Source organism: Microvirga aerilata (assembly GCF_016743775.1).
Taxonomy (GTDB): domain Bacteria; phylum Pseudomonadota; class Alphaproteobacteria; order Rhizobiales; family Beijerinckiaceae; genus Microvirga; species Microvirga aerilata.
In genome coordinates this window covers 226,850-283,702 of sequence record NZ_JAEQMY010000001.1, presented here as the reverse complement: position 1 = coordinate 283,702, position 56,853 = coordinate 226,850, and the positions used below count along the sequence as shown (strand labels likewise).

Annotated in this window: 52 protein-coding genes and 1 pseudogene (2 of these 53 only partly in view); 27 read left to right on the top strand and 26 right to left on the bottom strand. The window is 63.7% G+C overall.

Annotation, left to right across the window (positions count from 1 at the left end; genetic code table 11):
* The 4 genes from JKG68_RS01350 to JKG68_RS01335 all read right to left on the bottom strand — a co-directional run.
* Positions 1-50, bottom strand: partial view of a hypothetical protein gene (locus tag JKG68_RS01350; protein ID WP_202055281.1) — the 5' end (the start) only. The gene continues 184 nt to the left of window position 1, outside the view; the window shows 50 of its 234 coding nt (coding positions 1-50); its start codon is at positions 48-50; its stop codon lies beyond the left edge, outside the window.
* A 16-nt stretch (positions 51-66) separates the two neighbouring features.
* Positions 67-330 carry a hypothetical protein gene (locus JKG68_RS01345; RefSeq protein ID WP_202055280.1) on the bottom strand — a complete coding sequence of 88 codons (264 nt, stop codon included), beginning with the start codon at positions 328-330 and terminating at the stop codon, positions 67-69.
* A 47-nt stretch (positions 331-377) separates the two neighbouring features.
* Entirely contained in the window at positions 378-656 is a 279-nt protein-coding gene (gene infA / locus JKG68_RS01340) for a translation initiation factor IF-1 (RefSeq protein ID WP_202055279.1), read from the bottom strand.
* A 93-nt stretch (positions 657-749) separates the two neighbouring features.
* Positions 750-959, bottom strand: coding sequence for a cold-shock protein (locus tag JKG68_RS01335; protein ID WP_202055278.1), 210 nt, complete (start codon positions 957-959; stop codon positions 750-752).
* Positions 960-1,502: 543 nt separating this feature from the next.
* On the opposite strand from JKG68_RS01335, the gene JKG68_RS01330 reads away from it, so the two are divergent.
* The 6 genes from JKG68_RS01330 (at position 1,503) to JKG68_RS01305 (ending at position 6,431) form a co-directional block, all read left to right on the top strand.
* Positions 1,503-1,655, top strand: a complete 153-nt coding sequence (locus JKG68_RS01330; protein WP_202055277.1) for a hypothetical protein — start codon at positions 1,503-1,505, stop codon at positions 1,653-1,655.
* Positions 1,656-1,898: 243 nt separating this feature from the next.
* Positions 1,899-3,077 carry an RLV_5639 family protein gene (locus JKG68_RS01325; protein ID WP_202055276.1) on the top strand — a complete coding sequence of 393 codons (1,179 nt, stop codon included), beginning with the start codon at positions 1,899-1,901 and terminating at the stop codon, positions 3,075-3,077.
* The gene (locus JKG68_RS01320; RefSeq protein WP_202055275.1) at positions 3,070-4,053 is read left to right on the top strand and encodes a DUF6384 family protein; all 984 of its coding nucleotides are present in this window, start codon (positions 3,070-3,072) and stop codon (positions 4,051-4,053) included. Before JKG68_RS01325 ends, JKG68_RS01320 begins: the two co-directional genes overlap by 8 nt.
* Positions 4,054-4,057: 4 nt before the next feature.
* Positions 4,058-5,455, top strand: coding sequence for a coiled-coil domain-containing protein (locus JKG68_RS01315; RefSeq protein ID WP_202055274.1), 1,398 nt, complete (start codon positions 4,058-4,060; stop codon positions 5,453-5,455).
* A 168-nt stretch (positions 5,456-5,623) separates the two neighbouring features.
* Positions 5,624-6,055 (top strand): response regulator, encoded by a 432-nt coding sequence (locus JKG68_RS01310; protein WP_202055273.1) that lies wholly within the window; start codon positions 5,624-5,626, stop codon positions 6,053-6,055.
* A 52-nt stretch (positions 6,056-6,107) separates the two neighbouring features.
* On the top strand, positions 6,108-6,431 hold the full coding sequence (locus JKG68_RS01305) for a hypothetical protein (RefSeq protein ID WP_202055272.1): 324 nt from the start codon (positions 6,108-6,110) through the stop codon (positions 6,429-6,431).
* 62 nt (positions 6,432-6,493) lie between these two features.
* Here JKG68_RS01305 and JKG68_RS01300 read toward each other — a convergent pair whose 3' ends face one another.
* Complete coding sequence (locus JKG68_RS01300) at positions 6,494-7,204, bottom strand: GntR family transcriptional regulator (protein WP_202055271.1); 711 nt, start codon at positions 7,202-7,204, stop codon at positions 6,494-6,496.
* A 123-nt stretch (positions 7,205-7,327) separates the two neighbouring features.
* On the opposite strand from JKG68_RS01300, the gene JKG68_RS01295 reads away from it, so the two are divergent.
* The 3 genes from JKG68_RS01295 to JKG68_RS01285 all read left to right on the top strand — a co-directional run bounded on the left by JKG68_RS01295 (position 7,328) and on the right by JKG68_RS01285 (position 10,602).
* Positions 7,328-8,257, top strand: coding sequence for a dihydrodipicolinate synthase family protein (locus tag JKG68_RS01295; protein ID WP_202055270.1), 930 nt, complete (start codon positions 7,328-7,330; stop codon positions 8,255-8,257).
* A 74-nt stretch (positions 8,258-8,331) separates the two neighbouring features.
* Entirely contained in the window at positions 8,332-9,354 is a 1,023-nt protein-coding gene (locus JKG68_RS01290; RefSeq protein ID WP_202055269.1) for a 4-hydroxyproline epimerase, read from the top strand.
* Positions 9,355-9,366: 12 nt separating this feature from the next.
* A complete protein-coding gene (locus tag JKG68_RS01285) occupies positions 9,367-10,602 on the top strand; it encodes an NAD(P)/FAD-dependent oxidoreductase (protein WP_202055268.1) in 1,236 nt (411 codons plus the stop codon).
* A 29-nt stretch (positions 10,603-10,631) separates the two neighbouring features.
* On the opposite strand, the gene JKG68_RS01280 is transcribed toward JKG68_RS01285, so the two are convergent.
* A complete protein-coding gene (locus JKG68_RS01280) occupies positions 10,632-10,952 on the bottom strand; it encodes a hypothetical protein (RefSeq protein WP_202055267.1) in 321 nt (106 codons plus the stop codon).
* A 115-nt stretch (positions 10,953-11,067) separates the two neighbouring features.
* Here JKG68_RS01280 and JKG68_RS01275 point away from each other — a divergent pair, with 115 nt between their 5' ends.
* Positions 11,068-12,213: a DUF3616 domain-containing protein gene (locus JKG68_RS01275; protein ID WP_202055266.1), complete on the top strand. Its 1,146-nt coding sequence runs from the start codon at positions 11,068-11,070 to the stop codon at positions 12,211-12,213.
* Between the two features lie 70 nt (positions 12,214-12,283).
* Complete coding sequence (locus JKG68_RS01270; RefSeq protein ID WP_202055265.1) at positions 12,284-13,186, top strand: DMT family transporter; 903 nt, start codon at positions 12,284-12,286, stop codon at positions 13,184-13,186.
* A 57-nt stretch (positions 13,187-13,243) separates the two neighbouring features.
* On the opposite strand, the gene JKG68_RS01265 is transcribed toward JKG68_RS01270, so the two are convergent.
* The gene (locus JKG68_RS01265) at positions 13,244-14,632 is read right to left on the bottom strand and encodes a S8 family serine peptidase (RefSeq protein ID WP_202055264.1); all 1,389 of its coding nucleotides are present in this window, start codon (positions 14,630-14,632) and stop codon (positions 13,244-13,246) included.
* A gap of 1,388 nt (positions 14,633-16,020) precedes the next feature.
* Here JKG68_RS01265 and JKG68_RS01260 point away from each other — a divergent pair.
* Entirely contained in the window at positions 16,021-16,428 is a 408-nt protein-coding gene (locus JKG68_RS01260; RefSeq protein WP_202055263.1) for a DUF1236 domain-containing protein, read from the top strand.
* A gap of 128 nt (positions 16,429-16,556) precedes the next feature.
* Here JKG68_RS01260 and JKG68_RS01255 read toward each other — a convergent pair whose 3' ends face one another.
* On the bottom strand, positions 16,557-16,766 hold the full coding sequence (locus JKG68_RS01255; protein ID WP_202055262.1) for a hypothetical protein: 210 nt from the start codon (positions 16,764-16,766) through the stop codon (positions 16,557-16,559).
* Positions 16,767-17,006: 240 nt separating this feature from the next.
* Here JKG68_RS01255 and JKG68_RS01250 point away from each other — a divergent pair, with 240 nt between their 5' ends.
* From JKG68_RS01250 to JKG68_RS01205, 10 genes are all read left to right on the top strand, one after another.
* The gene (locus tag JKG68_RS01250) at positions 17,007-17,498 is read left to right on the top strand and encodes an RNA polymerase sigma factor (RefSeq protein ID WP_202055261.1); all 492 of its coding nucleotides are present in this window, start codon (positions 17,007-17,009) and stop codon (positions 17,496-17,498) included.
* Between the two features lie 34 nt (positions 17,499-17,532).
* A complete protein-coding gene (locus JKG68_RS01245; protein WP_202055260.1) occupies positions 17,533-18,288 on the top strand; it encodes an anti-sigma factor in 756 nt (251 codons plus the stop codon).
* 133 nt (positions 18,289-18,421) lie between these two features.
* On the top strand, positions 18,422-18,778 hold the full coding sequence (locus tag JKG68_RS01240) for a DUF1236 domain-containing protein (protein WP_202055259.1): 357 nt from the start codon (positions 18,422-18,424) through the stop codon (positions 18,776-18,778).
* 120 nt (positions 18,779-18,898) lie between these two features.
* The gene (locus JKG68_RS34460) at positions 18,899-19,591 is read left to right on the top strand and encodes a LuxR C-terminal-related transcriptional regulator (protein ID WP_202055258.1); all 693 of its coding nucleotides are present in this window, start codon (positions 18,899-18,901) and stop codon (positions 19,589-19,591) included.
* A gap of 140 nt (positions 19,592-19,731) precedes the next feature.
* Positions 19,732-19,962 carry a hypothetical protein gene (locus JKG68_RS01230; RefSeq protein WP_202055257.1) on the top strand — a complete coding sequence of 77 codons (231 nt, stop codon included), beginning with the start codon at positions 19,732-19,734 and terminating at the stop codon, positions 19,960-19,962.
* Complete coding sequence (locus JKG68_RS01225) at positions 19,955-20,494, top strand: sigma-70 family RNA polymerase sigma factor (RefSeq protein WP_202055256.1); 540 nt, start codon at positions 19,955-19,957, stop codon at positions 20,492-20,494. Before JKG68_RS01230 ends, JKG68_RS01225 begins: the two co-directional genes overlap by 8 nt.
* A gap of 80 nt (positions 20,495-20,574) precedes the next feature.
* Positions 20,575-20,949, top strand: coding sequence for a response regulator (locus JKG68_RS01220; RefSeq protein WP_202055255.1), 375 nt, complete (start codon positions 20,575-20,577; stop codon positions 20,947-20,949).
* An 84-nt stretch (positions 20,950-21,033) separates the two neighbouring features.
* Positions 21,034-22,188: a sensor histidine kinase gene (locus tag JKG68_RS01215; protein ID WP_312890717.1), complete on the top strand. Its 1,155-nt coding sequence runs from the start codon at positions 21,034-21,036 to the stop codon at positions 22,186-22,188.
* Positions 22,189-22,467: 279 nt separating this feature from the next.
* The gene (locus JKG68_RS01210; protein WP_246514995.1) at positions 22,468-24,435 is read left to right on the top strand and encodes an autotransporter assembly complex protein TamA; all 1,968 of its coding nucleotides are present in this window, start codon (positions 22,468-22,470) and stop codon (positions 24,433-24,435) included.
* Positions 24,435-28,736 (top strand): translocation/assembly module TamB domain-containing protein, encoded by a 4,302-nt coding sequence (locus JKG68_RS01205; RefSeq protein ID WP_202055253.1) that lies wholly within the window; start codon positions 24,435-24,437, stop codon positions 28,734-28,736. Before JKG68_RS01210 ends, JKG68_RS01205 begins: the two co-directional genes overlap by 1 nt.
* 60 nt (positions 28,737-28,796) lie before the next feature.
* Here JKG68_RS01205 and JKG68_RS01200 read toward each other — a convergent pair whose 3' ends face one another.
* From JKG68_RS01200 to JKG68_RS01185, 4 genes and pseudogenes are all read right to left on the bottom strand, one after another.
* The gene (locus tag JKG68_RS01200) at positions 28,797-29,798 is read right to left on the bottom strand and encodes a Bug family tripartite tricarboxylate transporter substrate binding protein (protein WP_202055252.1); all 1,002 of its coding nucleotides are present in this window, start codon (positions 29,796-29,798) and stop codon (positions 28,797-28,799) included.
* A gap of 139 nt (positions 29,799-29,937) precedes the next feature.
* The gene (locus JKG68_RS01195) at positions 29,938-31,020 is read right to left on the bottom strand and encodes a siderophore-interacting protein (protein ID WP_202055251.1); all 1,083 of its coding nucleotides are present in this window, start codon (positions 31,018-31,020) and stop codon (positions 29,938-29,940) included.
* A 29-nt stretch (positions 31,021-31,049) separates the two neighbouring features.
* Positions 31,050-32,953: pseudogene (gene fhuB / locus JKG68_RS01190) on the bottom strand (Fe(3+)-hydroxamate ABC transporter permease FhuB).
* Positions 32,954-33,008: 55 nt separating this feature from the next.
* Positions 33,009-33,917: an iron-siderophore ABC transporter substrate-binding protein gene (locus JKG68_RS01185; RefSeq protein WP_202055250.1), complete on the bottom strand. Its 909-nt coding sequence runs from the start codon at positions 33,915-33,917 to the stop codon at positions 33,009-33,011.
* A gap of 585 nt (positions 33,918-34,502) precedes the next feature.
* On the opposite strand from JKG68_RS01185, the gene JKG68_RS01180 reads away from it, so the two are divergent.
* The 3 genes from JKG68_RS01180 to JKG68_RS01170 all read left to right on the top strand — a co-directional run bounded on the left by JKG68_RS01180 (position 34,503) and on the right by JKG68_RS01170 (position 39,379).
* Complete coding sequence (locus JKG68_RS01180; RefSeq protein WP_202055249.1) at positions 34,503-36,683, top strand: TonB-dependent siderophore receptor; 2,181 nt, start codon at positions 34,503-34,505, stop codon at positions 36,681-36,683.
* Positions 36,684-36,733: 50 nt separating this feature from the next.
* On the top strand, positions 36,734-37,549 hold the full coding sequence (locus JKG68_RS01175) for an ATP-binding cassette domain-containing protein (protein ID WP_202055248.1): 816 nt from the start codon (positions 36,734-36,736) through the stop codon (positions 37,547-37,549).
* Between the two features lie 117 nt (positions 37,550-37,666).
* A complete protein-coding gene (locus JKG68_RS01170) occupies positions 37,667-39,379 on the top strand; it encodes an ABC transporter ATP-binding protein (RefSeq protein WP_202055376.1) in 1,713 nt (570 codons plus the stop codon).
* A gap of 15 nt (positions 39,380-39,394) precedes the next feature.
* Here the strand turns inward: JKG68_RS01170 and JKG68_RS01165 are convergent, their stop codons facing one another.
* The 10 genes from JKG68_RS01165 to JKG68_RS01120 all read right to left on the bottom strand — a co-directional run bounded on the left by JKG68_RS01165 (position 39,395) and on the right by JKG68_RS01120 (position 49,755).
* Positions 39,395-39,865 carry an opioid growth factor receptor-related protein gene (locus JKG68_RS01165; protein ID WP_202055247.1) on the bottom strand — a complete coding sequence of 157 codons (471 nt, stop codon included), beginning with the start codon at positions 39,863-39,865 and terminating at the stop codon, positions 39,395-39,397.
* A gap of 37 nt (positions 39,866-39,902) precedes the next feature.
* Complete coding sequence (locus JKG68_RS01160; protein ID WP_202055246.1) at positions 39,903-40,754, bottom strand: sulfite exporter TauE/SafE family protein; 852 nt, start codon at positions 40,752-40,754, stop codon at positions 39,903-39,905.
* 81 nt (positions 40,755-40,835) lie between these two features.
* Entirely contained in the window at positions 40,836-41,561 is a 726-nt protein-coding gene (locus JKG68_RS01155) for a DUF1028 domain-containing protein (protein ID WP_202055245.1), read from the bottom strand.
* Between the two features lie 12 nt (positions 41,562-41,573).
* Positions 41,574-43,373: a gamma-glutamyltransferase family protein gene (locus JKG68_RS01150; protein WP_202055244.1), complete on the bottom strand. Its 1,800-nt coding sequence runs from the start codon at positions 43,371-43,373 to the stop codon at positions 41,574-41,576.
* A gap of 21 nt (positions 43,374-43,394) precedes the next feature.
* On the bottom strand, positions 43,395-44,270 hold the full coding sequence (locus tag JKG68_RS01145) for an ABC transporter permease (protein WP_202055243.1): 876 nt from the start codon (positions 44,268-44,270) through the stop codon (positions 43,395-43,397).
* Positions 44,267-45,214, bottom strand: a complete 948-nt coding sequence (locus tag JKG68_RS01140; protein WP_202055242.1) for an ABC transporter permease — start codon at positions 45,212-45,214, stop codon at positions 44,267-44,269. The genes JKG68_RS01145 and JKG68_RS01140 overlap by 4 nt, the downstream gene beginning before the upstream one ends.
* Positions 45,215-45,285: 71 nt before the next feature.
* Entirely contained in the window at positions 45,286-46,785 is a 1,500-nt protein-coding gene (locus tag JKG68_RS01135) for an ABC transporter substrate-binding protein (RefSeq protein WP_202055241.1), read from the bottom strand.
* Between the two features lie 42 nt (positions 46,786-46,827).
* Entirely contained in the window at positions 46,828-47,931 is a 1,104-nt protein-coding gene (locus tag JKG68_RS01130) for an ABC transporter ATP-binding protein (protein ID WP_202055240.1), read from the bottom strand.
* The gene (locus tag JKG68_RS01125) at positions 47,928-48,989 is read right to left on the bottom strand and encodes an ABC transporter ATP-binding protein (RefSeq protein WP_246514993.1); all 1,062 of its coding nucleotides are present in this window, start codon (positions 48,987-48,989) and stop codon (positions 47,928-47,930) included. The genes JKG68_RS01130 and JKG68_RS01125 overlap by 4 nt, the downstream gene beginning before the upstream one ends.
* Positions 48,979-49,755 (bottom strand): FadR/GntR family transcriptional regulator, encoded by a 777-nt coding sequence (locus JKG68_RS01120; RefSeq protein ID WP_202055239.1) that lies wholly within the window; start codon positions 49,753-49,755, stop codon positions 48,979-48,981. Before JKG68_RS01120 ends, JKG68_RS01125 begins: the two co-directional genes overlap by 11 nt.
* Before the next feature lie 419 nt (positions 49,756-50,174).
* On the opposite strand from JKG68_RS01120, the gene JKG68_RS01115 reads away from it, so the two are divergent.
* Positions 50,175-51,131 (top strand): MBL fold metallo-hydrolase, encoded by a 957-nt coding sequence (locus tag JKG68_RS01115; RefSeq protein ID WP_202055374.1) that lies wholly within the window; start codon positions 50,175-50,177, stop codon positions 51,129-51,131.
* A 9-nt stretch (positions 51,132-51,140) separates the two neighbouring features.
* On the opposite strand, the gene JKG68_RS01110 is transcribed toward JKG68_RS01115, so the two are convergent.
* On the bottom strand, positions 51,141-52,019 hold the full coding sequence (locus tag JKG68_RS01110) for an SDR family oxidoreductase (RefSeq protein ID WP_202055238.1): 879 nt from the start codon (positions 52,017-52,019) through the stop codon (positions 51,141-51,143).
* A gap of 220 nt (positions 52,020-52,239) precedes the next feature.
* Between JKG68_RS01110 and JKG68_RS01105 the strand changes: the two genes are divergently transcribed.
* On the top strand, positions 52,240-53,388 hold the full coding sequence (locus JKG68_RS01105; protein ID WP_202055237.1) for an amidohydrolase: 1,149 nt from the start codon (positions 52,240-52,242) through the stop codon (positions 53,386-53,388).
* A 28-nt stretch (positions 53,389-53,416) separates the two neighbouring features.
* On the opposite strand, the gene uxuA is transcribed toward JKG68_RS01105, so the two are convergent.
* The 3 genes from uxuA to JKG68_RS01090 form a co-directional block, all read right to left on the bottom strand.
* Entirely contained in the window at positions 53,417-54,613 is a 1,197-nt protein-coding gene (uxuA, locus tag JKG68_RS01100; RefSeq protein ID WP_202055236.1) for a mannonate dehydratase, read from the bottom strand.
* Between the two features lie 62 nt (positions 54,614-54,675).
* Positions 54,676-56,211: a D-arabinonate dehydratase gene (locus tag JKG68_RS01095; RefSeq protein WP_376773096.1), complete on the bottom strand. Its 1,536-nt coding sequence runs from the start codon at positions 56,209-56,211 to the stop codon at positions 54,676-54,678.
* 44 nt (positions 56,212-56,255) lie between these two features.
* A protein-coding gene (locus JKG68_RS01090) for a GntR family transcriptional regulator (protein ID WP_202055235.1) crosses the window boundary here: on the bottom strand, positions 56,256-56,853 show its 3' portion. Its footprint extends 131 nt past the window's final position; only the last 598 of its 729 coding nucleotides appear in the window; the start codon falls outside the window, past its right edge; the stop codon is at positions 56,256-56,258.

Sequence of the window (56,853 nt, the reverse complement as noted above, 5' to 3'; positions counted from 1 at the left end):
TGGGCGGCTGCGGCATGCACCAACTGGCCCATGGTATATTTATGACTCACGATTGCCTCCACGGCTTTAGTTGAGGGATAACGACCGAGGCGTCGTATGGGCTTTGATGGGCAGAACCTGCTCGACCTCGGCATCGCGCTGCTGGTCGATGATCTCGGCCAGCACCATCGTCTCATCCGAGGTCATCGGGGATACCGGATAGATTTCAAACGTGCTTTCGCTCTCGACCACCACTGCGTCGCGATCGAATCGCAGCACGCAGTTGGTCTGACGCATTAGCCAGTCCGGTACTCGGTCTCCGGCCTCAAACGTCCAGGTCTTGTCAGGCATGGAGTTCCTTATCAAGCATAGAGGAGACTTTTCCGCTGCGGCGCCTGTTATCGGCGACGAAACTGAGGGCGGCGTTGACCCGCCGGCCGGGGCGCACCTGCGCCGCTGTCCTTGTGACGGAAGATCAACCGTCCCTTGTCGAGGTCGTAGGGCGACATCTCGACGGTCACGCGGTCGCCGGCGAGCGTCTTGATGCGGTTCTTCTTCATCTTGCCGGCCGTGTAAGCCACGATCTCGTGCCCGCTCTCAAGCTTCACCCGATAGCGCGCATCGGGCAGGATCTCCATGACTTCGCCTTCAAAGGTAATCAGTTCTTCCTTGGCCATGGCCACCCCTTCATAAAAACAAAAAAGCCGCTCCAGAGATGGGCGGCCCTGCCAGGCAGCGCGGGGAGCCGCGCCGCCTGTTGGTAACGGTGATTAGGCCGCCTGGATGTTGTTGACGGCAACCTTGCCGGAGCGGCGGTCTTCCGCCGTGTCGAAGGAGACCTTCTGGCCTTCGCGCAGGCCGCGAATGCCGGCGCGCTCAAGGGCGGTGGCGTGGACGAACACATCCTTGTCGCCGTTGTCGGGCTGAATGAAGCCGAAGCCTTTTTGGTCGTTGTAGAACTTAACGGTGCCCGTGTTCATGGGTGTATTCCTTGTCTATGCGTAAGTGCACGTGAGGCGCGGGCGTGCAGCAGCACACCTTTACGCTCGGGTTAGTCGATGTTTGGGAGAGTGTCTGAACGTGCGCTTGGCATGCCAAAGCGAAACAGCCCGATTGTCCGGCCAAATGTCGATATGAACCATCTAGAGATCACATGCGGCAAATACAAGGCGCACAGACTAAAATTCACTGGGATGATTCAGATCCTGGATCAGGGGCCTATATGTAATCCAAGATCTTCCAAGGGTAAAAGAGGGATATTACGCTAGTCTATCCCATTTCCTTCGTGGTCGGGCAGGTTTCGACTTGTAAATCTCTAACAGATCATCTATATCGTACAAATCCAACCGACATGTTCGGCCTGCTCTCTGAAGCTCATGATTGAGCGCCGAGCCCGCTTTCCGCACCTTTGAAGCTTGGTCGCTGCGTGGAACCACCCAGCGCATTCATCGTTTTGCCCCGCATTCGATTTCATCAACAAACATCAGCCGCACGGCCCAAGGCCGAAGCCGCTCGAGGACGCTATGCAAACCATAACCTACACAAAGCCCGCCAAGGTGCTGTCCCAGCCCATGCCGAAGAAGCAGCCTTACAAGACTGCCGCCACATGGCAGCCGCACCAGACGAGCCTTACCCGTGAAGAGATCCGGGCGATCATCATCGATCAGATCGGCTAAGACCATCAAGGCCGAGGATAATCAAAAGCCAGGGCAGCCAACTGCCCTGGCTTTTTTGTTGCGCCTGGCTCATTCGCGCCTCTCGCAGGGAACCTGCTTGGCGGTTTCGGGGGGAACCCCTGGTCGAATTGCACATTAGACAGCTGTGCTTTCGCGGCCACAGCAGATTTTCGTTTCGGGTTCTCACGGATGCCCTTCCTCGGGAAGGTCTGGGAACCCCGTGCATAATGGGAAAGAGGTGCCATGTCCGACATCGTCGTTAAAACTCCCATGCAGTATCTCGACAAGGCGACTTCAGCCCTGCGGGATCTCGGGATCACCCCTCCCCAAGCCATGGATGCGCCTATCAACGGGCTTCTGGAAAAGATTTCCGACCTTGATCAGGACCGGATCGTCATGATCGCCCGAACCCTCGGCCAAGCCAGCGTCTTCAACGAGGTCGTCCGCGAGCAGGTTCAGGCCATGGAGATCGGCGAGCGCTACCGGGAGATTGCGGAGTCCTTCAACTCCATCCGCGACGACGCGAAGCAGATGGTCGACCAGATCGCCGATGCGAAGATCGACCTTATGGAGCGCGTGACGAATGTCTGGATGAAAATTTCCCGCGGCGACATCTCCGATCGTTTCGATGACATCAGGAATACCTACCTGGATGTGACCCGCTCGACCAAGGATCAGGTTGACCGCGAGCACATCATTCTCGACGCCTACAGGGACTTCCGAGGCGCTCTCAAACATGCCGAAGTCATGGCCCTCGAGGTTCTCCGGACGGCTGAGCAGAAGCTCGATGCCGCAAAGGCGGAGCTGCAGAAGGCCTCTGACACGGTGGTCAACTTCAAGGGCACGGAAGTGGCGGAGCGGGCGCGCCTCGAGCTTGTACGTGACGAACATCTTCGCCGGACTCAGGACGAGGAAAAGCGCTACCAGATTGCCAAGGACCTCTCGGACAATCTGACCGTCAGCTACAACACCTCCGAAGTGATCATGGCGCGGCTGCTTCAGATGACGAACGCCAAGGAGCGCGTCTATGCCCAAGCCGTCAGCTTCTTCTCCACCAACGATTCCGTGCTGACCGCGTTGCGGGCCTCCTTCACGGGCATGTTCGGCCTCAACGAGGCAACACAGACCCTGAACGAGATGAAGGAGGGCGTCTCTCGAAGCCTGGAGGTGCTGGCCGAGATCGGCGACCAGGTGGGCGAGGCTGCCGTGAAGGCCGGCTACGGCCCCACGATCCGCGCCGATGCCGTGAAAAAACTCGTGGATTCCGTGATCACGTTCCAGGAACGCTCCCTGGAGATCGTCGGCGAGATGCGCAGGCTTTCGACGCAGAACTCGGCGGAAATCCGCGACGCGGTGGAAGATGGCAAGCGGCGCATCGCCCGGCTCGTGGCAGAGGGACAGGCATTGCCGACCAATGGCTGAGACTGCCGTCGCACCAGCGGAGCAAGCCGGCGGAAAGGCTCCCCAAAGCCTCGACGAGGTGATGCTCGCCATGGACGTGGTGGACACGCTCCGCCACCAGGAGAACCTTGTCAGCCGCGAACTCAGCGAGGAGCGCCGCGATGCGGAGCTGCTCGAACGGCTCCGCCAGATCTACCGAGGGCAGGGGATCGAGGTTCCAGACCGCATCCTTCAGGAAGGCGTGCAGGCTCTCAAGGAACAGCGCTTCGTCTACACGCCGCCGGCTCCGGGTTTCACCCGAACCGTCGCGAACGCCTGGGTCAATCGGGGGCGGATTGGCAGAAGTCTCTTGGCGCTTGTAGCGCTTCTGGGCTTTGGCTGGGGCGCTTATCACCTGGGCGTCGAGCGCCCGGCTCAGCAGCGGGCCGCCCAGGAGCAAGCCGCTGCCGAGCGCAACCGCACCGAACTGGCCCAAACCCTCCCCAGCGCCCTGGAACAGGGGCATGAAGATGTGCTTCGGGAAGCCAAGGTTCCTGTGGCACGGGAGAGGGCGGATCAGATCCTGGCGGACGGACGCGCCGCCATCGCGCGGCAGGACGCTGATGGCGCGCGGCAGGCGATCAACAATCTCGAAATCCTGCGTGCGGATCTCAGGCGGGAATTCGTCTTGCGCATCGTCTCGCGCCCGGGTGAACCCACCGGGGTATGGCGCGTTCCGCCGCGCAATCCCTCCGGTCGGAACTATTACCTCATTGTTGAGGCGGTCTCGCCCGATGGCCGGATCCTCAGCCTGCCGGTGACCAGCGAGGAGGACGGTCAAACCGCGACCACGTCCAAGTGGGGGGTGCGCGTGACGGAAGCGGTGGCCATGCAGGTGCAGCGGGACAAGAGCGACGACGGTATCGTCCAGCAAAATCGTCTGGGTGAGAAGCGCCGTGGCTCCTTGGATATCGACTATCTGATGCCGGTTCTCGGCGGCACGATCTTACGGTGGTAAGGCCATGATCTCGGGACGCCAGGCGCTCGCCCAAATCGAGCAAACGATTGCAAAGATCCGACAGCAGGAGGCACAGCTCGAACGGAACTGGCAGACCGCGACCGAGGATGTTGCGCGGCTCAGGATCGAGCGGACGGAAGCCTTTCGGGAACTGGCGCGGTTGAAGCTGAACGCGATTACGAAGAACGAAGTCGTCGGACAGCTGGACGCCGCCGAGCGCCAGGCACTCAACCTGATCGCGAGCCGCCGCGAGGCCCTCAATGCTCTCACGGCAAGGCGCCAGGAAGCCGAGACGAGAGTCCGCCAGGCCGAAGCCGAACGCCACGCCGCAGCGGAGGCTCTTGAGGCGGCCCTCGGCGAGGTGGAGTCGCTGCGCAAGGGCGTCGAGGCCCAGATCCGGGTCAGCGCCGACTGGACCGAAGCCCGCGCCCGCCTCGAGGAGGTCACAGGACAGGCCCAGCAGGCCGAGAAAAAGGCCGTGCAGGCGGAGACGGATCAGAACGAGAAGCGCAGGCCATATGAGGCCGATCCTCTGTTCATGTATCTGTGGAAGCGGAAGTTCGGCAGCGCCGCTTACAGGGTCAATTCCTTCAGCCGCTTCATGGATCGTCTCGTTGCGCGGGTCGTGGGCTACGACAAGGCGCGGGCCAACTACGTTCTTCTCAATGAGATACCGGCCCGGCTCCGAGAACATGCCCGCCGGATCATGAACGAGATGCGGGATGCGAGGGAGCGGTTGACTGCTCTCGAGCGCAGGGCTCTCGTGGCTGCCGGAATCGAGGCTGCGGAGGCGAAGGTCGCAGAAGCCCAGGGCGCGCTAGACGATGCCGATGGCAGGCTTGCGGAAGCGCGGGAGGCTCTGACCGCGATGGACCGCACCTACGACAGCTCGGTTCTCGATGGGGATGCGCCCTATCGCGAGGCTGTCGAGGTGCTGGCGGCCGCTGACGCCCGCGAGGATCTGAACCAACTCTATCAGGAGGCCCTGCGTACCCCGACGCCGCAGGACGAGGACATTGTCCAACGAATTCAGGCCACCGACAAAAGGATCACTGACGCGTTGCGTCACGCCGTGGATGCCCATCGCCAGCTCCAGGAAGTGGCTCAGCGCCGCGCAACGATCGAGCATGAATGGGAGGAGTTCCGCCGCCAGGGCTATGACAATCCCTCCGGAAGCTTCGGAAACGAGGTTGTGCTCGGCAATGTGCTGGGCGGTCTTCTCACCGGCGCGGTGGGTGGCGCAATCCTCGGTGAAGTTCTCCGCGGCGGCTTCCATCAGGGCCCGAGTCCCTGGGATTCCGGGTTCGGAGGCGGCATCCCGTTTCCGCAGCCGGGCGGCTTCGGAACCGGTGGATCGTTCGGAGGCGGCGGAGGGGGCTTCAGAACCGGCGGGTCGTTCTGATCGCGACATCGCAACGAACGGTTGCGCCAAGGTGCGGGCTTCCGCGTCGCCGCGGATGAGCGGGTTAACCGATCGCTCACCATGCTGAGCGGAAGGCGAAGCCGCTCATGAACGCTTCCTTCCTGCCCGGGGTTAACCCGGCGAACTCGCAAAGGAAGGCTTACTCTCATGACACCGATCTTGTCTTTCTGGAGCCAGAAATCTCAACCTGAGCACCAGCTTCCTGACGTCGTTCGCAAGCGCATTCTGGTGGTCGAAGACGACCTGATCATCGGTGCCCTTGCGGCTGAGGCGCTGGAGGAGGCGGGGTTATCGGTCCTGACCGCAGCGAGCGCGGAAGAGGCTGAAGTGATCCTTGCTCAGGAGGCCGTGGATGTTCTGTTCACGGACATCGACCTGGGTGGACGGGACGGCTGCGAACTTGCCGGCAGGGCGCGCGAGATCCAGCCCTGGCTTTCGGTTGTCTTCGCCTCAGGCCGGTCGCGGAGGTGCCACGCAGGCCGCATTCCCCTTGAGGCTCCGTTTCTCGCAAAGCCCTACCGCTTGTCGGACATGCTGAGCGAGGTCGATCGGGCTGCATGTGGAACATCGTACCAGTAGCAGTGGAAGGCCGTATCTGCAGCACGCCCACATTTATCCAAGGAGATTTTTCATGCGTTACGTACCGGCCGTTCTCGGCATCTATCTCGCAATGTCCGCTTCCGCGTTCGCTCAGGCGCCCATTGAGGTCGAGGCCTGTCGCTTATCGGGATTCGCGGCTCTCAAGGAGCGCTCGCCGTCAATCGAGCACCTGACCTTCGATATGGAGTCTTTGGCGATTTCCAAAGCGGCAACCAAAGTCGAGGACACGCCTATCAAGATGGTTGTCATGGGCGATGCTTATCTCCAGCGCGAGAAGAGCGACAAGCCGAACCGCTTCGTCTGCCTCGTGAGCGACAAGGGAAAGGTCGTGCTCACCTTCTTCACCGAACAGTAGGCGGAGCCCCGGAAGGCTTTAGTTCGGCATGCCGAAAGGGCAGGTGACTGCGGGTCCGGTTCCTACCTGCCTGTGTCGGGTTTCTGGTGATCCTCGAGATATTGACGCAGGGACCTGCCCACATCGTCGATATGCGTCTTGAGCAGGGCGCAGGCCGCAGCAATCTCTCCGGCCGCGCAGAGACGCAGGAGTTCGGCATGTTCGTCTTCGGCACGCTTCATGCCATCAGTCAGCGAAAGCTGAAGGCGGGTGTGCCTGTCGCATTCCTGGAGCAGGTTGGCCACGATCGACAGGGCTCGAGGCTGCCCGGCATGCCGGTACAGCAGCATGTGAAATTCGGTGTTCAGCTCACCCCAGCGCCTAACATGTTTTGCACGAAGCTCCGAGCTGTATTCCTGCAGGATCTGCCGGAGCTTGTCATAATCATCCACGGTCAGGTGCCGCACGGATGCCTCCAGCAGGCGTGGTTCAAGCAGGGCCCTGAGTTCGAACAGCTCCTGAACCTCTTCGATTGAGAGTTCCGAGACGATGGCTCCACGGTGCGGGAGAATCTTGACGAGGCCTTCCGCTTCGAGCTGCATCAAGGCTTCGCGAACAGGAATTCGGCTGACCCCGAACTCGGCGGCCAGGGCATCCTGCCGGAGCTGAAAGCCTGCCTTGAATTCACCATCCACGATCCGCCGCCGCAGGTCCTCGGCAACGGCAGAGGAGATGGTCCTGTGCTGAAGGGATTTCTGAGCAGGGCGGGCTGGGAGCTTGGCTGAAAGTGTCATCGCCTGAAATGTTCTGAAAACCTCGATGCCATCTGCTTTTCATCGATCCTGAATGGCTTGACAGCGAATTTTTTATACAATCTACAATACCGAAACGCAACGGCTGATGCAGGAGCAGGACAGATGGCGAAGAAGATTGGCTGGGAAGGGGTCTTTCCCGCGGTAACCACGCAGTTCAAGCCAAACTTCGAGCTGGACCTCGAAGCAACGGCGCGGGTGATCGATGGTCTCGTTCGGGACGGGGTCTCGGGGCTGATCGTCTGCGGGACGGTTGGAGAAAACACCTCCCTGAGCCGCTCCGAGAAGATTGCCGTCATGGAAGCCGCTAAGGACGTATCCCGCGGCCGGGTGCCGGTGATCGCCGGTGTCGCCGAGTTCACGACCCCCTTCGCGTCGGAGGTCGCCAAGGAGGCCGAGCGCGTTGGCCTTGATGGGGTCATGGTCATGCCCGCCCTGGTTTATTCTTCCAAGCCGCATGAGACGGCCGCGCATTTCCGCGGTGTCGCAAAGGCGACCGACCTGCCTGTCATGGTCTATAACAATCCGCCCATCTACAAGAACGACGTGACGCCGGATATTCTGGCCTCCCTGACCGATTGCGAGAATATCGTCTGCTTCAAGGATTCGTCCGGCGACACCCGCCGTTTCACGGACACGAAGAACATGGTCGGCGACCGGTTCGTGCTGTTCGCCGGCCTGGACGACGTGGTGGTCGAAAGCGTGATGTTGGGAGCCGTGGGCTGGGTCTCCGGCATGTCGAATGCATTCCCGCAGGAGGGAGAAACCCTGTTCCGCCTCGCCAAGGCCGGCCGCTACGAGGAGGCGCGCTCGCTCTATGAGTGGTTCATGCCCCTGCTGCACCTCGACGCGCGCCCCGATCTCGTGCAGTGCATCAAGCTGTGCGAGCACATCATGGGCCGTGGCTCCGACCTGACCCGTCCGCCGAGGCTGCCGCTGAGCCAGCAGGAGCGCGCGGAGGTGGAGGCGGTCATGGACAAGGCTCTCAAGGCGCGTCCCGCTCTTCCGGATGTGGGCTTGAGGTCCGCGGCCTGATGCCATCAGGGGGAGGGGCGTGGTCTCCTCCCCTGTTCCTATGTCAATTGCCAGTTTAAGCAGCGAGTGAAGCCATGGCGCGTCACACTTTCTTCTGCATCGACGGTCATACCTGCGGAAATCCGGTTCGCGTCGTCGCCGGCGGCAGCATTCCGCAGTTGAAAGGCGAGTCCATGTTCGACCGCCGTCAGCATTTCCTGGCGGAGTACGACTGGATCCGCACCGGCCTGATGTTCGAGCCCCGTGGCCATGACATGATGTCCGGCTCCATTCTTTACCCGCCGACGCGGCCGGATTGCGATGTGGGCATTCTCTTCATCGAGACGTCCGGCTGCCTTCCCATGTGCGGTCATGGCACCATCGGCACGGTGACGATTGCTCTCGAGAATGGGTTGATCCACCCCAAGACCCCGGGCCTCCTGCGGCTGGATACCCCCGCCGGCGTCGTCGAGGCTCGCTACGAGCAGAACGGCCCTTTCATCGAGCGTGTTCGGATCACCAACATTCCGTCCTTCCTGTATCGGACCGGCTACGAGGTCGAGGTTGAGGGACTGGGCCATCTGCTGGTGGATGTCGCCTATGGCGGCAATTTCTACGCCATCGTCGGGCCGCAAGAGCTTTATTCCGACCTGTCGGACGTCAACCCTTCGGACATCCTGCGCTGGAGCCCGAAGCTAAGGGAGGCGTTCAATGCCCGCTACCAGATCGCCCACCCGGAAAATCCAAACATCAACCGCCTGACCCACGTTCTTTGGACGGGCCGTCCCCAGACCGAAGGCGGCACGGCGCGCCACGCCGTGTTCTACGGCGACAAGGCCATCGACCGCTCGCCCTGCGGCACGGGAACCTCGGCGCGTATGGCGCACCTCGCCGCTCGCAACGAACTCAAGGAGGGTGACGAGTTCGTTCATGAGAGCATCATCGGCTCCACCTTCGTCGGACGCATCGAGGGGCGGACAACAGTTGGAGACCGGGATGCCATCATCCCGTCCATCGAAGGCTGGGCGCGGGTCACAGGCTTCAACACCATCATCATCGATGACCGGGATCCTTTCGCGCTGGGCTTCCAGGTCGTGGACCAAAGCTCCCGAGCCTGAACAGGACAGGTCATGCGGATCACGATCGTCGGTGCCGGAATCGTAGGCCTTGCCGCAGCCCATGCCCTTCTGGACAGAGGGCACCAGGTCACTCTGGTCGATCCAGGGAGCGACGGGGCACGGCCGACGGACGGCAATGCCGGGTGGATCGCCCACACCGACGTCATGCCGCTGGCATCCCCAAAGGTTTGGAGGAATCTGCCGCAATGGCTGATGGATCCTCTCGGACCGCTTTCCATCAGACCGGCCTACCTGCCTTTCCTGGCACCGTGGCTCGTGCGCTTCCTGCTGGCCTCGTCTCCGATGCGCATCAAGTCGAGCATTGGCGCCATACGGTCCATCAACGCAGAGGCCCTGCCGTCCTGGCAGGCCCTTCTCGACTCCCTCAACTTGGCGGATCACCTGCGGGAGAAGGGCATTCTGTCCGTGTGGAGAAACCACGGCGCCTTTCTGCGAGCGGACGACATCATCAACCGGCAGCGTCAATTCGGCATTTCCGTCGACGTCCTCGGCCCAAAGGACCTCGCGGATCTGGAGCCTGCGCTCCACAATGTGGAGGCGGGCGTGCTGTACCCGGAGGCATGCCATGTGTCCGATCCCGCGGCCCTGGCATCCGATCTTCTGAGGCTTGCCCGTGAACGGGGCGCAACGCATATCCCCGAACGGGCTTTGGCCGTGGAGCCCAAGAACGACGGGGTCCATGTTCATACGGATGGCGCAATTCGGCATGTGGTCGGCGACAAGGCGGTGCTTGCCGCCGGCATATGGTCGCGAGCGCTCGCAAAAAGGCTCGGGGATCGCATCCCTCTCGACACCGAGCGAGGCTACAACGCCACCTACCCGAAGGGCTCGTTCGGCCTCAACCGCCCGATCATGTTCGAGGGGGAGGGCTTCGTCACCACGCCTCTGGACGCGGGCGACCGGGTTGGAGGCGCGGTCGAGTTCGCAGGCATCAAGGCAGAGCCCAATCACGATCGGACATCTGCCATGATTTCACGTCTCAAGCGCTTCCTTCCCCATCTCGACGCCGATCAGCCGGCCAAGCGATGGATGGGATTTCGGCCATCGATCCCAGATTCCCTGCCCGTGATCGGGCCTGCCACTCGAGACAGCCGCGTCGTCTATGCGTTCGGCCATGGCCACCACGGGCTGACCCAGGCTGCGGTCACATCGCGACTGGTGGCCAACCTGATTGATGGGAGCTCCAGCGCAATCGACCTGAAACCGTTCTCGGCCCGACGCTTCTAGAAGCAATACCCCATGGTGGAAACAGGTGTTCAGCCTTTGGTTTGGCCCGGAAAATATCGCTGCCGGAGAGCTGTCCACTTCCGGATGCCCCAGATCGTGAACCGCCCGACCGGCGCCCGAAGGACAGGCACGTCATAGGCGATCAGCAGCAGGCCGAGCGGAAGCATCCAGATGCCCAGGAACGGCAGGATCGAGAAGATGCCGCCGAGAACGAGCAGCACCCCCACAGGAATGCGAACCCAGCGGGAATCCGGGTGCCGCAGGCTTCGGAGAACACGGGCTACCCTGCCGGGTACCTCGTGTTCCAGCTGCCTGAAGGCGCGCCGCAGGATAGCCTTGCCGTTGTCCATTCTCATGTCCTGTGAAGTGCGAACACGAGAAATCGGTTCCCCCGTTTCGTAACGGCAAGTCGAAGTTTGCGTTCATGCGTTGTCACCTCACGACCGGTAACACCAAGGAAGCATCTTGTCAGATCCAGGCCACGCAAACGTCCTCGACCAAGTCGCGCTCACCTTTTCCGATTGGAGGCCCCTGCGCCACGTGGAGGATCCGCTCCAGAAGGATTTGTCCGCAGTCGCTCGCGCCGGCGACTGTCTCTTTCTTGCCTGTGACGAAACGGCAAGCGTCGAGCGACTACGTCGTCTGGAGGACGGCACGTTCGGCGATCATCGCCACTACGTTCTCGATGAGTTCGTCAGCCTGCCGGGGGGCGCCGAGGGCGAAATGGACATCGAGGGCCTCTGCGCCGAGGGCGGCTTCCTCTGGATCGTGGGCTCCCACTCCCTCAAGCGATGCAAGCCCAAAAGGGATGAGAGCGATGCGGGCGACGCCCTCAAGAACATGGAGGACATTGAACGGGAGCCGAACCGCTACTTCCTTGGTCGGATCCCCCTCGTCGAGGAGGCGCCGGGCCTCTTCATGCCGGCTCGGCAGGACGGGGAGCGGAATGCCGCCTGGGTCAAATTCGGCAAGAAGCGCAGCTCCCTCGCCCGGTGGCTCGCAGGGGATCCCCACCTTGGCCCATTTCTGAACATTCCCTCGAAGGAAAACGGCTTTGACGTGGAAGGCCTTGCGGTTCAGGGGGACAGGGTATGGCTCGGGCTTCGCGGCCCGGTCCTGAGGGGCCATGCCGTCATCCTGGACCTGGACATCAAGGAGAAGGTGCCGGGCCGTCTCAAGGCCCGACATGTGGACGGCGAACGGCGCTACCGCAAGCATCTGCTCGACACGCGCGGTCTCGGCATCCGCGACATGCGCCTGGATGGCGACGATCTTCTCCTGCTTGTGGGGCCGACCATGTCGCTCGAGGGGCCTGCCTTCGTGCTGCGCTGGCGCGACGCCCTTCACGACAGCTCCTCCGGAGTCATCGATCCAGGCCGGATCGAAACGGTCGCGGAACTGCCTTACCAGCTTCATGCGGATCACCCGGAAGGGATCGATCTCTGGCCCGAGGGCGGTGCCGGCGCGTTGCTGGTGATCTACGATGCTCCTGCTCCAGAACGGACGGATCCCGACACCTTCACCGTACGGGCGGACGTAATCCGACCGCCGGGCCGGTCGGATCATGGCATCGTCTCACGGATCGTCGCTGCCTCCGGATTGCAGGTGTGAAACTCTAAAGCATAGCAGCCCTACACAGCCGGCAATTGTTAGCAGTCCGACAACCGGGTTACGGAGAATAATGGCCTTACGTGACTTCTCCCTGATGCTCCTGGTTTGCCTCCTCTGGGCAGCCCACACCATCGTCAGCAAGATCGTCGTCTCAGGGATGGAGATCCCGCCCCTGTTCTACGCCGCCGTTCGCTACGGTATCGTGGCGGCCCTGGCTCTGCCTTGGCTGCTGCCGACGCCGAAGTCCATGGGCCGGGTTCTTCTCGTTGCATTCCTGATGGGGGGCGGCGGCTTTGCCTTGTTCTTCATGGGCATCAAAACAGCCAGCCCCTCCAGTGCTGCGATCGTGACCCAACTCGGGCTTCCCATCACGGCGCTCCTGTCGTTCGCGATGCTGGGCGAAAGGATCACCTGGAGGCGAGGGCTCGGAATCGCACTGACCTTTGTCGGGGGCGTGCTCGTGATGTGGGATCCCCGCAGCGAGACACCGATCTCTGCCGGGCTCGTGCTTGTTCTAGGCTCTGCTGCGGCGGGATCTCTGGCTGCGGTCATGATGAAGCAGGTGAAGGGGGTGCGGCCCTTGCAGTTCCAGGCTTGGGTCGGCCTTGCGTCGGTCGTGCCGCTGGCTGCGCTGACGACCGGGATCGAAACCAATCAGCTTGCTCATGCCGTGGAGGCGGGCTGGGCCTTCGTGGCTGCCCTCCTGTTCTCGGCGCTGATCGTGTCCCTTTTGGCTCACACGATCTATTATGGCCTGATTGCAAAGTATCCGGCCAACCTGATTGCCCCTCTCACCATCATGAACCCGCTGCTGACGGTAGCGCTCGGCATCAGCATCACCGGAGACCAGTTCGATGCCCGAATGGCTCTCGGCACCGGGATCGCCTTCTGCGGAATTCTGATCATCACGGTGCGGCGCGACCGTATCCTGCCTCATTCACTGCTCGCATGGAGCCGCTCCCGGAAGCCTTGATAGAACCCCGGTCCATCGGATGGGCCGGGCGGCATCGGCGACGGTGGTCCGATCGCATTACGGAGCTTCATGCTTCAGCCCTGAAGCCGACCGGATGGTAAGCTCATCCTGATCCGGCTGGCACAGACTGGCTGTCTGAAGGAGGCCATACCCGAAGGTCGTGTCACGACCGGGCTTGCCGAGATCCAGCGTGCCGTTCTCCAGGACCGCCTCCAGGCTTGAGGCATCCAGCGTGGCGTTGGAGGCGCGCAGGACCGCCGCCGCCGCCGAAACGAACGGAACCGCGTAGGATGTCCCGCTCCTGGTCGTGCCGCCGCCTCCGGGGGCGGCAACCCACAGATCCACCCCGGGAGCTGCCAGGTCGACATACTCGCCACGGGTTGCCCGGTTATAGACATCGAGCTGCCGGTTCACTGCAGTGACGGCGATCACGCCGGGATAGGCCGCAGGATAGGACGGCTCGGCGCCCGCACCGTTGTTCCCTGCGGCTGCCACGATGATCATCCCCTTGGCCTGGGCGGATGCAATGGCGTTCTTCAGCACCTCATTGGGTGGGCCGGAGAGGCTCATGTTCACAACACGCACATTCCGGTCCGCAAGAGCCTCCAGGGCGAGGACCAGGGACGTCACGTCGGTGCGGTCGGCCGTTCCACCATCGCGATAGAAGGCATCCACCGCCAGGATCTTCGCTCCGGGAAGAAGCCCGGGAGCGCTGCTGCCGCTCCTGCCCGAAAGGAGCGCCGCCACGGCCGTGCCATGATCGGGTTTCGACGGGGTGCCTCGGGCTCGGGGGCTTGGAAGAACCTCGATCGGTTGCCCGCGCAGGGCTTCATGCTCGCGGTCGATGCCGGTGTCGATCAGACCGATGGCCGGAAGTGGGCCGCATTGATCGGGGGAGGGGGGCTTCCAACCCACCAACGAGACGGCCTCGCAACCGGGACCCGTGCAGCTCGGGCCTTCATCCGTGTAGTAGAAGTGGTCGAAATCTGTCGCGGCCGCAGCGTCGACCACACGGACGGCACGTTGGGCCTGGGCGAGCGACATTCCGCGGGGAGCGACGAGCCGAACCACATTCGCAATGGTGCCCTTCGTCCGCAGTTCGGTCCTGAAACCCTGTGCCGACAGACGAGCAAGATCGTCCGGGCTCAACCCGACAGCAACAATCGACCGCTGTGCCTGCCTCGGCTTCGGCAAGGATTGTTCGATGGCCGCCGTGTTCACCTTGGGGCGAGAAGAGGGGTTTGTGCTTCCGCTCGGCAGTTTCAGGTTGGTCTTGGCAACCCCTTTGCGGTTTGCATCGGTGCGGCTTGCCTGAGCTTGCGCGCGGCCACGCTGACTTGCACGAGATACGGCCTGCTTTGATCCGACGCCTAGCGGATTCGCCTTGGCTCTCGTGGCGTTCCTTCGCGTTACGGCGGTTACGGCCGCGTCGATCGGCGCAGCCACGGCTGGCCGAAGATTCTGGGAAACCGCTCCAAAGAAGGACGATATTCCCCCGAGTGGTGCGGATGGGGCAGGCCGGTTGCTCGATGCATTGCCTGCCTGGGTCTTTCCTGCACTCTGGCCTGAGGAGTTCCCCTGACCCGGTGCGCTCCCCTTGCCCGATGAGTTCCCGGGGGATGAGTTTCCCTGGCCGGATGCATTGCCCGGTCCCGACGCGTTTCCTTGTCCTGCAGAATTCCCTCGTCCCGAAGAGTTCCCTTGACCCGCGGAGTTCCCTTGGCCAGCGGAGTTCCCTTGACCCGCGGAGTTCCCTCGTCCCGAAGAGTTCCCCGGGCCCGCGGAGTTTCCTTGGCCCGATGAATTTCCCCTGCCGGATGAATTTCCAGGGCCCGAGGAGTTGCCCTGACCCGAGTTCGCACCGCCGTTCCCGTTTCCGGCTCCACCTGCATTGCTGCTTCCGCCGCCGGCACCGTTTCCGGCTCCGCCCGCGTTGCCGCCGCCTCCGCTCGCGCCGTTGCCGGCGCCGCCGGCGCTGTTTCCGCCGCCGGCACCCTTGCCAGCGCCGCCCGCATTGCTGCCGCCTCCGGCGCCGTTTCCGCCTCCGCCTGCATTGCCGTTGCCGCCTGCGTTGCCGCCGCTACTACCCTTGCCTCCGCTGTTTCCGTTGCCGCCGTTACCGTTTCCGCCACCGTTCCCGCCGTTCCCCTTGCCCTCCTTGGACATTGCAGCCCAGTCATCCAGGGACACACGGAGACCCTCCCTGAGATCAAGCTGAAGCCGGAGGGGCCAAACAAGGGCAATGCACGATGCTGCAATCAGGAGGGAACGCCGTCTTGGTATCATTTAAACAGCTCGCTCTTGCACCCCTGCCGGGATTGTTACTCAAGAAGCTAATGATCGAACTCTGGGTTATGCAGCGAACTGAGATGCTGTCATATCGAACAAGCCATGAACCTGAGGATGCGGTCCAAGGAACACCGGACGCACGTCACATAATAACGGCCGAGCCAGGCAATTTGTTTCAAGTATAAATGAGAACTCTGAACGGTTGCAGAACGGAATTTCAGGAAATGCATGAGCAGCAGGTCATCATGATACTGCCGGCATCATGATATGCCCCTTCAGCCAAGCTGTCAGCCAGGACTGTTATTGTAATTTTACCACGTCAACGGGACCGGAAATCTATACTGTCGGTGAGTCGGAGAAGTATGAACAGATCATGAATAAAAATGTAGCGTCAGGAAGCTCCTGCGTGTTCATCAAGCGTTCATCATCATCGGCAGCGTGTAGATCGGATGCTGCATCCCGCTGTTCTGTGAAACTACTTCCCGACATGCGCGTTTTATGTCCAACGGGTCATGATCCCGCGTATTTACTCGAGGAGATAGAGCATGTCGAAGAAGATCCTTCTCACTGGCGTCGTTCTGGCCGCTCTTGCGCCTGCCGCTGCCTTTGCTCAGTCGGGCGGTGCGGCCGCCGGTGCTGCGACGGGCGCCGTTGGCGGAGCCATTGTGGGCGGTCCGGTCGGCGCTGCGGTGGGTGGCGTCACGGGCGCGATCGTGGGCGGCATTGCCGACCAGCAGCAGCCTGAGTTCCGCCAGTATGTGACCACCCAGAAGGTCCCGTCCTATACCTACAGGGAAGAGGTCCGCGTGGGTGCGGTTCTGCCGGAATCGGGCGTGACCTACCATGAGGTTCCGACCGAGTATAAGGTGAAGGGCTATCGCTATACGGTGGTGAACGACACCCCCGTGCTCGTCGAGCCGGGCAGCCGCAAGATCGTACAGATCATCCGCTAAGGATCTTTTGCCTTGAGCTGAATGTGGGCGGTCCCTTGAGGCCGCCCACCTTTTTTGTCGATACCCTGAACGTGCTTGGAAGAACCTGATGAGGGCAGGCCTGCCATGCGCCTGCCGCCCTCAAGCTCTCACGATGCAGAATGGAATAAGTAGAAGCCGTTCGCTGCGGCGGATGCATGGGCCGCAGCCGCATCGAAGCCGGAGAGCGCCCCGATGTCGAGGGAGCGGGCATATTCCCAGCTGTCATCGGTCTGGAAGGCCGGAACAGGGACGCTCTCCGGCACAGCACAATACAGTTCCGTTTCGTCCTTGCGCCGGAAGAGATTGTAGGTACGCATCGGCAAGCCTCCTCATATCATTCTGATCGGCTTGTAGCCTTACCGGCATCATGGGGCAGGAATATGAACCTTTGGACAATCCAAGACTAACCGAGGTCGCCCGATGAGCGAGGGTCATCCATGTGCCGACATTGCTGCCGGACGCGGTTTGCCCGTAAGGTGCGCACAAGATCGCCCGCAAGGGTGGAATAAAACGATCAGCTGTCCCGTTAATATCCAATCAGGCCATGCGGAGCAGGAATGCCGGCAGCCATAGGACACGAACTGGTGGCGCTCCTGCCACGATTGAGGCGATTTGCACTGGTGCTCTGCCGCTCGCAGCCGCTTGCGGACGATCTGGTGCAGGGGGCCTGCGAGCGTGCGCTTGCCAATGCAGGCAGCTGGACGCCAGGGACCCGGTTCGATGCATGGATGTTCCGAATACTCCGCAATCACTGGATTGACCACCTCAGACGGACGAAAGCTGAAGGCATGACGGAAGACGTAGCGACGCAGACGCAACTGATAGGGGATCCCGGCGAGGGGCCGATCCTGAGCAAACTCGTTCTGTCGGAAGTCCAGCAGGCCATCGAAAGCCTGCCGCAGGAGCAACGGGAGGTTCTCGTCCTCGTCTGCGCTGAAGATCTTAGCTATCGGGAGGCTGCCGATGTCCTGAACGTGCCGATCGGCACCGTCATGAGCCGCCTTGCACGGGCACGCAAGAGACTTGTCGAGTTGACGGCTGCTGCCTGAGTGCCGGTGAGATGGGATCCGCGGAGTAAAACATATGTCACAGCTTCATCTCAGCGATGAAATCCTCATGGCCTTCGCGGACGGCGAGCTCGATGAGCCTGTTGCGGCGGCGGTTGCAAAAGCCATGGTAGACAGCCCCGGCATTGCCAAGCGGGTTGTCGATTTTCAACAAAGCCGCCGTCTGACGCGCTCGGCCTTCGCCAACGGGTCGGCCTCTCCCGTGCCGCCTGAACTCTATGCTGCCGTATCGGCTCAGATACGAGCTTTCGAGGCGACCAATCGTCAGGCTGCCGAACCCCGGTTTCGTGAGGCAAGAAGCCCTCGTTTCGGCCGCGGATCGCCATATCTGAACGTCGCCTTGGCTGCATCTGTCGCGGCCATTGCGGTCGCTACAGGATACTTTGCCGGCCGACAGAGCGCGTGGGACAACGACAGCCTGATCGCACAGCTGGACCATCCCCTGATCCGCAGTGAATTGAGCAGAGTCGCGTCAGGTCGCGACGTGGAACTGCCTGACGGGCGGATGAGGGTCATCTCGACCTATCGCCTCCAAGATGGCTCCCTCTGCCGTGAGTTCAGGCTTCAAGCGTCGTCTGGCGCTGCAAACGCCATTGCATGCCACCAGGGCCGGTGGAACGTTGCCCTTGCCGTAACAAGCCCCGCCAACGATGCTGGCTATATCCCGAGTGATGGGACCGATCTGACAGCAACCTATCTCCAGAATGCGGGTGCGGGCGAGCCCCTTGTGGAGGATGCGGAGGCAAAAGCGCTGGCAGAAGCCGCTCGCTGAGCCACAGCCGCGCAGCCCCAAGGTCCGGCGTGATCGGGACGCCGACGCTTTTCCAGAAAAATTCCAAAGAGCTGGAATAAACAGGTTACGCGATCCGTTCTTCATTCGTCTTGGCTAGCGATTGAGGGTTGGCATGCGTGTCGCGTCACATCTAGCTTTCGCCGTATTCACCTTGGGCACCGTTGCCACGCCCGGCGCAACGCCGAATGCAATCAGCCAGACCGTGTCGTGGATGTCCCCGGCTCAGCAGCATGCCGTCGTCGATGCTGCCCGCGACATCACGGGAGATCCTGCTGTGAGAGCGCAGGCTCGGCAGAAAAGCCAACCGGACAACGGGGTCGAGTGGGGAACGTCCCTTGGAGAAACGCTGCCTGAGACGGTCGAGCTTCATCCTATTCCAAGGCATGAAACCTATCGCTACGCAGTCATGAACGATCATCGCGTCATCGTCGATGCGGCGTCCCGCAAGGTTGTCTACATCATAAAGTGACGCTTGGGGGCTTTAACGGCACAGAGCGATTTCTCTGCTGCGAGAAAAGGCGAATTTATTATGTCGTTACAAAGCTTGAACCAAAGCCGGCGAGCGCTCCAGGCCCATGATGAGCCTTCGGTGCAGGTCGTTCCCATTTGCAGCAACTCTCTCCTCCGCCTTGGACTCGAGAATATCCTCTCCGATACGCACTTTGTCGTGTCCCACAGGGCATATGACGGCGCTTCGGAGGTGCCTGGCATTCAGGACGAGACATCCGTTCTGTTCATCATCGACGGAAGCAGTCACCTCAACGATGCGGTCGATCAGGTGAGGCATCTGCGGACACATTCCCCAACGGCTAAGATCGTCGTGCTGGCCGACCGCTTCCAAGCCGATACCGTGGCGGCGGCATGGGAGGCGGGAGCCAATGGTTTCTGCCTATCGAACATCAAGCGCGACATTCTCATTCGTTCTCTTGAACTGGTGATGCTCGGTGAGGCCGTGCTTCCGTTCTCGGTCGTTTTGTCTGCAATGGAAGAGCTGGCGCATCATGCCGTTCCGAAGGCTGCAGAGGCGACGTGGAATTTAGAAAATTCCGAGCTGAAAGGCCGGAAGCTCTCCGGCCGTGAGGCCGAAATCCTGATTTATTTGAAGGAGGGAGCCCCCAACAAGGTCATTGCACGGAAGCTGAAGCTGTCAGAAGCCACGGTGAAGGTCCACGTAAAGGCGATTTTGAAGAAGGTCGGCGCCGGCAACCGCACCCAGGCGGCTCTCTGGGCTGCCCACAATCTGTCTACAACCGCTGACGCCTGCGGCGGCGAAGTGACCTGACGGTCAGCCGACCCTTCAAGGCTAGAGATAGCGATCTTAACATAAGTTAACAAAATGTGTTATGGGTTCGGGAACGTCGATCATCCTCCAGGATTAATTGTCTGGCTTCATCAAGAGAGCTGGCTGGGAGGGGATTTGCTATGACTGACGATGGCATGGAAGACTGGTCTGTAGGCCAAATCGTTGTTGTTCCGCACTCATGGCGGGGTGACGGCCTCTGGAACGAGATTCAGCTGGAAGCGCAGGATAGAATCGGCGCCGACCTGCGGCAGACCTATGCGGAGTTGCTCCGCCAACCCCTGTCGCCAAGTCTCATGAGCCTCGTTTGCCAGATCGAAGCCCAGATAGGAGCTTCTCCTCGTAATGGTTGAGGATACCCTGCGGGATCAGATGCTGGCTGCTGTTCCTCATCTGCGGGCGTTTGCCGTTTCACTGACGAACCATCCTGACCGGGCCGATGACCTGGTGCAGGACACCATCCTGCGGGCATGGGCCAATAGTGACAGGTTTGAGCGCGGAACGAACCTCAACGCGTGGCTTTTCACCATTCTGCGCAACTTGTTTCACTCCGAATATCGTAAGCGCAAGCGGGAGGTCGAAGACGGGGATGGGGCTTTCGCCGCCCGCCTCAAAACCCATCCCAATCAGCAGGCGCATCTCGATTACGAGGATTTCCGCATAGCTTTGGCGAAGCTGCCTCTGGATCAGCGCGAGGCGCTGCTTCTGGTCGGAGCCCAAGGCATGTCCTACGAGGAGGCTGCCGAGGTGTGCAAGGTGGCGATCGGAACGGTCAAAAGCCGGGTCAATCGCGCTCGCGCAAAGCTGGTTGTCTTGCTGGACCTTCGGGACGAAAACGATATCGGCCCCGACAACGTCATCAAGGCCGCTCTTGCGGCAGAATAAGCCTGCCGTCTGGCCTTGCTCTCGAAGGCCGGGCCTGCTCGTTCAGGTCAGGTTCAAGCCCGATGGCCGATTGAATCGGGATGGACCAGCCTAGCAGCAAGCCTCTTGTCCTCGTACTGGAGGACGAGGCCATCATAGCGCTCAACCTTCAGGATGAGCTGCAGGATTCGGGATACACGGTTGCCGGCCCGTTCACGACCTGCGGCGCTGCGTTTCAATGGCTCGAGACCGCCACGCCGGACTTGGCCATTCTGGACGCGACGCTGAAGGACGGCCCATGCCGCGAGATCGCCTTGGAGCTAAGCCGTCGTGAGGTGCCCTTCCTGATCTATTCCGGGCATCGGGACGATCATCCTAACCTGGCTGAATTTCATCATAACGTCTGGATCGAGAAGCCTGCGGCTCCGAACGTGCTGGTTCGTGCATGTCGACAGCTTCACGTCGGGTGCGACTAAGCTATCTGGGGAAACAAACAGCCCCGTTCGAACCCTATGGGATCCAAGTCGTTCTCACACGAGTGCGTGAATGGTAACTGCTTCGTGTCAAACGATATATTGCTTCCACACTGGGACGAAACCGACCGGCTCGCGGCTTTGCGGAGCTACCGGATCCTCGACACGCCGGCAGAACCGGAGTTCGACGATCTTGTGCAGCTTGCCGCGAGGGCGTGCAGGACGCCGATTGCCCTGATCAGTCTTGTCGAAGATCGCAGGCAGTGGTTCAAGGCCGAAATCGGTTTCGGCGTGCGCGAAACCACCCTCGACCGTTCGATCTGCCTCAGCGCCATGCTGCAACCGGGGCTTACGGTCATTCCCAGTTTGACGGACGACTCCCGCTTCACCGCCAATCCGCTGGTCAGGGACGAGCCTCATCTGCGTTTTTATGCCGGTGCCGTGCTTGAGACGCCCGAAGGTTTGCCGCTGGGAGCCCTCTGCGTGCTCGACACGGTCCCCCGCGGGCTGACGGACGATCAGGCCTTCACCCTGCAAACGCTTGCCCGGCAGGTGATGTCGCAAATGGAACTGCGCCGGGCTATCGCCGAACGGGACGAGGTTCTCGCGGCCAGCCGCAGGATCGAGGAACGGCAGACCCTTCTGGTTCGTGAGCTTCATCACCGGGTCAAGAACACCTTGGCGACGGTCCAGGCGCTCGTCGGCGCCACCGGCCGTTCCTCGGGCAGCTTCGAGGAGTTCTACACCTCGTTCTCCAATCGGATCTCCTCGCTGGCAAAGACCCACAACCTGCTGACGGAGGATTACTGGCAGGCAGCCCCGCTGCGGGATCTGGCGCTCAACGAGCTCAAGCCCTTCGCCGAGAGCAGGAAGCCCCGCTTCATGCTCATCGGTCCGCAGATTGAGCTGTCGGCCGATCTGGCGGTCCCGATCGGCATGGCGCTTCACGAACTCACCACCAACGCGGTCAGGCATGGTGCCCTGTCCGTGCCGGACGGCTATGTGGAAGTCAGGTGGGACATCGTTACAGACGATAGCGGACGCAGGTTGCAGCTGGAATGGACCGAGAGGGGAGGGCCACCCGCGCGCCCGCCCAGCCAGGAGGGTTTCGGCTCGACCTTGCTCCGCAGGGTGCTGCCGATGCAAATCAACGCGGACGTTCTAACCGAATTCGATGCTGAAGGCCTCAAGTTCCGACTGGTTGCGCCCTTTGTCGACCGGCGCCTCGTTCCGGCGTATTGAGGCCCGCAAGCCGGTCGCAGCGGCTCCCTCCGCCCCGCCCAGAACGGATCGAATGAACGCTCTTTCAGGCGCAAGCTGCTCTTTGAAGGGCATGGCCGGAACAGCTTCATCCACAGCCTAGTCAAAATCGGCCGATTGGGGTTTTTCCGCTGCGGAAACTATGGTTAGGTACATCTCCCGACTGACCTGAATGATCTTCACGATGTTCCGCATGGATTTGGAGCGGAGGCGAGAGATCAAAGGATATTAATCCGCCTCTGCCTGGGAGATATTGCCTCATTGCTATGGCTGAGCACGAATAACCGGATCTTATTTCTGTTCTTCGCGGGGCTTCTGCTCGGCGGGACATCGATTGCACCTGCCGCAGCCTTCGATTTCTTTGGGCTGTTCGGGAGCGATGATGCTCCCCCGCCGCCAAGTCCAAGTGCCCTGCCGTATTCGCTCGACTTCGTGGTGGCAGGCGAGGACAAGGATCTCCGGCAGGTCCTGAAGGATGCATCGACGCTGCAGAGCCTGCAGGGCGATCCGCCGCCGGATGCTCCCGCTCTGGTCAGCCGTGCCGAGGCGGATCTGCCTCGCCTGATCGACGCGCTCTGGGGCGCGGGCTTTTACAATGCCCGCGTGACCATCAACGTCGCTGGAGCTCCGCTCCAGATCCAGGCGCAGCGATCCAACGCGGCCATCCAGGCTGCTGATGTCTACCGGGCACGGGCGCTCGTCCCTATCGAGGTGCAGGTCGATCCCGGCCATCTCTTTGCCCTGCGGGATGTCGCGGTTGTGGACGCCGGAACCAATCGTCCGTTCCCGCCAAGCGAGCTGCCGCCACGCGTGGTGAAGATCGAACCCGGAGATCCCGCGCGGTCCGCCGACATCCTTGCAGCCGAGGCCCGCATCGTCGATCACTTCCGCACCCAGTCGCGGCCCTTCGCCAAAGTTCAAGACCGCGAGCCTGTGGTGTTTCATCCGGCTCAGGCCATGGATATCGGCCTGAAGGTCGATCCCGGTCCCCGCGCGGGGATCGGCCCCATCACGGTTCAGGGGCTGGAAAATGTCGACCCGGCCGTGGTGCGCTCTTTCATCTACACGGAGCCCGGAGACCCGTATTCGCCCGCAGCGCTCGCCTCGATGCGCAAGTCGATTTTGCAGATCGAGGCTCTGTCCTCGGTGCGCATCCGCGAGGCAGAGACACTGGATGCCTACGGCAACCTGCCTCTTTTCGTGGACATCACGGAGCGCCAGCCTCGGGTCATCGGCGCGTCGGTCCAGTACTCGACGACGGACGGTCCTGCGGTGCGCGCCTACTGGGCGCATCGGAACCTGTTCGGCGGCGCCGAGCGGCTGCGCTTCGAGGGCAACCTGTTCTATCTCACCGAAGATGGCGGGGAGCCGGACAGGGACGAGGATCCGTCCTGGGAGGATCTCGGCGGCCGCTTCCGGGCGAGCTTCCTGAAGCCGGCTCTCGGGGGAACGCGCAACGATCTTCTGGTCGACGGCCTCGTGGAGCGCGATCGAACGGAAGGGTATACGAGCCGCCTCGTCAACGGGACCGCAGTGATCCGTCATCGCTTCAGCGAGACCTTCTCGATCCAGGGCGGAATCGAGATCGAGCGCGGGCAGACCTCGGACATCCTTGGGCAGATCGACTACCGCCTCGTCGGCGTTCCCGTCTCCCTCAGCTACGACTCGACCGACAATCCGCTCAATCCGACCGAGGGGATGAGGCTGATCGCGTCGGTCACACCTTATCCGGAGTTCCTGGGCTCCTCCGTTCCGATCACGGTCGCTCGCGGAACGGCGTCTGCTTATTTCTCCCTGGATGAGGAGGCGCGATACGTGCTCGCGGGCCGTATCGGCCTGGGCTCCATCGTCGGGGCGGATCTGGAGGACATCCCGGCCAACCGGCGCTTCTTTGCCGGTGGCGGCGGCTCGGTGCGCGGCTTTGGCTACCGCACCTTGAGCCCGACCTTCCTCGGGGAGCCGATCGGCGGCCGCAGCCTGCTGGAAGCCTCGGTCGAGGCGCGTATCAAGATCACCGATACGATCGGGATCGTGCCCTTCGTCGATGCGGGCACAGCCTTCGCGTCGAGCTATCCCGACTTCGACGAGGACATCCGCGTCTCGGCGGGCTTGGGCTTGCGTTATTACACCGGCATCGGCCCGATCCGCCTGGACATCGCAACTCCGCTCACCCGGGAGCAGGGTGACCGCTCATTCGCCATCTATGTTGGGATCGGGCAGGCATTCTGATGAACAAGCTGCGCCGCCACCTCACCCTGTTCGCCGCTGCCGTCACCTTGACGCTGGCGTTTTTCTGGCTGGTTGCCGGCTCGCCCAGCCGGGCGCAGACCGACCAGGGCGTGCTCGCCAGCCTTATCTCGCGGGTGCTCTCGACCCCCACCACGCGGGTCAGCATCGGCGGCATCGAGGGGGCGCTCTCCTCGAACGCGGTCATCCGGGACGTGCGCATCTCCGACCGGGACGGGGTCTGGCTGAGCGTCGACCGAGCCCGCCTGGTCTGGAGCCGCACGGCGCTGCTGCGCGGGCGCCTGCAGGTGGACGAGCTTGCCATCGACCGTCTTCAGCTGCTGCGCAAGCCCCTGCCGGCGGAGGAGGACGCAGCGGTTTCCGACGAGCCGATCCTGCCCGAACTGCCTGTGCAGGTGGTCGTCACTCGCTTCGCCTTGCAGGAGCTAGCGCTGGGCGAGCCCTTGCTCGGCACGGCCGCGCGGCTCTCGGCGCAGGGCTCGGCCCGGATCGGCAATCCCTCGGAGGGCCTCGATCTTGCCTTCACGGCCCGGCGGCTCGATGCTCCGGGGCAGCTTTCCATCGATCTCGATTACGTGCCCCAGACAAACCGGCTCGCCCTCGAGCTGACCCATCAGGAGCCGGCGGGGGGCATCGCGGCCCGGCTGCTCGATCTGCCCGGTCTGCCGCCGGTGGACCTGCGGCTTGCCGGGCAGGGGCCTTTGAGCGATTTCGCCGCGCGCCTCGATTTTTCGGCTGGTCCGACCATCGGTGCCCAGGGCGGAGCCCGCGTCAGCCGGGCTGGTGCAGCCTATCAGGTCGGGGTCGATCTTGCCGCCCGCATCGAAGGGCTGCTGCCCGCGCCTGTTGCTCCCGTCTTCAGCGGCACCACCCAGCTCGTCGGCAATGTGACCGTGGGCGACGACGGCGGCCTGCGCTTCCAGCCGGTCCGCATCACGTCGAACGTGGCGAGCTTCGACATGACCGGAACCGTCAACCCGGACCGGGTGCTCGACCTCGCTTTGAGGGCCCGTGCCCTGCCCACCGACGGCACCAGAACGCGAGCGGGGGAGGCGGAGATCGCCCGGCTCGTCTTCGACGGCACGGTGCAAGGCGCCGCCACGGCACCACGCGTCAACGGCACGCTTGACGCTGCGGAGGTGAGGCTTCCCCAAGGCACGCTGCAGGCGCTGAATGCCCGGGTGACGATGAATCCCGTGGAAGGGACGTCGCCTCCCGACCGCTTCTCCTTCGCCATCGATGCGAACGCCACCGGAATCCAGCCCGCCGACCGGGCGCTCGCCCGTGCCATTGGGACGACGCTTGCGATCAACTCGCGCGGTTCGTTCGATCTTCAGGGCGTCGCCAGCGTCGAGACCGCACGGATCGAGACATCCACCGCGCGGGCAGGCTTCACCGGACGGGTCGGAGGCTCGATCATCGACGGCACGCTGGAGGCCGGCATTCCGGCGCTTGCGCCTTTCTCAGGGATCGCCGGCCGCCCCTTGCGCGGTTCGGCTTCCCTGACTGCACGGCTGACAGGCAATCCCAACCGGTACGACATTGCGGCGGCAATCGATTCAAGGCTGCAGGACCTCTCCACAGGGACGCCGGCGCTGGACGGTCTTCTGGGTCGCACGTTCACGGCTGCCGGAACCGTGCGGCGGATTCCGAACGGCTTCGCGTTCGATGATCTTCGTGTCGACGGCGCCCATCTGGACGCCCGAATCGATGGCCGAGCCACGCAGTCGGCTGCCGATCTCGGCCTCAGCGTTACCATCGACGAGCTGAGGCGTGTGGATGAGCGGGTGTCCTCCGGTCGGGCGGCGGTGACGGCGCGGCTCTCCGGCTCCCTCGAGCGACCGGATGTAACCGGAACCGCGACCCTTACCGACGTTCGGGCCCTCAGCCGCGCCATTCCGCGCCTCGTGATCGGTCTCGACGCCAAGGACGTGACCGGCGCGCTCGATGCGTCCCTGACGCTCGACGGACAGGTGAGCGGGAAGCCTGCCACAGGCACCCTTCATCTGGCGAAGCCGCCGGAAGGCGGCTGGCTCCTCGACCGGCTCGACGTCGATATTGGCTCGGTCGCCCTCGACGGAAATATCCGCCTCGGGCCCGATCTGCTGGCCCAGGGCGAGATCTCCTTGTCCGGGAGCAACTTCGACGATCTCAGCCCGCTCGTGCTGACGAAGCTCGATGGCGCCCTCGACGCCAGGATTTCTCTCACCGCGCGCAATGGCGGGCAGGATGCGACTGTCACCGCGAACGGCTCCCGCTTTGCCGTGGCCGACGTGACGGTGCGGGATTTCGATACCAGGCTCGCCGTTTCGGATCTCTACCGCCGTCCCGTGATCGACGGCACCGTTACGGCCGACGCGGTGACCGCCGCCGGCCAGACCTACCGGACCGTGCGCCTCGTTGCGGAAGGTACGCCCGAGGCATCGCGCTTCACGGCCTCTGCCGTGGGGCAGGGCTTTAACCTGGATGCCCAGGGCCGGGTCGTGCCCGGCGATGCGACCCGCATCGAGCTTGCCACCTTCTCGGCGCGCCGCGGCGGCAGGCGGCTGGCCCTGGCCCAGCCTGCCACCATCACGCTGCAAGGCGGCGCCGTCACCTTGTCCGGCGTTGTGATTGCGGCGGACCAGGGCCGCGTCGCCTTGTCCGGCACGGTGGGCGACAGGCTCGATCTTTCAGTCGACATCCGCAACCTGCCGCTTCAGGCGGCAGAGATCGTCGTGCCGGGTCTCGGTCTTGCCGGCACGGTGAACGGAAATGCCGCCATCGGTGGTACGCTGGACAATCCGGGCGGCACCTACAGGCTGAACGTATCCGGCCTTGCCACCCCCCAGACCCGTCAGGCCGGCCTGCCGCCGCTCGGCATTGAGGCGCAAGGGCGCCTTGCCGACCAGCGTGCAGGCATCGATGCCCGCGTGAACCTGGGGCAGGCCGGAGCCCTGCAAGTTTCGGGAAGCTTTCCTCTGAGCGCCTCCGACGATCTTGCCCTGCGGGTTGCCGGCCGTACGGATCTTGCCGTTGCCAACAGCATCCTCTCGCCAGCAGGCCGGCGCCTCACGGGAGCAGCCAACCTCGATCTGTCCATTGCCGGCACGCTCGCGGACCCTCGGATCCAGGGCGCGGTGACTATCGCCAACGGCAGCTTCGTCGATTCCCTGCAGGGCATTCAGCTGAACGGCATTGCGGGACGGCTATCGGCGCGGGGACAGGTGCTCGCCATCGAGAGCCTGAGCGCCCAGACGCCCAATGGGGGCACCCTGGCGGCCAGGGGGCAGATCACCATCGATCCTGCCGCGGGCTTGCCAAGCGAGATCCGGATCACCGGCAGCCGCGCCCAGCTCGTTTCCAACGAAACCGTCGAAGCCATTGCGGATCTGGATTTATCCATTACGGGGGCGCTCCTGAGCAGGCCGCGCGCCGCCGGACGCATCGACATCATCACCATGAACGTCTCGGTGCCCGACCGGCTGCCAACCACGTTGAGGCCGCTGCCGGGAACCAAGCATGTGCGGCCGACGCCGACGGCGGCTGCGCGGCTTGCGCTTGCACAAAGGCGGCAATCCGCTGCCGCGAGAGGCACTCCCTTCAGTGCCGATCTCGACCTCACCCTGACGGCGCAGAACCGCATCTTCGTCCGGGGCAGGGGCATCAACGCCGAACTCGGCGGCGACCTGCGCCTTCAGGGCACGAGCCGCGACCCCATCGCGATCGGCGCTTTCGACCTTCGCCGGGGCCGCTTCGACCTGCTCGGCCAGCGTATCGACTTCGTGCGCGGCCGGTTGGACTTTACCGGCGATCTCACGCCCTCGCTCGACTTCCTGGCTGAGACGCAGGCCGGCGACGTGACTGCTCGGATCGGAGTGACCGGCCCGGCGTCGAGCCCCGAATTCACCTTCAGCTCCAGCCCCGACCTGCCGCAGGATGAGGTGTTGTCCCGCATCCTGTTCCAGAGACCGTCGGGCGGCCTGTCGGCGGGTCAAGCGCTCCAGCTTGCGCAAGCCGTTGCCCAGCTCTCGGGCGGGACCGGCACGGATGCGTTCGAGCGCCTGCGCCGGTCGCTTGGGGTCGACAGTCTGGATATCACTGTCGGCGCTGGCGGCGGTCCGGCGGTTGGGGTCTCACGCTACATCAGCGACAATGTCCGCGTGGGCGTCAGGGCCGGCGCCCAGCCGGAGGAAAGCGGCGTGACGGTCGATATCGACCTGACGCGGCGTCTCAAGGCACAGGGCGAGGTGAACGCGCAGGGCGGCACCTCCGTCGGAGTCGGATTCGAGATGGAGTACTAGCCGTACGTCCGATAGGGAATGTCGAAGGGCGGCACGCAGCCGCCCTTCGTGTTTTTGGCGTCAGTCCACCTTGGCGCCGGAGGTCTTCACGACCTTGGCCCACTTTTCGTGCTCGGATCTCACATAAGCCATGAGCTCGTCCGGGCTCATGGGCCGGATCTCTCCGCCGAGATCGGCGTAGCGCTTCTGCACATCCGGCATCTCCAGCGCCTTGCGCACTTCCTGGTTCAGCTTGGACGTGATCTCGGGAGGCGTTCCCTTGGGGGCGAACAGCGCGAACCAGCTCGACGCCTCGAAGCCCGGGAGGCCAGCCTCGGCGAGTGTCGGCTTGTCCGCAATGGCAGGCGAGCGCTTGGCGGAGGTGACGGCAAGCGCCCGCAGGTTGCCGCCTCGCACCTGCTCGATAGAGGAGGGCAGGTTGTCGAACATCACATCCACCTGCCCGCCGATCAGGTCGTTCACGGCCGGTCCGCTGCCGCGATAGGGAACGTGAGGCATCTCGATGCCGGTCATCTGCTTGAAGAGCTCCCCGGAGAGATGGATCGACGTGCCGTTGCCGGACGACGCCATGGTGAACTTGCCGGGCGTCGCCTTCGCCTCGGCGATGAACTCCTGCACGGTGGTGGCCTTCACCTTCTTGGGGCTGACCACCATCAGGTTCGGCACGCCGGCCACAAAGGCCACGGGCGCGAAATCGGTGAGCGCGTCGTAGGGCATCTTGGCGTAGAGGCTCGGATTGATCGCGTGGGTGCCCACCGTTCCCATGACGAGCGTATACCCGTCCGGCTCGGCCTTCGCGACCGCATCGGTGCCGATATTGCCGCCCGCTCCCCCGCGGTTCTCGATGATGAACTGCTGCCCGAGGGACTGGGACAGCTTGTCTCCGATAAGCCTGGCAAAGATGTCGGTGGTGCCGCCGGCCGTGAACGGCACGATCATCCGCACCGGCCGGGTCGGATAGGCCACCGCCTGTGCGAGGGCTGCTCCGGAGGTCATGCATGCCGCGGCGCCCAAGGCGAGCCCAAGCATGGTTCGGCGTGAGGGGCTGGAGAACAATGGCATTTCGGCTCCCTGTGATTGATGTCTTTGACTGCGCCGAAGAGGTGACGCGCAGTAAGGACCATGAGAACCCAACTGCCGGGTGAGGGCAATACAGGATCCATGCAGGGGCGGCATTCCCGGGAGGCGGATAACCTCGCCTTCAGGTGGCGGTGTCGGCCGGGCAGCCGGCCCGCCAATAGGCCACGACTAGGTGATCGGATGTGGGCACCTGCCATTCCTTGCGCAGGAGCTTCTTGAGGCAGCGGCAGCTCTTCTGCTCGCAGCCAGCCCAGATGAAGCGGCGCATGCCGTCCGACGGCAGGCCTATTCCACGCACTGCGTCTTCGATCAGAGACGTCGTGCCGGCCGGGGCACCGTTTCGATGGACCCAGCGGACGTCCAACGCGGCAGCGGAATGCAGGGGCTGCTCCTCGCTGCTGTCGGCAACCTCGATCACGGCAGTGGCCCTGCATTCGGCTTTGAGGGAGGCCAGGATGCGGCTGATGGCCGGGAGCGCGGTTTCATCGCCCGCAAAGAGATACCAGTCGGCTGCCGGAATATCGCCGCCTCCGGGTCCCATCAGGCCGATCACGTCGCCGGGTGCTGCCTGCTTGGCCCAGGAGGAGCCGGGCGTGTCCTCGCCTTCGTGCAGGACCACATCGATGCTGATCTCGCCCTTAGCCACATCGATCTCGCGGATGGTATAAATGCGGACGATGGGGCGATCCTCGCCCGTCGGCCAGACGGGACGCCCGTCCTCTCCCGTGACCGGCCAACGGGGCGCAACGCCCGGCCGGGGCGGGATCAGCAGACGCACATGCAGCCCGCCCGTGGCAAAGCGGGCGAGGTCAGGCCCACTCAGGCGCACCCTGCGCATGCGCGGCGTGATGTTGGCGGCGCTCACGACGCGCATCTCGCGGAAGTCAGGGAGCGGCGTGCCGGCGGCACCGTCGCCGGACCAGACGAGGCGCGGCTTGTCGTCGGCGGCAAAAGTCAGGAGATGCTCGGCAACGCTCATCTTCACATAGGCCAGGGAGGTCGGGTCGCATCCTTCCGCAAGAAGGTTGAGGCTGCCGTCGTCCACCTCGAGCGAGATCGACCCGTAGGCGATCTCCAATCGCGCCGACCGTTCCGCCCGGCTCACGGATCCGAACTCCGTGAAATAATCGCACAGCTTTTCCATCACCTGTCGGGGTCCTGAGAGAGGGACCCGGGCTTCGGCGCGAAGGACTTGCGAGGTCATTGCCTGTTCCATCGATGAGATTACCGTGCCTAGCGATTGCTGCGCAGGAGCCAGATGATGTACGGCCCCCCGATCAGGGATGCGAAAAGGCCGAGCGGAAGCTGGTAGGGGAAGGCGACGATCCTGCAGAACCAATCGGCCCCGGCCATCAGTCCCGCTCCGATCAGGATGGCGGCCGGGAGCTGATGATGAGCCCGCGCGAATCCAAGCAGCCGTGCCATGTGGGGGGCAACCAGGCCGACGAAGCTCAAAGGGCCGACCACGAGGGAGGCTCCGGCCGTCAGCCCGCCTGAGAGCAGAACGAGGATCAGGCGGCTCGTCCTGAGCGGCATCCCGACGGCACGGGCCTGGTCTCCTCCAAGAGGAAGAATGTCGAGCCAGCGCACGATGAAGGGGAAAGCTCCCAGGAGGACCACGGCCATGGCAAGAGCAGCCGACGCTTCCGTCCAGCCGACCTGATTGGTCGAGCCGCTGATCCAGGCCAGGAGCTGGAAGGCCCGCGCGTCGCCGGTCACCATTGCGGCGTTGACGAGGGCGTTGCAGAGCGCTCCGGCCGCGATGCCTCCGAGAAGGAGGCGCACCGGGTTATCGCCTTTTCTTCCGGTTATTGCCAGAAGAGCGGCCATGACGATCAGGGAACCGAGGGTCGCGCCAATCATCCTCGCGCTCATGGTCGGTGCCGCCAGGGAGAAGAGAACCACCGCGAGTCCGGCTCCGGCCCCTGCACTGACGCCCAGAACTTCGGGGCTTGCCAGAGGATTTCCGGTCATGCGCTGGAGGATCATGCCGGCTGCGGCCAGCATGGCTCCAGCGGCCGCGGCGGCGATGGTCCGCGGCGCGCGAAAGGGGAGAAGATCCTCCAGGAGCGCCCCGGTTGCCACGCTCCAGCCCCCGGGTCCCCGTCCGACGATCAGCGCCAGAACGATCACGCCTAAAGCCAGGAGCGCGATCGCGATCAGCGGCAGGCCGGGAAAGGCGATCCTCCTTGCGGGCTGGGATAGATCGGAGATCGATGAACGGTGCGCCAGCTGCAGACGCGGCAGCAGATAAAGCAGCAGCGGCCCCCCGAGCAGCGCGGTGGCCGCTCCCGTCGGTACCGTCTCGGCCAAGCCGCCCGCTGCGAGTTGAACGATGCCGTCCGTCAGCCATAGGACCGCCGCTCCGATCAGGGGCGCCGCCAGCAGAATGCTCTTCCGGCTGCGTGCGCCGCAGGATCGGGCAAATGTCGGGGCTGCAAGGCCGATGAAGCCGATGATCCCCACCTCCGCCGTGACCGTTGTGGCAAGCCAGACGGCAACCGTGAGCCCAAGGAGGCGCAGCAGCAGGAGATTGGCGCCGAGGCTGCGCGCGTTCGCGTCGTCGAGCCCAAGAATCTCCAGGGGGCGGATGAGTAGAAGGGCGGCAGCGATCGACAGGAGGAGCGCGAGCCCGATGGCCTGCGCGTGGTCCCATCCCTGCTGCCCGAGCGATCCGCTTCCCCAGATGAGAAGCGACATCATGTATTCGCCGTTTGCCAGGATCAGCGTCGCGCTGACTGCCATGGCGACCAGAGATACGACCATCCCGGCGAGGACCACCGTCACCGGCTCCAGACCGCGCTTCCAGGTAAGGGACAGGAGCAGCGCCACAACGGCGAGCCCGCCGCACAGCGCGACCGCTTCGCGGGCAGACGCCATGAGAGCCGGCGCAAACAGCGTTGCGGCCGTCATGACAATTGCGCACCGGCGGAGATGCCGAGCGTCGAAGGATCGGCAATCGGGTTGCGCAGCACCTGCTGCAACAGGGCTCCCGAGAGGCCGAGCGCCGCGCCCGAGAGCAATGCAACGGCTGCGCGCGGGAGAACGCTGTTCAGCAGGATGACGCGATCGAGGTCGAAACCGGAATCGCCCGCCAGAGGCAGCAGGCCTGCGATCTGATAGCTGCAGAGCCCCATGGCGGCAGCTGCCGCGAGAAGCCATGCAAGCGCCGAGGGGTTTGCTGCCGCTGTCCTAGCCATGGGATTGCCCGCTGGCGCTGGACAGCGCTTCCGTGAAGAGCCGCGCGAAGCGGCAGGCGGCCGGAAGGGCACCGAATGGATTGATCGGTGGGATCGTCACGACTCGTTTAGACCGAACGGCCGGGATGGCATGCCACAGGGGGCTTCTTGCAAGAGTGCCCTCGGCATCCGGGGGCACAGGCGAGACGATGACGATGGAGGCCTCCGGCACCTCGGCAAGAGCCTCAAGGGGGATGGGAGCTGCCGCTCCATAGCTGGTGGGCCTGGGCCATGCGTTCTGGAAGCCCAAGCGCTGCAGAACATCGCCGAACATGCTGTCGGCGCCAAAGACGCGGAAATGGCGGGCATCCCCGAGGTTGATGAGGAAGACCGGCCGGCCCGCCTTGCCGACCAGCAGTCGCTTTGCCCCTTCGATTTCGCTGGCAGCAGCCTCCAGAGAAAGCTGAGCCTGCCGGTCGCGTCCAAGCCGCTCGCCCAGAGCTTTCATCACCTGCTCGGCAGGCGAGTAAGGTGGACGGCCGGGTTCATAGATCGCATATGACGCGACCGGAGCGATGCGCTCCAGGTGGTCGGTCGCCCAGGCGAACCAGGGCGAGCTGACGATGAGGTCCGGGTTTGCCAGGCGCAGCATCTCATAGTTCGGTGACCCGCGCAGGCCGAGATCGGCAACCTGCGGCGGCACCCGAGGCTCGATGGCGATCTTGCGGAACTGGATGAGTTCCGTTGTCGCGACAGGCACGATGCCCAGAGCCAGCAGCGTTTCGAGCATCGCCCAGTCGACAACCGCAATCCGCTCCTCCGAGCCGGCTTTCACCTTGCCGAGGAAAGGAACGCCGAGTGCGGCTCCAAGCAAAGCCCGCCTGCTCAAGGGAGCTGCGTTTGTGGGATGGAAAACGCGCATGTCTACCCGGCTGACTCGGCGCTGCTGCCCCAAATCATGATCATGACCTTGCTTTTACTTTGGTCTTCGAAAAGAATTCTCAAAAACGACAAGGCAGCAGAGGTGTCTCCCTCGTCCTATCGGTTGAGCGTTGCGCATGTGCGATTGCATCCCTGCCTATTGGGCGAGACCGCTTGTTGGACTTGAAGGCCATGCTCGTCAACCGGAAAATTAGAAATTATCTTGTCGCATCCGCAACTTAGAAGAATTAAAAAGAAACATAAACATGGTCGCTGCCCTTACGTCCTATCGCACGAGCGGCTTTCCTGGTGTGGCGCTGCCTGCCCATCTAGGATCTTCTATGATACCGCCAAGGCTTTCACATCAGATCGCCATCCAAGTTTATGTCTAAGTATAGAACAGTTCTAAAGAGGGCGGCTCAGAATGATGATAGTTTAAATCTATAGTTTAGAGTAATTAAAAAACATAATTCTTGCCACACATTAGGCAAAGCCATAGTCAGTGCGCCGGAACAGCAATCCGCTGAGTGTGCATGCATAGGGGCCGCAACGACGTCCCGATGCTTTTGAAAGCCTGGGGGCAATCATGAAACATCGTCATCTCTTGAGCATGGGAGTGAGCCTGCTCTCCCTCTCCGTCATGGTCGCATCGAGCGGGCAGGCGGCTGCCCAGGCGCGAGGTCAGTCCGGTGAAATCGCCCTTGAGACGATCACGGTGGAAGGGCAGGGCGGAGGCGCCACAGGTCCAGTGAACGGCTATGCTCCCAGCCGCACGGCAACCGGATCGAAGAGCGACACGCCGATCGAGGAGATTCCTCAATCCGTTTCCGTAATCGGACGCGAGCAGATCGAAGACCGGCAGGTGCAGAAGGTCGACGAGGCTCTGCGCTACACCGCAGGCGTATTTGCGCAACCGTTCGGCCAGGATTCCGATACGGACTGGTTCTACATCCGCGGCTTCGATGCCGGGCAGACCGGTGTATTCCTGAACAACCTGCCACTCTACCAATATGGGTTCGGCGGCTTTTATATCGATCCGTTCGTGCTCGAGCGCATCGAGGTCCTGAAAGGCCCTGCCTCGGCTCTTTATGGCGGCAGCGCCTCCGATGGCCTGATCAACCCTGTGAGCAAGCGCCCCACCACCGCGCCCCTTCGTTATGTGGAGACCGGGGTCAACTCGTGGGGCAACGGCTATGCGGGGTTCGATTTCGGCGGCGCGCTCGATCCCAACAACGTGTGGTCCTATCGCCTGACCGGGAAGGTGTCCGGCGGCAGCTGGGAAACAGAGAAGGCGGAGGATTTCCGCGGCGTCATCGCTCCCGCGCTCACCTATCGTGCCACTGCCGGCACGGAACTGACCCTGCTCGGCTCCTACCAGCACATGGATCTCAGCCATACGGGCGGCTTCCTGCCTTATGTGGGAACGGTCGTCTCCGCACCGTTCGGCCGCATCTCGCGCCGGTTCTACTACGACGAGCCGGGTGTCGATCTCTACCGCCGCGAGCAGGCCATGCTCGGCTACGAGTTCACGCACGACATCAACGAGGTTTGGACCCTTCGGCAAAACTTCCGTTACGCCCATACGGATTCGAAGGAGCGGGGACCCTACCCATACGGCTATCTGGATCCAGCAACCGGCTTCCCCGGTCCAACGCCGGTCGGCCCCGACTTCCTGCTCTATCGCATCGGCTTCAACCATCACACGGTGGTGAATACCCTGTCGCTCGACAATCAGGCCGAGGCGAAGTTCGATACCGGCGCGGCCAGTCATAAGCTGCTTCTCGGCCTCGACTACAAGTACTACAACCTCGATCACATCCAGGCTTCCGGCGGCGGCACTCCGCTGAGCGCGGACAATCCGGTCTACGGCGCGCCCCAAGGGCCGACCGTGCCCTATCTCGACCAGAACCTGACCATGAACCAGATCGGGTTCTACGCTCAGGACCAGATCCACCTCGGCGGCTGGATCGCAACCCTCAACGGGCGTTACGACCGGGTCGTCACCGAGAGCACCGACAAGGTCGGGGCGGCGAACTTCACCGAAAATACGGGGGAGTTCAGCGGACGCCTGGGACTGGGCTATGAGTTCGCGAGCGGAGTGACGCCTTACGTGGCCGTTTCCCGCTCCTTCAACCCCGTCATCGGATCCGACTTCTACGGCGAGTCGTTCGAGCCGGAGACGGGGCAGCAGTATGAGGTCGGCGTCAAGTACAAGCCGGCCTTCTTCGATGGCCTGATCACCGCGTCCCTGTTCGACCTGACCCGCCAGAACACTCTCACGGCCGATCCGGATCATCTGTTCTTTGAGGCTCAGCTTGGGGAGGTGCGCTCCCGCGGGTTCGAGGTGGAGGCGCAGGCGAACATCACGGAAGGCCTGAAAGCCATCGCGTCGGTGACAGCCTACGACATCGAGATCACCAAGGACTCCAATGCCGCGCTGATCGGAAACCGCCCCAATGTGGTGCCGGAATTCCTGGCATCGGGCTGGTTGGACTACACGGTCCAGGAAGGCGCGCTTAAAGGACTCGGCTTCGGCGCAGGCGTTCGTTACGTCGGCTTCTCCTATGTGGATAACGAGAACACCTTGAAGGTGCCGTCATCCACCGTGTTCGACGCCGGCATCCGCTACACGCGGGAGAACGTCACGGTGGCGCTCAACGTCAACAACATCTTCGACCGCGAGTACGTGTCTTCCTGCGACACGCAATACACCTGCAACTATGGCGCGGGACGCGTTGCGACCCTGAAGGCCAGCTACAAGTGGTGACCTTTGTGGCGCCGTCTCAAGACGGCTCTCACACTGCCCTGCGAACCTCCATGTTTTCAGCCCTACGCCCAAACGCCCTCCCGGTTGCCGAGGCTCCCCTGTTCCAGCTGAACGAGGTGAGCTTCGCGATCCCCGGGCGCACGCTGCTAGAGCCTCTTACACTGTCTCTTCCGGGCGAACGCGTGATCGGCTTGATCGGCCACAACGGTTCAGGCAAATCGACCTTGGTCAAGCTCCTAGGCCGTCAGCAGCCGACCTCCGGGGGCACCATCTCCCTCGAGGGGAGGGCGCTGACCGCGTGGGGGGACCGGCCTTTCGCCAGAAGGGTGGCGTATCTGCCGCAGCAAACGCCGCCGACCTCGGGCATGCTCGTCAAGGAACTCGTCGCACTGGGCCGCTATCCATGGCATGGGGCGCTTGGACGGTTCGGGAAGGCCGACCGGGCCAAGGTGGCGGAGGCTATGGCGCTCACCGACGTTGAGGCGGTCGCCGACCGCCTGGTCGATACCCTGTCCGGCGGCGAGCGTCAGCGCGTCTGGCTGGCGATGCTGGTGGCGCAGGATGCCCGGTGCCTGCTCCTCGACGAGCCTATCTCGGCCCTGGACGTGGCCCACCAGGTGGAGGTGCTGGGGCTCGTTCAACGGCTTTCGCGGGAGCGGGGTCTCGGGGTGATTGTGGTGCTGCACGACGTCAACATGGCGGCGCGCTTCTGCGACGAGATTCTCGCGCTGCAAAGAGGGCGCTTGATTGCCCGTGGGGCGCCGGACGAGATCATGACGCAGGGGCAACTTCAGGCGATCTATGGAATTGCCATGGACGTCATCCCCCATCCCACCACCGGGCAACCGGTCAGCTTCGTGCGCTGATCGGGTGTTCCCGCTTGCCGCGCCATCTTCGTGCCGGTACTGAGTAACACCAGATGTGCGGACCCATCATCGTCCGCACGAAGATTTGCCATTTCTCGACAGGCTGTCATGCGGTCCCTGCTCAAGCGCTTCTTCACGTATTACCGTCCCCATCGCGGCTTGTTCGTGCTCGACTTCTCCTGCGCGGTCACCTCCGGCCTGCTCGAGCTTGGTTTTCCCATAGCCGTCAAGGTGTTCATCGACACCCTGCTGCCAACCGGCCAATGGGGGCTCATCGCGCTCGCCTCGGCCGGGCTGCTGGCCATCTACATTCTCAATGCGGGCCTGATGGCCACCGTCACCTATTGGGGGCACATGCTTGGCATCAACATCGAAACGGAGATGCGCGCCAAGGCCTTCGACCATCTGCAGAAGCTTTCCTTCGGCTTCTTCGACAATCAGAAGACGGGCCATCTGGTCGCCCGCCTCACCAAGGACCTGGAAGAGATCGGCGAGGTGGCCCATCATGGCCCGGAGGATCTTTTCATCGCGGTGATGACGCTCATCGGCGCCTTCATCCTCATGTTCTCGGTCAACGTGAAGCTCGCGCTGATCACGGCGCTCGTGGTGCCGCTCGTGGCCTGGCTCACGACGCGCTATGGAGGCCGGATGACCCGGAACTGGCAGGCTCTCTACGGCCGAGTCGGAGATTTCAACGCCCGCATCGAGGAGAACGTAGGCGGCATCCGCGTCGTTCAGGCCTTCGCCAACGAGGATCATGAACGCCGGCTCTTCGTCCGTGACAACCAGAGCTACCGTAGGACAAAGCTTGAGGCCTACCGCATCATGGCTGCTTCGACCTCCCTCAGCTATCTCAGCATGCGGCTCATCCAGATGACGGTCATGGTGGCGGGCAGCTACTTCGTGATCACGGGCGAACTGAGCGCAGGAGGCTTCATCGGCTTCCTGCTCCTCGTCGGCGTCTTCTTTCGGCCCATCGAAAAGATCAATTCTGTCATCGAGACCTACCCAAAGGGCATCGCGGGCTTCAAGCGCTATGCGTCGTTTCTCGACACCCGTCCGGACATCGCCGACCGTCCCGGCGCCCGGGATGTGGGGAAGCTCAGGGGAGACATTCAGTACAGGGACGTTCACTTCGGGTACGCGGCCGGCCGTGACGTTCTCGATGGCCTGAACCTGACGATCCAGGCGGGAGAAACCGTTGCGTTCGTTGGGCCTTCAGGAGCCGGCAAGACCACGATCTGCTCCCTGCTGCCCCGGTTCTATGAGGTCGACAGCGGATCGATCGCCATCGACGGCATCGATATCCGCAACATGACCCTCCGGTCGCTCCGGGGCCAGATCGGGATCGTGCAGCAGGACGTCTTCCTGTTCGCAGGCACCATTCGCGAGAACATCGCCTATGGACGGCTCGAGGCGACGGAGGCCGAAATCAGGGATGCGGCCCGCAGGGCTCGGCTCGACGAGGTGATCGCATCCCTGCCGGCTGGTCTCGACACGCTTATCGGCGAACGCGGCGTCAAGCTGTCCGGCGGGCAGAAGCAGCGCCTTGCGATTGCGCGCATCTTCCTCAAGAATCCTCCGATCCTGATCCTCGACGAGGCGACGTCCGCACTCGATACGGAGACCGAGCGGGCGATCCAGCAGGCCCTGGCGGAACTGTCGAAGGGGCGCACGACCCTCGTTATTGCCCACCGTCTTGCAACCATCGTGAATGCAGATCGGATCGCCGTGATCGACCGCGGGGTGATCGTCGAACAGGGCGATCATCAGGAGCTTCTGGCGTCAGACGGAATGTACAGGCGCCTGAGCGAGGCGCAGTTCGGGTAGGCGGGGAGGGGCGTGCTAGCTGCCCGCGGCCTCTGCCCAGTAGTGCAGGCTGCGGGCGTTTACCGGTGCACCTGCAGCATCGTGCATGGCTAAAATCGCCTTGTGAAAGCTCTGGGCTGCCTCTGGGCCGACGAGCAGCCTGAGGCTATGCAGGATCCGGGTGATCCGAAGGTGGTTGTGGTCGTAACCTGTGAGCCACCATCCCGTATCCCGGTAAAACCTGAGCATCCGCTCCGTGGCCTTCATGAGAGTTTCGGTAGCCCTCGGATCGACCCTGATAGCCTCGGTCTCGGCCACTGTGAGAACGGGAGCGCCCGGTTGCGCGCCGCTGCGTGTCTGCAACGGAAACAGCCACTGGATGTAGTCGTGCACCTCTTCCAGTTGGTTGTCGGAGAAGCCGAGCACATCCGTGGCGAGCCTCCCTCTGCCGTCGGCTCCTTGTTCGACCAGATAGGCATGCAGCGGGCCGGCAAGCGATGCGGGCATGTCCCCGTCTCCCGTCGATGATGTCCAAAGGGCCTTTTCAGACGAGCAGGCTTGCGGCGAACCTGGCGCAGACGAGGAGCAGGAAGATGCCGAACGCCACCTCGAGCCTACGCTTGGACAGGCGGTGCGCCAGGCGAGCGCCGACCGGCGCCATCCAGGTGCTGGTGGGAATGAACAGCACGAAGCCGAGCAGCGAGATATAGCCTAGAGCCAGCGGCAGTTGGAACGCGACGACGTTCGGGTAGTCGGCCATATGCGGCCAGCCGGCATAGATATAGCCGAGGGCTCCGGGGATGGAGATCAGGATTCCCAGCCCTGAGGAGGTGGCCACCGCCTGATGGATAGGGCGGTTGTAGAAGGTCATGAACAGGTTGGACAATTGCCCGCCTCCGATCCCCATGAGGGCCGAGAGCACGCCGATGAGCCAGCCATAGGCCAGCATGATGGGCTTTGCCGGCATGTCGAGGCCGAAGCGCCAGGTATCCTTGCCGAACAGCAGGCGGATGGCCGAGAGGCCGGCTACCACCACGAAGACGGCCTTGAACAGGTCGGCGGGGGCAAAGCGGGCGATCACGCTGCCCATAATGACGCCGATGACCACAGGGGCCGCCCAGACCCGCAGGATCGACATGTCGACGGCGCCCTTGGCCCGGTGGGCATTGAAGGAGCGGATGGAGGTGGGAATGATGATGGCTAGCGAGGTGCCGACGCACAGGGGCATGCGCACCTCCTCCGGCACCTCGAGGATACGGAAGAGCTCATAGAGGATCGGCACCGCGACCGCGCCGCCGCCCACGCCGAAGACGCCGGCCAGCAGGCCGGTGATCGCGCCGGCGGCAAGCAGCGCCACCACGAGCCAGGCCAGATCGAACAGAGGGATGCCAAACATCGGAAAAGTCCATTTCGGGAAAAGCGAAGAGCCGTGAGATCATTAGAGGCCCACGGCGCGGGAGGCTACTGCGGATGCGGCCTAAACGGAGCCGTTTCGGGCAAGCTGATCCTGGTATTCCTGCGCCCTCCGGTCGATCCAGCTTCGATCCGTGATGCCGCCCGGATTGGCGCGGGTTGCCATGGCGTCCATGAAGGCGAGGAAACGCTCATGGGCGACACCGTAGAGGCGGCGCAGTTCGTCCAAGGGCTCGGGATGATCGTCGACCCGCAGGTCCAGCACAGGGTAGGGCTCGTCGCGCCAGACCTTGAGCGCGGCGGATTGCTTGCCGCGCTTGTCCCCGCCCTCGGCCTGCCCGGCGTCGAGCGCGCTCATGAGCCGGTCCGCGAAAGGCAGATCGCTGCGGCGCTTGTAGGCGTCGAGGGTTGCCTCGATCACGGCGGAGCCTGCCAGCATGTTGCCCGCAACCGAGACGCCTTGGTCCGTGAGGTGTCCGCACCAGTCGATGCAGTCGCCTCCCGTGTGGGCAGCCGTCCGGCCCTCCCTGTCGATCACGTGCAACTGGCGGGATTCGCGTCCGGGATCGCCCGCCGTGAGGACCGCCACGATCTCCTCGGCGCTGCGTCCTTCGGCCAGAAGCCTCATGCCGTCGATGCCGTAGAGCGGATTGACGAAAGCCTGCGTCGCCAGGGCTCCGACGCGGGCGGCGCCATGGGGACAGAGCGCCCCCACGGCAAAGAACTTGGTGGTGACCGCAACGCCGAAGGCGCCGGTCTCAGGGTCCTTGGCAAGGATCGACCAGGTCATGGCACAGGCTCCTCAGCGACCGGCCGCATAGGCCTGCATGAGGCGCGGCGTGGCTGCTCCATGGAGCAGCCCGTCCTTGTCGCGGCTGGCGGCCACGAGGCGGCCGACCGTCCAGGCAGGGGCCACCTCGACCTCGTGGCCGCGCGAGCGCAGCTCGTCGAGCACCTCGGCCCCATAGGTCTCCTCGGCCATGAGATGGCCGGGCTTCTGCTCGCGCGGATAGAACGAGGAGGGGAAATGGGCCGTATGGGACATCGGCTGGTCGATGGCCTCCTGCAGGTTCAGCCCGTGATGGGCATGGCGCAGGAACAGGAGAAGCTGCCACTGTTCCTGCTGGTCGCCGCCGGGCGAGCCGAACACCATGTAGGGCTCGCCGTCCTTCTCCGCGAGGGTGGGCGTGAGCGTGGTGCGCGGCCGCTTGCCGGGCGCGAGGCTGGCGGGCAGGTCCTCCTCGAGCCAGAACATCTGGGCCCGCGAGTTGAGCATGAAGCCGAGTTCCGGGATGACGGGCGACGACTGCAGCCAGCCGCCGGACGGCATGGCGGCGATCATGTTGCCGAAGCGGTCCACCACGTCGATGTGCACGGTGTCGCCGCGTCGTGCCGAGCGCATGGAGGCAAGCGTCGGCTCCCCGCCGGACACCTTCTTGTCCGTGGTGGAGAGTTCGCGCAGGGCCTTCAGGGTGCGCTCCACCTGGGCCTCGTAACCCTCGACGCGACCAGGGCGCAGCTCGAGGGAAGCCTGATCGGTGATGAGCTTGCGGCGCTCGTCGTTATAGGCATCCGACAGCAGCGTTTCGATCGGCACGTCCACGAAATCCGGATCGCCGTAATAGGCCTCGCGGTCGGCGAAGGCGAGCTTCATGGATTCGACCACCGTGTGGATGAACTGGGCGCTCGTCGGACCCATGGCCGCGAGATCGAAGCCCTTCAGCAGCGCCAGGCTCTGCAGGAACACGGGCCCCTGGCCCCAGGGCCTGATCTTGTTGACCCGGTAGTTGTGGTACTTGTAGGTCTGCGGCGCGTCGTAGGTTGCGGACCAGCCTGCCATGTCGTCGGCGGTGAGCACGCCGCGATGGCGCGAGCCGCTCTGGTCCATGACCTCCGTCTTGCGCACGAAGGCGTCGATGGCTTCCGCCACGAAGCCCTTGTAGAACGCGTTCCGCGCCCCTTCGATCTGCGCCTCGCGATCGCCGCCCTTGGCTTCACCCTCGCGGATGATGCGCTTCCAGGTGTCGGCGAGCTGCGGGTTGCGGAAGAGCTGGCGGGGCTTCGGCACCTCGCCGCCCGGCAGGAACACGGCTGCGGTGGTCGGCCATTCGGTCTCGAAGAAATCCTTCAGGCCCTTGATGGTATCCGACACGCGGGGCAGGAGCGGATGGCCCTGTTCGGCGTAATAGATCGCAGGCTCGAGAACCTCGCGAAGGGACAGCAGGCCGTGATCCCGCAGCAGCAGCATCCAGGCGTCGAAAGCGCCGGGCACGACGGTGGCGAGCATGCCGTTGCCGGGGATGAGCTTCAGGCCCTCGTTCTTGTAGTGCTCGATGGTGGCGCCCTTCGGCGCAGTGCCCTGGCCGCAGAGCACCTCGACCCGTTTCGTCTTCGCCGAATAGAACACCGCCGGGACCTCGCCGGACGGGCCGACGAGGTGCGGCTCGACCACCTTGAGCACGAAGGCGGATGCCACGCAGGCGTCGAAGGCGTTCCCGCCTTTTTCGAGCATCGCCATGCCGGCTGCCGAAGCAAGCCAGTGGGTCGACGTGACGATGCCGAAGGTGCCGAGGATCTCTGGCCTGGTCGTAAACATGTGCATTTATCCGAAGTTGGCGTGTTATTACTGTTCGCGGGGATCGAGCGCGTCGCGCAGGCCGTCGCCGAGAAGATTGAAGCCGAGCACGATCAGAAAGATCGCCGTGCCGGGAAAGATCGACATCCAGGGCGCCTGATCCATGAAGTTCTTGGCCGTGTTCAGCATGGAGCCCCAGGAGGGCATCGGCGGCTGCTGGCCGAGACCGAGGAACGACAGGCTTGCCTCCGCGATGATGGCCGTCGCGATGGTGAGCGTGCCCTGGACCAGGATCGGCGGGAGCACGTTGGGGAACACGTAGCGCACCAGGATCCAGAAGTCGGGAAGCCCGATGGCTCGCGCTCCTTCCACGTAATCCTCCGCCTTCACGGTCAGCACCTGGCCGCGGGTGAGGCGGATGAAGATCGGCATGGCCGAGAGACCGATGGCGATCATCGCATTGGTGAGGCTGGGACCCAGGAAAGCCGCGAGCGCGATGGCGAAGATAAGGAACGGGATCGCCAGCATGGCGTCGGTGGCGCGGGAGATCACCGCGTCGACCCAGCCGCCGAAATAGCCGGCCACGAGGCCGAAGGGCACGCCGAGCACGATGGCGATGAAAACCGAGACGACGCCCGCCATGATGGAGGCGCGAGCGCCCCACAGCATGCGCGAGAACATGTCACGGCCGAGTTCGTCGGTGCCGAACCAGAACAGGACCGAGGGCGCTTTCCGGATGCTCGTGAAGCTCGGCTTGACCGGATCGAAGGGAGCCAGGTAGGGCCCCAGGATGGCGGCCAGTACGAAGAACAGGACGATGGCGCCGCCGAGAGCGGCGCTTTTGTTCTTCAGCAGCTTCCCGAGGACGCGGTTGCGCCTCTTCGGGAGCGCGGCGTCGTCGGCGATAACAGCGGTGGCGGTCATGCGGCGTGCCTCAAGCGGGGATTGACGAGGACGTAGAGAACATCGGCGAGCAGGTTCATGAAGATGAAGCCCACGGCCGTGCAGAGCACGACGCCCTGCACCACCGCGTAGTCACGGTTGAACACCGCGTCGACGATCAGCTTGCCGAAGCCCGGAATGGTGAAAATCTGCTCCGTCAGCACGGCGCCTGCCAGAAGCTCGCCGAACAGCAGGGTCGAAAGGGTCACGATGGGCACGAGCGCGTTGCGCAGGGCGTGCTTGAGAATGACCTTGCGGGACAGCAGTCCCTTGGCGCGGGCGGTGCGGATGTAGTCCGAGCGCATGACGCCGAGCATGGCGCTGCGGGTATGGCGCATGAGGCTCGCCGCCAATCCCGTGCCGAGCACGAAGGCCGGCATGATCATGGTCTTGATGTTGAGCCACAGATCCTCCGTCGGGGGAACGTAGCCCGAGGCGGGCAGGAGCTGCCAGCGGACGGAGATCAGCATGATGAGCATGATTCCGAGCCAGAAGTTGGGAATGGAGAGGCCCGACAGGGCGATCACGTTTGCGGTGTAATCGACGGTCGTTCCCTTCTTCACGGCCGAGATGATGCCCGTTGGGATGCCGATCGCCAGCGCCACGATCATGGCCATGATGGCGAGTTCGAGGGTGACGGGCAACTTGCTCATGATCAGGTCGAGCACCGGGATGTCGGTGCGCAGGGAAATCCCGAGATTGCCAGTCAGCGCAGAGCCGATCCAGGCGAAGTACTGAACCGGGATCGGATCGTCCAGGCGATACTTTTCGCGCAAGTAAGCGAGCACCTGCGGATCGCGTTCCTCGCCCGCCATGGTGAGAACCGGATCGCCGGGCAGGAGCTTCTGGAGAGCAAAGACCAGGAGCGACACAATGATCAGCGTCGGAATGGCAATCAGAAATCGTCGTGCGATGTAGCGCAGCATCGGCCCATGAACCCGCATCGGAGGGGTGGGACGCGCCCGGCTTCGAGCCGGGCCCGCGACTTGTCAGGTTATCAGGAGGCGAACTTCACGCCCTTCAGGCGGATCATGCCGTCCGGGTAAGGCTTGAAGTTCTGCACCTTCTTCGTGTGAACGAAGGGCCAGGGCTGGTAGTAGGTGTAGATGATCGGCAAGTCCTGCTGCAGGATTTCCTGCGCCGCATCGTAGAGCTGCTTGCGCTTGGCTTCATCATTGGTGACCCGGGCCTCGTTGAGGAGCTTGTCGACCTGCTCGTTGCAATACTTCCCGTCGTTCAGTGCGCCCTTGCAGGAGACGAAGGGGTGGATGTTGCCGTCAGGATCGACGCGTCCCGACCAGCCGATCACGTTCACGTCGAAGTTGCCGGCTTGGGCTTCCTTCTGCATGGCCGCGAACTCGGTCGGACGCAGGGAGATGTCGAAGCCGCTCTCGGCCGCCATGGCCTGGATGATCTCGGCGATCTGCTGGGTCGTGGTGCTGGTGCCGAAGGTGAGCTCGAACTTCACGCGATCAACGCCGGCTTCCTTCAGAAGCTGCTTCGCCTTGGCGACATCGCGCTCGTTGGCCTTGAACTTCGGGTTGTTGTAGGGACTGGCCTCCGGGAAGGGCTGGCCAGCGGGTGGGAAGATGCCTGCGCCGACGACCTCGTTGATGACATTACGGTCGATTGAGAATTCAAGCGCCTGCCGGACGCGCTTGTCCTGCCCCAACGGGCTCTTGGCGCGCTCGCCGTTGTTGGTGTTGATGGTCAGGCCCTGGTAGCCGATGCCGGAGACCGGCGCGAAGACCAGGTTGGTGTCGCCTTTTGCGGCCGGAACGTCGCTCGGCGCCAAACGCTCGAGGAGATCGAGATTGCCGGAGCGCAGGTTGGCTAGGCGCACGGTCGTGTCCGGGATGGGCTGGAACACGATGCGCTCGAAATTGAAGTTCTTGGCGTCCCAATGGTCAGCGAACTTCTCCAGCACGATGCGGTCGTTCTGAACGCGCTCAACGAACTTGTAGGGACCCGAGCAGACCGGTTTCTGGCCGAAATCGGCTGAGGCCAGCGCCTTCGGCGACATGATCATGCCGGCGCGGTCGGAGAGCTGGGACAGCAGGGTCGCATCCGCGCGGGACAGGTTCACCTTCACGGTCAGGTCGTCCACGGCCTCGACATTGTCGACCGAGGTAAGCTCGCTCTTGCGCAAGCTGTCCGGCAGGGTGCGGGCGCGGTCGATATTGGCCTTCACGGCAGCCGCATTCACGGGCTCACCGTCGTGGAACTTCGCGCCGGGGCGCAGCTTGAAGGTCAGCGACTTGCCGTCGTCGCCCCACTGCCACTCGGTTGCCAGCTCGGGCGTGAACTTCAGGTCGGGGGTGATGTCGACGAGCTTGTTGCACAGGGACGTGAACACGATGCGCCCGACGAAGGTGCGCGCGCGGTGCGGATCGAGCACATCGGGGTCTTCGTTCAGGCCGATGCGCAGGGTCTGCGCGGAGGCTGCCGTGCTCATCAGGAGCCCGGCTGCCAAAGCAATCAGAAGTCGTTTCTTCATTCTGGTGTCCTCCAAGTCTTCCTCTGGATACGTCTTGCGGCCTCAAGGGCTCGTCGTGACGGCCTTATCCTGCCGTTCACGCCAAGTTTGGTAGAGCGCCAGGCGCTTGGCGAGCGCCGGGCTCGGGGGCGGCGCGCTGATGGAGCCAGCGCCCGCCCCCTGGATTTCGCGCCAGAAATGGCAGGCGACCCGCCGCCCATCGGGCGCTTCCTCGAGAGCGGGGTGCTGCTCCTTGCAGACAGGGCGGGCATGAGGGCAGCGCGTGTGGAAGCGGCAGCCCGAGGGTGGAGCCGCAGGGCTCGGCACGTCCCCGTGGAGCAGGGCTTTCGGCTGTCGGTTCGAAGGGCTCGGAACCGGGATCGCCGCGAGAAGCGCCTGGGTGTAGGGGTGAAGCGGATTGTCGAAGAGCGCATCTGTCTCCGACATTTCCATGATCTCGCCGAGATACATCACGGCGACCCGGTCGCTCATGTGCCGGATGACGGCCAGGTCGTGGGCCACGATGACGAGGGTCAGGCCGAAGCGATCCTTCAGGTCTTCCAGCAGGTTGATGATCTGCGCCTGGATCGACACGTCGAGCGCCGAAACCGGCTCGTCGCCGATGATCAGCTTCGGATCGCCGGCCAGGGCCCGCGCGATGCCGATGCGCTGCCGCTGGCCGCCCGAGAACTCGTGCGGATAACGGTCCGCGTGGGTGGGGAGCAATCCCACCGTCCGCATGAGGTCGGTCACGCGCTCGCGCTTTTCCTTGCCGCCCGCGAGCTTGTGCAGCCAGATGGGCTCCGCGATGATGTCGCCCACATTCATGCGCGGGTTGAGCGAGGCGTAAGGATCCTGAAAGATGATCTGAAGTTCGCGGCGTAGTTTGCGCAGCTCGCTCTTGTTCAGCTTGAGGATGGATTGCCCCTCGTAGCGCACGTCGCCGCCGGTCGGCTCGATGAGCCGCAGGAGGAGGCGGCCCAGGGTCGATTTCCCACAGCCGGACTCGCCCACGACGGCAAAGGTCTCGCCGCGCCGAACGCCGAGGGAAACCCCGTCGACCGCGCGCACGACGGTGGGAGAGGACAGCAGGCCGCCGCTGCCGAAATGCTTCTTGAGGTCGACGCTTTCAAGGATGATGTCGTCGGTCGCTGCCGTGAGGGTCATGCGGCTGCTCCACGCTTCTGTTCGAGGGGGGCGTACCAGCATCGCGCTTGGTGCCCTGGTCTGATTTCGCCGAGCGGCGGAAGGTCGTTCGCGCAGTGGTCGTCCGAGAAGGGGCAGCGTGGGGTGAAGCGGCAGCCCTTGGGCATCAACTCCGCCGGCGGAACCGTGCCGCGGATCGTCGCCAGCTTCCCCTGTCGGCGGCCGAGCGACGGAACGGAGCCCATGAGGCCGATGGTGTAGGGGTGCTGCGGATCCTCGAAGATGGCTTCGACAGGCCCGGTTTCCACCACGTGTCCCGCATACATCACGGCTACCTCGTCGGCGACTTCGGCCACAACGCCGAGATCGTGGGTGATGAGGATCATGGCCGTGCCCGTCTCCTCCTGGAGGCGGCGGATGAGGGTGAGGATCTGGGCCTGGATCGTCACGTCGAGCGCGGTGGTCGGCTCGTCGGCGATGAGCAGTTGCGGATCGTTGGCAAGCGCCATGGCGATCATGACGCGCTGGCGCATGCCGCCGGACATTTCATGCGGGTAGGCGCGCAGGCGCTTTTCAGGCGCGGGGATGCGCACCTTCCTGAGCATGTCCAAAGCCCGCTCCATGGCCTCGGCCTTCGAGACCTTCCGGTGCCGGACGATTCCTTCCGCGATCTGGTCGCCGATGGTGAAGGCCGGGTTGAGGGAGGTCATGGGCTCCTGGAAGATCATGGCCATGCGGTCGCCGCGGAGGTCCGCCCTTTCACGCTCGGACAGCGTCAGCAGGTCCCGTCCGTCGAACATGGCGGTGCCTGCAACGATCCGTGCTGGCGGGGTGGGCAGGAGACCCATGAGGGCGAGCGACGTGACGCTCTTGCCGCATCCGGATTCGCCCACGATGCACAGGGTCTTGCCCTTGCTCACCGAGAAGGACACGTCGTCGACCACGTTCACGCCCTTGGGCGCGCCGTCGAAACGGATGGACAGGCCTTGAACGCTCAGCAGCGGTGGCTGAGCGGCCGAAGCGGATGCGCCTGAACCGCGAATGTCTGTGATCGGCTGCCGCGCCGCTTCATGTCCCATGGTGACGCTCATTCTTGGTGTTTGCTGACATCATTTTTGCCGGAATCTCACCATCGATGCGGGCGGGCAGGGGGCTCGTCATGACTTTGAGAAGGCTATCGCGCACAAGTTCGAGATGTTCGCGCATGGCCTGCTCCGCCGCATGAGCCTCGCGCTGGGCGATGGCGGCGATGACCCGGCGGTGCTGCTCGACATAGAGCTGCTGCCTGTTGCCCGAGCGAGCGCGCTCGCGCAGGAGCCGCCAGGTTGTGTCCTGGCGGATCCGGTCGACCAGATCGAAGATCGCGAGGAGAAGGCTGTTGCCTGCGGCCTCCGCGATGGTGCGATGCAAGGCGCTGTCCCAGAGCTCGCGCCCATCCGCATCGGAGCTGGACGCCGTCTTTTCGGCCAAGTGAAGGAGACGCTCGATATCGCCGTTCGTGGCACGCATGGCTGCAAGCCGGGCAAGAGCGGGCTCGATCTCCAGGCGAACGTCCATCACCTCGAGGGGGTGAGTGCGTTTTGACAATTCGTCCAGGCTCGTCGGAGCACGAGCGGGCCGCGGGCCCAGAAATGTCCCCTTGCCCTGGTGACGCCAGATCCGCCCCTCGGCCTCCAGCACCTCGAGCGCCCGCCGCAGCGCCCGGCGGCCGATGCCGATCTGCGCCGCCAGCACCCGCTCGGCAGGCAGACGCTGCTCACCGTCGAAAGAGCTCTCGTCCAGAAGTGCCCGCAGTCGCACAAGGGCGGAGTTGGAGCTGTCCGACAGAGGCTCGGGGCTGACCATAGGATTCGCCTCTGGCGAACCAATCTTACTGTCAAGGCCGTGGTTCACGCATGTTCCTTTCGTGAATTTCGGCTTCCTTGAAATCAAGCTAACCAGAGACCGAACCAATATGCAACTGGTTCGGCGGTGGTTCGTTAATCAATTCATGCTCATTCCTTAGTCGCATATGCTGCTTTGGCAGCCGCACCGGCGCGGCCTAACGCTCTGGTCCATGCCTGTTCCTCGACATGTTCGGATGAAGCTCAGCTGTCGGGTTTTCCCCTCCGAGCCTTGAGGCTTCCGGAGACGATTGCCGTTGAGTCGTTGTTGTCGGTTACAAAAACGACGGTTACGTTCGCGACGAAGCCCGGAATGTCGTGCCGGCGGACAATACCGCCTCAGGGCCAGGCCGGCGCCAGCGGTTAATCGGGAGACACATGATGACAGCTAAAGCCTTCGCGTCGACCGGGGATCTGTCGGAGAAGACGGTGTCGTTTACCGAGATCGGGCCCGATCTCTACGCCTATACGGCCGAGGGCGACCCGAACACCGGCATCATTATCGGCGACGACGGCTGCATGGTCATCGACGCTCAGGCCACCCCAGCCATGGCCGAGGATGTGATCGCCCGCGTACGCAGCGTGACGGACAAGCCGATCAAGTACGTGGTGCTCTCCCACTATCATGCGGTGCGTGTGCTCGGCGCCTCCGCCTACAAGGCACAAGGCATCATCGCATCCAACGCCACCTACGATCTGATCGTCGAGCGCGGCGAGCAGGACAAGGCTTCCGAGATCGGTCGCTTCCCGCGCCTGTTCCGTGGCGAGAACAGCATTCCCGAAGGGCTGACCTGGCCCACCATGACCTTCGAGAGCGGCATGAGCGTGTTTCTCGGCAAGCGTGAGGTCAAGCTGTTCCATCTGGGCGCCGGGCATACGGCCGGCGACATCGTGGCCTGGGTGCCGGATGCCGAGGTGATGTTCACGGGCGATCTCGTCGAATACCACTCCGCCTGCTATTGCGGCGATGCGCATCTGCGCGAATGGCCGTTGACCCTCGACGCCATCCTCGATTTCCAGCCCAGGGCCATCGCTCCGGGACGCGGCGATGCGCTCCAGGGCGAGCGGCAGGTGCGCGAGGCGGTTGCAATGACCCGCGACTTCGTCACCAGCCTTTATGGCGCAGCCGAGCTGTCCGTGGCCCGTGGCCGCTCCTTGAAGGAGACCTTTGCGGCAGCGCGGGAGGTCATGGATCCGAAATTCGGCTCGTTCGCCATCTACGAACATTGCCTGCCCTTCAACGTCTCTCGCGCCTATGACGAGGCGTCGGGCATCGATCATCCGGTGATCTGGACCGCCGAGCGGGACCGGGAAATGTGGGCGGCCCTGCAGGAGTAAGCTCCCGCCTTATCCCACGCCTTCTCCGGCCTCGAAGAGCGCGTCGAGGCCGTGACGGTATGTGGGATAGCGCAACGTCACGCCGAGCTCCGTCTTGATGCGGGTGTTCCGCACGCGCTTGTTGTCCTCGTAGAAGGCGCGCGCCATCGGGGTTTGCTCGGCCGTCTCGAACGGCACCTCCGGGGGAGGCGCGACGCCGAGGAGTTCCGCCGCATAGGCGATCACGTCCTGAGGCGGGCCCGGCTCGTCATCGGCCACGTTGTAGACCGCTTTGCCGCTGCCGGGGTTCTCCATCGATGCCATCAGGACCTGCGCGATATCCGCCGTATGAATCCGGTTGAACACCTGTCCCGGCTTGACGATGCGCTTGGCCGTGCCGTCCGCAACCTTCAAGAGCGCATTGCGGCCGGGTCCATAGATGCCGGCAAGGCGAAAGATCCGGACCGCGAACGGAGAGTTCTGCCCGAGTTCGAGCCATTGCCGCTCCGCAGCGATGCGGTGGCGGGAGCGGTCGCTTGCCGGGTTGAGCGCTGACGTCTCATCCACCCAGTCGCCGTCCGCATTGCCATAGACCCCAACCGTCGACAGATAGCCGACCCAGCGCAGGCGAGGAGCCGCTGCAATGGCTTGGGAGAACGCCTCCAGCACGGGATCCGCCCCACCGGCAGGCGGGATGGAAACCAGAACGGCGTCCGTTCGGGCAAGCTGTTCGACGACCCGAGGATCGTGGTCCGTGCCGTCGAAGCGGTAGGCCTCAACCTCTGTCTCCTCCGGGATTCGAAGCTTTCTGGGAGTGCGAGACGTGCCGCAGACCTGCGAGAAACGGTGCCGGTAGGTTGCGATGAACTGCTGAGCCGTGTAGCCGAGCCCGAAGACGAAGAGGTTCATGATTTTTGTCAATCGCGATAAGCCATGCCGAACCTATAGGGCCCGGAGAGGCGCATCAACCTCGCCTGCAGCCCGTCGTCACCTGGGCGATCACCTTGCCGCAACGATCGGCAGGGTTGCCCATCCGGCGGTGTTTGAGCCATAACCGTCTGCCTGAACAGGGTTGCGAGTCGCGGCCGGACCGGCCCTGCCTCCATAGGCTTTGACGGAGAGGTCGTCCATGGTCCTGACCAACCAAGACATGGTCGAGCTGGTTGCCTTTCGGCGCAAGCTCCACCGCATGCCCGAGCTGTCGCGGGAGGAGGCGCAGACCGCGCGCGAGGTTCAGGCCTTCCTGAAATCCACCGGCCCCGACCGGATCATCACGGGTCTGGGCGGGCACGGGGTTGCGGCGATCTATGACGGCCGCGCACCCGGCCCCACCGTGATGGTGCGCTCGGAACTCGACGGCCTGCCCATCGAAGAGATCTCCAGCGCTCCCCATCGCTCCGCCACCCCCGGCAAGGCGCATCTATGCGGGCACGATGGGCACACGGCCATTCTCGCGGCCCTTGCGAGGGCTCTCGGCCGCCAGCGTCCGCAGCGCGGCCGGGTGGTTCTGATGTTCCAGCCGGCGGAAGAGGACGGATCGGGCGCGGCCGCGGTCGTCGCGGACCCGAAATTCCGCCAGATCGCTCCCGACTACGCCTTTGCCCTGCACAACCTGCCGGGATTGCCGTTCGGCAAGGTTGCGCTCGCCGATGGGCCGGTCAATTGCGCCTCGAGAGGCATGCGCATCGTGCTGTCCGGCAAGACCGCTCACGCCTCCATGCCGGAAACCGGGACTTCGCCGGTGAATGCGGTCGCCAACCTGATGCCGGCCCTGACGGCTCTTGGGGAGGGCGGCCCCCTGGATGAGGGTTTTGCGATGATCACCGTCACCCATGCGAAGGTGGGCGAGGCGGCCTTCGGCGTGGCTCCGGGCAGGGCCGAGATCTGGGCCACCTTGCGCACGCTCACCGATGCGGGGATGGAGGATTTATGCGCGCGAGCCGAGCATCTTGTGCTCAGCCGCGCGCGGGAGCAGGGGCTGGGCGTCGAGATTGCCTACGACGACATCTTTCATCATTGCGAGAACGCGCCGGAAGCGGTGGCTCACCTCCAGCGCGCTCTGACGGCCGAGGGCGTGCCCTTCGACCGCGGCAGCCTTCCGATCCGCGCATCGGAGGACTTCGGCCGCTTTGGCGAGACCGCTTCCTCGGCGATGTTCTTCCTCGGCGCGGGCGAGAACCACCCGAGCCTGCACAATCCCGACTACGATTTTCCCGACGATCTCATCGGTATCGGCGCAAGGGTGTTCCTGCGCACCCTGCGCGATCTCCTGGGGTAGGCCGCGGCGCTGATCCCGGCCTGCCGCCCTAAAGCGGCAGGTTGCGGAGCGCCGAGACGGCGGTCATCACGCCGCGCAATTCGGCAAGACCCTTCAGGCGGCCGATGGCCGGGTAGCCCGGGTGAGTGGGCTTGCCCACATCGTCCAAGAGTTCGTGGCCATGGTCCGGACGCATGGGGATGCGCCAGTGCGTGTCGCCGGCTTCCTTGCGACGGTTCTGCTCTTCCAGCAGAGCCGTGACGACCGCCACCATGTCCGTGTCGCCGCCCAGGTGGTCCGCTTCCATGAAGGATCCGTCCGGCTCCTTGGCCACATTGCGCAGATGAGCAAACCAGATCCGGTTCGCGAAGCGCCGCGCGATGGCAGGCACGTCGTTGGCCGGGTTGGCCCCGAGAGAGCCGGAGCACAGCGTGATCCCGTTCGCAGGCGAATCCACCGCGCCGAGAATGAAGGCGAGATCGTCCGCATTGGAGACGATGCGGGGCAGGCCCATGAGAGGGCGCGGCGGATCGTCGGGATGAATGCACATGCGGATTCCCACCTCCTCGGCCGTCGGGATCACCTCCCGCAGGAAGCGCGCGAGGTTCTCGCGCAGGCCGTCCGTGTCGATATCCCGGTAGCGGTCCAGCATCACGCGCAGGCCCGGAATGTCGTAGCGGTCGTAGGCGCCCGGCAAGCCTGCCATGATGTTGGAAAGCAGCTTGCGCCGGTCGGCTTCCGTCGAACGGTCATACCATTCCTTGGCGCGAGCCAGGGTTTCGGGGGACTGTTCGGCCTCGGCGCCGGGGCGTTGGAGCATGAAGCAGTCGAAGGCCGCATACTCATGGGCGTTGAAGCGCAGGGCCGTTCCGCCGCCCGGAAGAGGGTAGGCGAGCTCGGTGCGGGTCCAGTCGACCACCGGCATGAAGTTGTAGCAGACCGTCGTGACTCCGCACTCCGCAAGATTGCGCAGGGACTGGCGGTAATTGTCGAACAGGGGCGTGAGGTCGCCCTCGCCGATCTTGATGCTTTCATGGATCGGCAGGCTCTCGACCACGCTCCACCTGAGACCGAGAGAAGCGTCGGCGGCGATCAGCGCCTTGCGCTTCTCGATCTCCTCGATGCTCCAGACCACCCCATAGGGGATGTGGTGCAGGGCGGTCACGATCCCGGTCGCGCCGGTCTGACGAATGTGGGGAAGCTTGACAACATCGTCAGGTCCGAACCAACGCCAGGTCTGTTCCATGGGGTCACCTCACAGGATGGAGCCGATCTCGAGCGTCGGCTTTGGTTGAGTTTCGTTGCCGCTTACATCACCGCGCCGACCTGCCAGGGCAGGAACTCGGCATCGCCGTAGCCGAGCACCTCGGACTTCGACCGCTCGCCCGAGGCGACCCTCAGGATCGTCTCGAAGATCTCCTGTCCCTTGTCGGCGATCGACGCGCCGTCCAGGATATCGCCGCAGTTGATGTCCATGTCGTCGATCATCCGGCGATAGATTTCGCTGTTGGTGGCGAGCTTGATGGACGGCGTGGGCTTGCAGCCATAGGCCGAGCCGCGCCCAGTGGTGAAGCAGAGAACGTTGGCGCCGCCCGCCACCTGTCCGGTTGCCGAGACGGGATCGTAGCCGGGCGTGTCCATGAAGACGAAGCCCTTGGACGTCACCGGCTCCGCGTAGCGGTATACGTCGGTAAGCGTGGTCGTGCCGCCCTTGGCAGCAGCGCCCAGGGACTTTTCGAGGATGGTGGTGAGGCCGCCGGCCTTGTTGCCGGGGGACGGGTTGTTGTTCATCTCGCCCCGGTTGCGGGCGGTGTACTCCTCCCACCAGCCGATCAGATCGACGAGCTTCTCGCCGACCTCGCGCGTGGCCGCGCGGCGGGTCAGGAGATGCTCAGCGCCGTAGATCTCCGGCGTCTCCGACAGGATGGCCGTGCCGCCATGCCGGACCAGAATGTCCACCGCGGCTCCGAGAGCAGGATTGGCCGTGATGCCGGAATAGCCGTCGGAGCCGCCGCACTGCAGCGCGAGCATGAGTTCTGAGGCCGGCACCGTTTCGCGACGGGCCTGGCTGGCGAGCGGCAGCATGTCGCGAATGGCCTCAAGACCCTTCTCGACGGACTTTTTCGTGCCGCCAGTGTCCTGGATGGTCAGGCTGCGGAAGGTGTCGCTCTCCTGGATGTTGTAAAGCTCCTTCCAGCGGTCGATCTGAAAGACCTCGCAGCCCAAACCCACCATCAGCACGCCGGCCATGTTGGGGTTGGAGGCGTAGCCCCACTGGGTGCGCTTGAGGATATCGGCCCCTTCGCCCTTCAGGTCCATGCCGCAGCCTGTGCCGTGCACGAGCGGAATGATGCCGTCGATGTTGGGATAGTCGTCGAGAAGCCCGGAGCGCTCCACCTCCCGTGCGATGAAGCGCGCCACGGAAGCCGAACAGTTCACGCTGGTGAGGATCGCGAGGTAGTTGCGGGTGCCGACCTTGCCGTTCTGGCGGCGAAAGCCCTGGAAGGTGGCTTGGGCCTCGACCGGCAGGATCGTCTCGGCTCGCGCATCCTCGGCGAAGTGATACTCGCGGGCGAAGGCATGCATCTCCACGTTATGCTCGTGAAGCCACTCGCCCGCCTCCACCGGCTGCGAGGCGAAGCCGATGATCTGACCGAACTTGAGGATCGGCTCGCCCTGCGCAATCGGCGCCAGAGCGATCTTGTGGCCCCGGGGCACGCGGCTCTTCGCCGTGATCCCGTGCAGGATCGATCCGGGAACGATGGGATCGACGGCGACGGCCGAATTGTCGTTCTCGTGAAGGCGCACGGTCCGCGGCGCCAGGGCAGGTTTGTCCAACATCATTTTTCCTTCCGGCGCCACGCTCGGCCTTTTGACAGGCTGTGGGCTCAGGCAATAAGAACTTCCGGCGACGCTTCGGTCTCCGGCTCGAAAAGGTCTGGATATTGCGAGGCGAGTTCCGGCAGCGAGCGCAGGATTTCGCTCAGGTGCTGACGCATGGCCTGTTCGGCCGCAACCGGGTCCCTCGCCTTGATCGCATCCACGATGATCACGTGCTGCGCCAGCACCGCGTGGCGGGGAACGGCTTTGGTCATATCGAGAAACCGCACCCGGTCCATCTGGGGCTTGATGTCCTCGATCTTCTGCCAAGCGGCAGGCCGACCTGCGGTCTCGGCGAGAAGGCGGTGGAACTCCTCGTCCAGGGACAGGAATTCCTCCGTGGAGGCGGGGCGCTGCGCCCGCCGCTGCCGGGTCAGGCTGGCATTCAGCTCCGCGATCATGACGGGCGTGGCCTTCAGGGCAGCCTCCCGCACCACGGCGCATTCCACGGCCTCGCGGATGAAGCGGGCATCCTCGACGCCGGCACGGGAAATCTTCACTACCTGCGTGCCCCGCTGCGGCAGCACCCGCACCAGGCCGGCCTCGCTGAGCTTGATCAGGGCCTCCCGCACGGGCGAGCGACTGACGCCGAACCGCTGGGCGAGG

Coding starts and splice junctions, on each gene's coding strand:
- JKG68_RS01345 (WP_202055280.1), bottom strand. CDS start 330: ATGCCTGACAAGACCTGGACGTTTGAGGCCGGAGACCGAGTACCGGAC.
- infA (WP_202055279.1), bottom strand. CDS start 656: ATGGCCAAGGAAGAACTGATTACCTTTGAAGGCGAAGTCATGGAGATC.
- JKG68_RS01335 (WP_202055278.1), bottom strand. CDS start 959: ATGAACACGGGCACCGTTAAGTTCTACAACGACCAAAAAGGCTTCGGC.
- JKG68_RS01330 (WP_202055277.1), top strand. CDS start 1,503: ATGCAAACCATAACCTACACAAAGCCCGCCAAGGTGCTGTCCCAGCCC.
- JKG68_RS01325 (WP_202055276.1), top strand. CDS start 1,899: ATGTCCGACATCGTCGTTAAAACTCCCATGCAGTATCTCGACAAGGCG.
- JKG68_RS01320 (WP_202055275.1), top strand. CDS start 3,070: ATGGCTGAGACTGCCGTCGCACCAGCGGAGCAAGCCGGCGGAAAGGCT.
- JKG68_RS01315 (WP_202055274.1), top strand. CDS start 4,058: ATGATCTCGGGACGCCAGGCGCTCGCCCAAATCGAGCAAACGATTGCA.
- JKG68_RS01310 (WP_202055273.1), top strand. CDS start 5,624: ATGACACCGATCTTGTCTTTCTGGAGCCAGAAATCTCAACCTGAGCAC.
- JKG68_RS01305 (WP_202055272.1), top strand. CDS start 6,108: ATGCGTTACGTACCGGCCGTTCTCGGCATCTATCTCGCAATGTCCGCT.
- JKG68_RS01300 (WP_202055271.1), bottom strand. CDS start 7,204: ATGACACTTTCAGCCAAGCTCCCAGCCCGCCCTGCTCAGAAATCCCTT.
- JKG68_RS01295 (WP_202055270.1), top strand. CDS start 7,328: ATGGCGAAGAAGATTGGCTGGGAAGGGGTCTTTCCCGCGGTAACCACG.
- JKG68_RS01290 (WP_202055269.1), top strand. CDS start 8,332: ATGGCGCGTCACACTTTCTTCTGCATCGACGGTCATACCTGCGGAAAT.
- JKG68_RS01285 (WP_202055268.1), top strand. CDS start 9,367: ATGCGGATCACGATCGTCGGTGCCGGAATCGTAGGCCTTGCCGCAGCC.
- JKG68_RS01280 (WP_202055267.1), bottom strand. CDS start 10,952: ATGGACAACGGCAAGGCTATCCTGCGGCGCGCCTTCAGGCAGCTGGAA.
- JKG68_RS01270 (WP_202055265.1), top strand. CDS start 12,284: ATGGCCTTACGTGACTTCTCCCTGATGCTCCTGGTTTGCCTCCTCTGG.
- JKG68_RS01260 (WP_202055263.1), top strand. CDS start 16,021: ATGTCGAAGAAGATCCTTCTCACTGGCGTCGTTCTGGCCGCTCTTGCG.
- JKG68_RS01255 (WP_202055262.1), bottom strand. CDS start 16,766: ATGCGTACCTACAATCTCTTCCGGCGCAAGGACGAAACGGAACTGTAT.
- JKG68_RS01250 (WP_202055261.1), top strand. CDS start 17,007: ATGCCGGCAGCCATAGGACACGAACTGGTGGCGCTCCTGCCACGATTG.
- JKG68_RS01245 (WP_202055260.1), top strand. CDS start 17,533: ATGTCACAGCTTCATCTCAGCGATGAAATCCTCATGGCCTTCGCGGAC.
- JKG68_RS01240 (WP_202055259.1), top strand. CDS start 18,422: ATGCGTGTCGCGTCACATCTAGCTTTCGCCGTATTCACCTTGGGCACC.
- JKG68_RS01230 (WP_202055257.1), top strand. CDS start 19,732: ATGACTGACGATGGCATGGAAGACTGGTCTGTAGGCCAAATCGTTGTT.
- JKG68_RS01225 (WP_202055256.1), top strand. CDS start 19,955: ATGGTTGAGGATACCCTGCGGGATCAGATGCTGGCTGCTGTTCCTCAT.
- JKG68_RS01220 (WP_202055255.1), top strand. CDS start 20,575: ATGGACCAGCCTAGCAGCAAGCCTCTTGTCCTCGTACTGGAGGACGAG.
- JKG68_RS01205 (WP_202055253.1), top strand. CDS start 24,435: ATGAACAAGCTGCGCCGCCACCTCACCCTGTTCGCCGCTGCCGTCACC.
- JKG68_RS01200 (WP_202055252.1), bottom strand. CDS start 29,798: ATGCCATTGTTCTCCAGCCCCTCACGCCGAACCATGCTTGGGCTCGCC.
- JKG68_RS01195 (WP_202055251.1), bottom strand. CDS start 31,020: ATGACCTCGCAAGTCCTTCGCGCCGAAGCCCGGGTCCCTCTCTCAGGA.
- JKG68_RS01185 (WP_202055250.1), bottom strand. CDS start 33,917: ATGCGCGTTTTCCATCCCACAAACGCAGCTCCCTTGAGCAGGCGGGCT.
- JKG68_RS01180 (WP_202055249.1), top strand. CDS start 34,503: ATGAAACATCGTCATCTCTTGAGCATGGGAGTGAGCCTGCTCTCCCTC.
- JKG68_RS01175 (WP_202055248.1), top strand. CDS start 36,734: ATGTTTTCAGCCCTACGCCCAAACGCCCTCCCGGTTGCCGAGGCTCCC.
- JKG68_RS01165 (WP_202055247.1), bottom strand. CDS start 39,865: ATGCCCGCATCGCTTGCCGGCCCGCTGCATGCCTATCTGGTCGAACAA.
- JKG68_RS01160 (WP_202055246.1), bottom strand. CDS start 40,754: ATGTTTGGCATCCCTCTGTTCGATCTGGCCTGGCTCGTGGTGGCGCTG.
- JKG68_RS01155 (WP_202055245.1), bottom strand. CDS start 41,561: ATGACCTGGTCGATCCTTGCCAAGGACCCTGAGACCGGCGCCTTCGGC.
- JKG68_RS01150 (WP_202055244.1), bottom strand. CDS start 43,373: ATGCACATGTTTACGACCAGGCCAGAGATCCTCGGCACCTTCGGCATC.
- JKG68_RS01145 (WP_202055243.1), bottom strand. CDS start 44,270: ATGACCGCCACCGCTGTTATCGCCGACGACGCCGCGCTCCCGAAGAGG.
- JKG68_RS01140 (WP_202055242.1), bottom strand. CDS start 45,214: ATGCTGCGCTACATCGCACGACGATTTCTGATTGCCATTCCGACGCTG.
- JKG68_RS01135 (WP_202055241.1), bottom strand. CDS start 46,785: ATGAAGAAACGACTTCTGATTGCTTTGGCAGCCGGGCTCCTGATGAGC.
- JKG68_RS01130 (WP_202055240.1), bottom strand. CDS start 47,931: ATGACCCTCACGGCAGCGACCGACGACATCATCCTTGAAAGCGTCGAC.
- JKG68_RS01125 (WP_246514993.1), bottom strand. CDS start 48,989: ATGGGACATGAAGCGGCGCGGCAGCCGATCACAGACATTCGCGGTTCA.
- JKG68_RS01120 (WP_202055239.1), bottom strand. CDS start 49,755: ATGGTCAGCCCCGAGCCTCTGTCGGACAGCTCCAACTCCGCCCTTGTG.
- JKG68_RS01115 (WP_202055374.1), top strand. CDS start 50,175: ATGACAGCTAAAGCCTTCGCGTCGACCGGGGATCTGTCGGAGAAGACG.
- JKG68_RS01110 (WP_202055238.1), bottom strand. CDS start 52,019: ATGAACCTCTTCGTCTTCGGGCTCGGCTACACGGCTCAGCAGTTCATC.
- JKG68_RS01105 (WP_202055237.1), top strand. CDS start 52,240: ATGGTCCTGACCAACCAAGACATGGTCGAGCTGGTTGCCTTTCGGCGC.
- uxuA (WP_202055236.1), bottom strand. CDS start 54,613: ATGGAACAGACCTGGCGTTGGTTCGGACCTGACGATGTTGTCAAGCTT.
- JKG68_RS01095 (WP_376773096.1), bottom strand. CDS start 56,211: ATGATGTTGGACAAACCTGCCCTGGCGCCGCGGACCGTGCGCCTTCAC.